The organism is Sphingobacterium sp. BS-2, assembly GCF_046161205.1.
Classification (GTDB): domain Bacteria; phylum Bacteroidota; class Bacteroidia; order Sphingobacteriales; family Sphingobacteriaceae; genus Sphingobacterium; species Sphingobacterium mizutaii.
Genome location: NZ_JBIXGO010000010.1, coordinates 288356 through 346026 on the forward strand (window position 1 = coordinate 288356; position 57671 = coordinate 346026).

Annotated in this window: 34 protein-coding genes; 12 read left to right on the plus strand and 22 right to left on the minus strand. The window is 35.8% G+C overall.

The features are described 5' to 3' along the window. Nucleotides 1–263: 263 nt before the first annotated feature. The 9 genes from ACK2WI_RS04325 to ACK2WI_RS04365 form a co-directional block, all read right to left on the minus strand. Nucleotides 264–767, minus strand: a complete 504-nt coding sequence (locus ACK2WI_RS04325; protein ID WP_313516298.1) for an RNA polymerase sigma factor — start codon at nt 765–767, stop codon at nt 264–266. Nucleotides 768–4383: 3616 nt separating this feature from the next. Then, the gene (locus tag ACK2WI_RS04330; RefSeq protein WP_313258373.1) at nt 4384–6075 is read right to left on the minus strand and encodes a PepSY-associated TM helix domain-containing protein; all 1692 of its coding nucleotides are present in this window, start codon (nt 6073–6075) and stop codon (nt 4384–4386) included. 711 nt (nt 6076–6786) lie between these two features. Further along, nucleotides 6787–8007, minus strand: coding sequence for a DUF4374 domain-containing protein (locus tag ACK2WI_RS04335; protein ID WP_313258374.1), 1221 nt, complete (start codon nt 8005–8007; stop codon nt 6787–6789). Nucleotides 8008–8032: 25 nt separating this feature from the next. Further along, entirely contained in the window at nt 8033–10363 is a 2331-nt protein-coding gene (locus ACK2WI_RS04340) for a TonB-dependent receptor (protein WP_409149908.1), read from the minus strand. Nucleotides 10364–10453: 90 nt separating this feature from the next. Further along, a complete protein-coding gene (locus tag ACK2WI_RS04345) occupies nt 10454–11146 on the minus strand; it encodes a hypothetical protein (RefSeq protein ID WP_409149909.1) in 693 nt (230 codons plus the stop codon). 1608 nt (nt 11147–12754) lie between these two features. Then, on the minus strand, nt 12755–12988 hold the full coding sequence (locus ACK2WI_RS04350) for a hypothetical protein (RefSeq protein ID WP_093095646.1): 234 nt from the start codon (nt 12986–12988) through the stop codon (nt 12755–12757). A 285-nt stretch (nt 12989–13273) separates the two neighbouring features. Then, nucleotides 13274–14767, minus strand: a complete 1494-nt coding sequence (locus tag ACK2WI_RS04355) for a PAS domain S-box protein (RefSeq protein WP_093095645.1) — start codon at nt 14765–14767, stop codon at nt 13274–13276. 452 nt (nt 14768–15219) lie between these two features. Further along, the gene (locus tag ACK2WI_RS04360) at nt 15220–15657 is read right to left on the minus strand and encodes a response regulator (protein WP_313258379.1); all 438 of its coding nucleotides are present in this window, start codon (nt 15655–15657) and stop codon (nt 15220–15222) included. 654 nt (nt 15658–16311) lie between these two features. Next, nucleotides 16312–16740, minus strand: a complete 429-nt coding sequence (locus ACK2WI_RS04365) for a DinB family protein (protein ID WP_175486276.1) — start codon at nt 16738–16740, stop codon at nt 16312–16314. Between the two features lie 519 nt (nt 16741–17259). Between ACK2WI_RS04365 and ACK2WI_RS04370 the strand changes: the two genes are divergently transcribed. Next, the gene (locus ACK2WI_RS04370; protein ID WP_093095640.1) at nt 17260–17655 is read left to right on the plus strand and encodes an AraC family transcriptional regulator; all 396 of its coding nucleotides are present in this window, start codon (nt 17260–17262) and stop codon (nt 17653–17655) included. A gap of 467 nt (nt 17656–18122) precedes the next feature. Here the strand turns inward: ACK2WI_RS04370 and ACK2WI_RS04375 are convergent, their stop codons facing one another. The 3 genes from ACK2WI_RS04375 to ACK2WI_RS04385 all read right to left on the minus strand — a co-directional run bounded on the left by ACK2WI_RS04375 (nt 18123) and on the right by ACK2WI_RS04385 (nt 23099). Beyond that, complete coding sequence (locus ACK2WI_RS04375; protein WP_185216999.1) at nt 18123–19454, minus strand: amidohydrolase family protein; 1332 nt, start codon at nt 19452–19454, stop codon at nt 18123–18125. 2057 nt (nt 19455–21511) lie between these two features. Next, nucleotides 21512–22039: a YqiA/YcfP family alpha/beta fold hydrolase gene (locus tag ACK2WI_RS04380; RefSeq protein WP_409149910.1), complete on the minus strand. Its 528-nt coding sequence runs from the start codon at nt 22037–22039 to the stop codon at nt 21512–21514. Between the two features lie 643 nt (nt 22040–22682). Then, the gene (locus ACK2WI_RS04385) at nt 22683–23099 is read right to left on the minus strand and encodes a DUF3995 domain-containing protein (protein WP_409149911.1); all 417 of its coding nucleotides are present in this window, start codon (nt 23097–23099) and stop codon (nt 22683–22685) included. Nucleotides 23100–23373: 274 nt separating this feature from the next. Here ACK2WI_RS04385 and ACK2WI_RS04390 point away from each other — a divergent pair, with 274 nt between their 5' ends. The 3 genes from ACK2WI_RS04390 (at nt 23374) to ACK2WI_RS04400 (ending at nt 26073) form a co-directional block, all read left to right on the plus strand. Beyond that, nucleotides 23374–24300 carry a hypothetical protein gene (locus ACK2WI_RS04390; RefSeq protein WP_409149912.1) on the plus strand — a complete coding sequence of 309 codons (927 nt, stop codon included), beginning with the start codon at nt 23374–23376 and terminating at the stop codon, nt 24298–24300. 112 nt (nt 24301–24412) lie between these two features. After that, nucleotides 24413–25405, plus strand: coding sequence for an acyltransferase (locus tag ACK2WI_RS04395; protein ID WP_409149931.1), 993 nt, complete (start codon nt 24413–24415; stop codon nt 25403–25405). 179 nt (nt 25406–25584) lie between these two features. After that, nucleotides 25585–26073 carry a hypothetical protein gene (locus tag ACK2WI_RS04400; protein WP_409149913.1) on the plus strand — a complete coding sequence of 163 codons (489 nt, stop codon included), beginning with the start codon at nt 25585–25587 and terminating at the stop codon, nt 26071–26073. 26 nt (nt 26074–26099) lie between these two features. Here the strand turns inward: ACK2WI_RS04400 and ACK2WI_RS04405 are convergent, their stop codons facing one another. Continuing rightward, nucleotides 26100–28070, minus strand: coding sequence for a DUF1963 domain-containing protein (locus ACK2WI_RS04405; RefSeq protein WP_409149914.1), 1971 nt, complete (start codon nt 28068–28070; stop codon nt 26100–26102). 537 nt (nt 28071–28607) lie between these two features. On the opposite strand from ACK2WI_RS04405, the gene ACK2WI_RS04410 reads away from it, so the two are divergent. From ACK2WI_RS04410 to ACK2WI_RS04420, 3 genes are all read left to right on the plus strand, one after another. Further along, a complete protein-coding gene (locus ACK2WI_RS04410) occupies nt 28608–29255 on the plus strand; it encodes a flavodoxin (RefSeq protein ID WP_409149915.1) in 648 nt (215 codons plus the stop codon). A 386-nt stretch (nt 29256–29641) separates the two neighbouring features. After that, nucleotides 29642–30151, plus strand: coding sequence for a hypothetical protein (locus tag ACK2WI_RS04415; RefSeq protein WP_409149916.1), 510 nt, complete (start codon nt 29642–29644; stop codon nt 30149–30151). Next, complete coding sequence (locus ACK2WI_RS04420; RefSeq protein WP_409149917.1) at nt 30139–30786, plus strand: amidohydrolase family protein; 648 nt, start codon at nt 30139–30141, stop codon at nt 30784–30786. Before ACK2WI_RS04415 ends, ACK2WI_RS04420 begins: the two co-directional genes overlap by 13 nt. 63 nt (nt 30787–30849) lie before the next feature. On the opposite strand, the gene ACK2WI_RS04425 is transcribed toward ACK2WI_RS04420, so the two are convergent. From ACK2WI_RS04425 to ACK2WI_RS04435, 3 genes are all read right to left on the minus strand, one after another. Further along, the gene (locus ACK2WI_RS04425) at nt 30850–31995 is read right to left on the minus strand and encodes an efflux RND transporter periplasmic adaptor subunit (protein WP_409149918.1); all 1146 of its coding nucleotides are present in this window, start codon (nt 31993–31995) and stop codon (nt 30850–30852) included. A 2-nt stretch (nt 31996–31997) separates the two neighbouring features. After that, nucleotides 31998–36338 (minus strand): CusA/CzcA family heavy metal efflux RND transporter, encoded by a 4341-nt coding sequence (locus ACK2WI_RS04430; protein ID WP_409149919.1) that lies wholly within the window; start codon nt 36336–36338, stop codon nt 31998–32000. Between the two features lie 134 nt (nt 36339–36472). Continuing rightward, nucleotides 36473–36868 (minus strand): hypothetical protein, encoded by a 396-nt coding sequence (locus ACK2WI_RS04435; protein ID WP_409149920.1) that lies wholly within the window; start codon nt 36866–36868, stop codon nt 36473–36475. Nucleotides 36869–37505: 637 nt separating this feature from the next. On the opposite strand from ACK2WI_RS04435, the gene ACK2WI_RS04440 reads away from it, so the two are divergent. The 4 genes from ACK2WI_RS04440 to ACK2WI_RS04455 are packed head-to-tail and all read left to right on the plus strand — an operon-like array spanning nt 37506 to nt 45799. Next, nucleotides 37506–40490 (plus strand): SusC/RagA family TonB-linked outer membrane protein, encoded by a 2985-nt coding sequence (locus tag ACK2WI_RS04440; protein ID WP_312697407.1) that lies wholly within the window; start codon nt 37506–37508, stop codon nt 40488–40490. A gap of 10 nt (nt 40491–40500) precedes the next feature. After that, on the plus strand, nt 40501–41907 hold the full coding sequence (locus ACK2WI_RS04445; protein ID WP_409149921.1) for a RagB/SusD family nutrient uptake outer membrane protein: 1407 nt from the start codon (nt 40501–40503) through the stop codon (nt 41905–41907). Between the two features lie 20 nt (nt 41908–41927). Then, entirely contained in the window at nt 41928–43910 is a 1983-nt protein-coding gene (locus ACK2WI_RS04450) for a prolyl oligopeptidase family serine peptidase (protein ID WP_409149922.1), read from the plus strand. Next, nucleotides 43910–45799, plus strand: a complete 1890-nt coding sequence (locus tag ACK2WI_RS04455) for a CocE/NonD family hydrolase (RefSeq protein WP_409149923.1) — start codon at nt 43910–43912, stop codon at nt 45797–45799. Before ACK2WI_RS04450 ends, ACK2WI_RS04455 begins: the two co-directional genes overlap by 1 nt. A gap of 43 nt (nt 45800–45842) precedes the next feature. On the opposite strand, the gene ACK2WI_RS04460 is transcribed toward ACK2WI_RS04455, so the two are convergent. Together ACK2WI_RS04460 and ACK2WI_RS04465 are read right to left on the minus strand one after the other, a co-directional pair. Further along, the gene (locus ACK2WI_RS04460) at nt 45843–46169 is read right to left on the minus strand and encodes a hypothetical protein (RefSeq protein ID WP_093095554.1); all 327 of its coding nucleotides are present in this window, start codon (nt 46167–46169) and stop codon (nt 45843–45845) included. 182 nt (nt 46170–46351) lie between these two features. Continuing rightward, complete coding sequence (locus ACK2WI_RS04465; protein WP_409149924.1) at nt 46352–47443, minus strand: helix-turn-helix domain-containing protein; 1092 nt, start codon at nt 47441–47443, stop codon at nt 46352–46354. A 232-nt stretch (nt 47444–47675) separates the two neighbouring features. Here ACK2WI_RS04465 and ACK2WI_RS04470 point away from each other — a divergent pair, with 232 nt between their 5' ends. After that, the gene (locus ACK2WI_RS04470; protein ID WP_409149925.1) at nt 47676–48875 is read left to right on the plus strand and encodes a YaiO family outer membrane beta-barrel protein; all 1200 of its coding nucleotides are present in this window, start codon (nt 47676–47678) and stop codon (nt 48873–48875) included. A gap of 3 nt (nt 48876–48878) precedes the next feature. Here ACK2WI_RS04470 and ACK2WI_RS04475 read toward each other — a convergent pair whose 3' ends face one another. Genes ACK2WI_RS04475 through ACK2WI_RS04490 form a run of 4 tightly spaced genes read right to left on the minus strand, consistent with a single transcriptional unit; the run spans nt 48879 to nt 57611 of the window. Beyond that, nucleotides 48879–52277: a sulfatase-like hydrolase/transferase gene (locus ACK2WI_RS04475; RefSeq protein ID WP_409149926.1), complete on the minus strand. Its 3399-nt coding sequence runs from the start codon at nt 52275–52277 to the stop codon at nt 48879–48881. A gap of 2 nt (nt 52278–52279) precedes the next feature. Continuing rightward, nucleotides 52280–53347 (minus strand): HEAT repeat domain-containing protein, encoded by a 1068-nt coding sequence (locus tag ACK2WI_RS04480; protein WP_093095547.1) that lies wholly within the window; start codon nt 53345–53347, stop codon nt 52280–52282. A 3-nt stretch (nt 53348–53350) separates the two neighbouring features. Continuing rightward, the gene (locus ACK2WI_RS04485; protein WP_312697398.1) at nt 53351–53704 is read right to left on the minus strand and encodes a response regulator; all 354 of its coding nucleotides are present in this window, start codon (nt 53702–53704) and stop codon (nt 53351–53353) included. 4 nt (nt 53705–53708) lie between these two features. After that, nucleotides 53709–57611, minus strand: coding sequence for a response regulator (locus tag ACK2WI_RS04490; RefSeq protein ID WP_409149927.1), 3903 nt, complete (start codon nt 57609–57611; stop codon nt 53709–53711). Between the last annotated feature and the right edge of the window lie 60 nt (nt 57612–57671).

Here is a 57671-nt window from a genome sequence, read left to right on the forward strand (position 1 = left end):
GATGTATTTGACTCCAATGCCACCTAAAACCCCAAAAATAGGTGGCATTTTTTATAGAACTTGCACATGGTGTTAGTTTTTTTTATTCCTAGTCCCATAAATTAAGATAAATATATAATCGTAAGGTTTTGTCTGATTTATGCGATATGGCAGAAATATTAAATTTCAATCCAATGAGAAACTATTAATTTAGTTAAACCAAATTATCAAAAATTATAGAGACATACCTGCAGCGACCTATTTTCCGTCTTGACTAAGTGATATTAAGTTTGCCTGTAACTTTTTAACCTCTGCTTCAAAAGTTTCCGTGCAGTGTGTATTCGAGTCTTTATAGTTCCTTCCGGCAATCCTAGGTGGTCGGCGATTTCATAGTATTTATACCCTTCAAAAAACATCATAAATGGTTTGTAGTGTTTTTCTGGAATCGATCTTAAAACCAAATTCAAATCTTCTCTCATAAAATTATCTAAGCATTTGTTATTGCTTTGTTGCTTTAATGTTTCTCCAATAGATTGAACTTTTGACAAGTAATTTTTTTCTAAAACCTTTTTTCGACACCCATTAATAAAAATGTTCTTCATAATAGTATAAACCCACCCTAACAGGTTAGTATTCTTTTCAAAGCTATCCTGGTATTTCAAAACTTTAATCAAGGTTTCCTGGAGTAGATCTTCAGCTTCTTCTTGATCTTTGGTAAATTTGTTCGCATATTGTAATAGGGTGTCTGTATGAATCAACACCTCATTTTTAATAAAATTTTTGTTCATGATAAAAAAGATTATTTAAACCTGATGCAAAACATCCCTTGACAGGGATGGTTTTGATTATTCAACACTAAAATTAAACTGCACGTACAAATTCCAGTCAAAAAAAGTTTTTAATGGTTGTATAGTAAATACTTTTGCAATCTATGTGCCAAAAGAAAAAAACCTGCAGTTCAATCCCTTCTTAATCTTTGATAATATGAATAACATTATTCATATTATCATTTGTTAACAAAGAATATTGCCAAGGAAGAAAGAGGGTAAAATGAGCAATCTTATTAACTTGATAAACGATTATCCCTTCAATGATAAAAAAAGGTATGAAACAAGTCTGATTTTGATATTGGTCGAAGTTAGGAATTAAGACGATTATTATTAATTGACCACTTAATTTTTTTAATAATTAGGCCTTGGGCAAATTCCACCACCAGGGTAAATAAAAGATCGCTAGAGGATAGAGTCAAAAAACAAGCAGGAAATGGAGTAATCATGGCACTTTCCTAAGCTTCAAATAAATCTCCCTGGACAAAATTTTATCCGATTTTAGACTACTTACCCTATCAAATTACACCTTACAAAAGTATTGAAAATACAAATATCCACAATTTTTTGTTCAGGAATTCCCGAATTCCAATTATAAACTTCGTTACCCTAAATAAATAGATTTAGTATTTCCCGTTTTTCGATGAATTATTAACAATATTAAGGAAATAGTAGCCATTGGACTACACAGTTAAAATACTATTTAGGCTTGTATAGAGTATTCTCTTATCTTTCTTAAATTAATAAAGCTTGAATTCACTATAAACATAATTTAGTAACTCTTTGAAACTCCATCCCAAATGGTGTGTTTCAAGGTTTCTTCAGCCCAACCATGGTCCAGGTGTTGGGCTTCTTTGTATATTTTTATTAACTTTAATGACTTAATCGTTTATCTGATTAAGCTCTGTTTCGACCCAATGGATAGGAACTCCATTGGGTTTTGTTATTTATTTCCTATATTTAATAACGTTAATTATATTATAATTGTTGGGAAACCAATAGCGTCCCCTGCTGTTGGTTTCTTTATTTGAATAATAATTTATATCTCATATTTTCTTTGATAATATATGATTCTTAAAATGCAAGCATAATGTTATGCTAACTTACAATAGATCTGATTATCTTAATTCATTGAAAACCTTCCATCATTTTTTTTTCTGATACCTTTAAATGACATTCATATTTATAGTTTATTGTAAGTCATGCCCAATGGAACAGGGTGATCCATTGGGTTGATATTTGTTATATGTATCCTTGCCATTTCCCCAAGGTTTTTTATCTTTGAAAAAGATAAGGCAGATAATATGCCGATATTCGGTTTGAATTCCCAGTGGAGAGGGAAAACCACTGGGTTTTTTATTTTATGTTGATACCTCTCAAAGGTCGAGCTCTTAATCACCTTACCCTCTGCTCTTTATGAACACAATCGTTTTCACCAAGTAGCCTCATGATACTGTCCAATAATTTAAAGCGTATATTATTTCATAATGGAATTAGTAGGCTTAAGTTTATGATTAGGCTAGGACTCATCTTAATATGATCATAGTACTTTTGTTATTTCATTTATTTGCCTTATCTTACTTCCATATAAGATTATTCCATAGTCTCATAAGTACCAGAATTGTTTTTATTAACCCAATAGATATATTTCTATTGGGTTTTTGTAATTTATCTACATCTTTTTCATTTAATCCCCCATCAATTGATAAGATTTAACTAGAAACATTTTCAATAGTTAGAAACTTAACAACCCTTCACCTACAATAGGACATTTTGAAAGTATATTTTTTGCATCTAGATAGTGGCAAAAACCCCAGATTATCATATTGAAATTTGACAATAAAAATACTTTTTAATATTAATGGAGTAATGGAAAAGATTGGATTTGAACTTATTTCACATGCCAAAAATTTCATAGGTAAATTTCCCTTGAACAGATTAAATGATCCTTGTACATTCAATAAGATTTTTTAAACAGGAACTATTACTATTGATACCATATTTAAGTATTTCTTTAAGAATGCTTATATTGACCGCTAGTTAATGCTTGGTAGCTCCTATCGCAGGAAAAATCCAAAAAATATCCCAAAAGCTTATGAGATGCAAGATGATTACCTGATTTTTAAATGATTTTTCGGTTTGATTTAATTAACCCAATTATACACATATTCCTCTTAAATCCTCGTATAGTTTAAAACTTAAATTGAAATTGGTGAAATCCTATATGTACACTCAATTTATTAATTTTGACAAAAAAAATATGATTCCTAATCGATCTGATCAATTCTTAAAATTGTTCAAGCCTTGTTATGTCTATTTCTGTACTGTTTCTTAAAATACACTTCAATTTGGGGATTCAGTTGATTTAAATTATCTTTTTATACAAGTTTAAGGTTTATAAAAAAAATGGAAAAACTATAAAAACCAAATAAATCAATAAAAATTCATCTGATTGCTCAATTTTAGAAATATCATGAGACGTTAAGGTTAATACCTCTTTTCCTTCGGGAGTAAAGGATTCGAATTCATCAAACTATTTGCGATATATTGAGAATTTCTCTAGATTAAAACGTGATGATTTATTACAGTCGCCAACAATCTCACTCATATAAAATCAAAAAAGAAATATGTGGAAATCCTTCTCACCATTTACTCTTGGAAAAATATGTAAAAAAATATCCTATCCCGTTTATGGACCTTATAATTTACAGATCACAAAATAGACTCCTTCTTTATCATAAAATTTCATCGCTCTAAATTCTGTATACCGAGAAATATCATGAATCATTTCCTCAAGAAGAATAGAGTTAACATTTGAGTTAATTTCTACCGGTCTAAATTTAAAATTTCTTTCCTCGTATCTTGTTTTGTAAAAATCATTAAGGAAATCTATTTTTTGTTTCTTTGAACCATTTACAAACATCTCAGTATATTTTGATGCAATTTTATAAAATAATTATCGATTTTTTCTTCGTTAACAATTACTTAATGTACTGATGTTTAAACATGTAACCTAGATTGTTGATTATCAATATTATTATTTTTCAATTAAATCACTTTAAAAAAATCACGTAAGCTACACTTTATCATCAAGAGATAAAAATTCGAATTTTCTAAAACCTATTTGGATTTCAGATTGTTATATCTATTAAATTAATTTTAAATAAGCAGTACAAAATCACATATTAGCCCAATCAATTTCCCCGGCTAGGTCATAGAGCTGGGGCTTTTTTGTATATTAATTTTAGAGTTTTCGGACATGATCAATTTTTCGTTAACTGCCATAGGTTGTTTAAAAACAATTTAACTGCTTTTTTATTCCTAGAAATAGTCAAATTCCTCAAATCCAAATTTAACCCGAAAATTGGTAAGGATAATATTCTATTATCTTTTTTAGTAGTTTCATTAAAAACCCTTAAAAAAATATCATAACAGAATTCTAGCAAAAGCTGGCAATAAGCATATATTAAATTTTGGATTCTCAATTAACTTTTTTAGCTGTTTTAATTGTAGGAGAATGGAATTTCGAGCGCAAGTTATTAGCTAATAATCTGTAAGGTAAAATAGTTTTTTTGCCTTATTTTGCCTTCCGACTTAAATTGTATTGAACTGGATGCGAAACATCTCCAACCCTTTTCGAGGACAGTAAATACATGAATACAGATAAACTTACTATTCCCAACAATAACCATAGAAAATCTACAATGAACAAATCCATCTTTCCACTTATGAAATTATCCCAAAACCAACATCCGGTTTTTATTCCATTAACAATGGGTACTAGTATGGCTGCGACAGCCCCTAGAAACAAGGTTTCTCTATTCGTCCGGTTCAAATTCCTGCGAATGATATAGTATAGAGAAATTATTAGCCACGATCGAAAATAAAATGCATATATAAATTCCTGTGTAACAGGAGAGGCTATTTTTATGGCAATAAAAGTAAAAGCCGTGACAGGCAGCATACTCAAACAAATGGACAAAAATACATTAGCGGTCCAAAAATTAAATTTTCTCTTCCTTGGGATCACATTATTTTTATCCCGGGCTACTAACCATATCAATATCCCGGATACTATCACTAAGCACCCCAAGACACCCAATATAAAATAGACAGCTTTTACAGGATATCCTCCAAAATCCCCAAAATGTAAACGATAAATCAAACTACGGACTCGATTGATGTAGTTAACATCTGTATATGGAGATTTTTCTTCCAAAACCTTATTATTGAGAACCTGAATAGCCAGAATGCCTGAGCCAGCAAAACTCCGGTTATAATGCGGTTCAACCTCAATTACTAGGTACATATTTTCATCTCCAAAATTCTTGATGCTTATACGTTTATATTCACTCAGGGGCCATTTTTTCTTGGCTTTTTCCAAATAATCCGACAGCCTAAACTCTTTTTCCAATTTTTTATAGCTGTATTCTAATGGATAAGTATGGATGGTTTCTAAATCCTCATACAATTTATCGGTTTTCTCTTCATATAAAACGTTGGCAAAAGGGGTAATTAATACTGTATTTATGATCAAAACCACCCCAGTAACCGCAAACATGAATTGATAAGGAAATCCAATCACGCCCAAAGCTGTATGCATATCTGTCCAAACTGTTTTCCATTTATTAAACGGACGGAAAACAAAAAAATTTGAGACAACTTTATCCCAATGGAGCAATAATCCAGTGATTAGAGCAAATAGAAATAGGAAAGATGTAATTCCAGCGATTAAATATCCAAAAGGAGCTATTCCCACTCGAATAGGGACCTCATTTAATTGAGCCAAAAAATGTAGGCGGTACAGGAATTCGCCCATATCATAGTTTGCCGAATAGTCACCGGTTTTATTATGTATAAAATCATGATTTAAATACTTACTATCACCATCTCCCCCACGGCCGCGCCTTCCTTTACCTTTAATAGCTCCTTCCGGTTTCTTCGCTTGTGCAGCTAAGTTTTCCTTATTAATAATTGTATCCTTAGATGCACTAAAATTGACATATCCCTTTGCCCCATTTTGTTGAAGATAAAAGATAATATCTCTACCTTGTAAATTGTAACCATTGGAAACAGAATCTAAAAAATCACTGTATTGCTGAGCTTCAACTTTTTGATTATAAAAACTGATATTGTTTTGCCAGGCTGAAATTTCCTTCTTGAAAAATGAAAATGAACCTGCAAAAAAAATAACATACAAGAGAGCACAGATGATTATTCCTGAAATGGTGTGTGTATTAAAATAGATATTATAGTTTCTAATTTTCATTTTGAGATTTACTTGATTAAAAATGGAAGATAAAATAGTGTTGCTAGCAGAAGATATAGAAACCATATTTTCCAACCATTTTTAGCTAAAAAAGCAATTAAAAGTAACGTGGCCCACAATATGTAACCTGTAATGCCTGCTGTAACAATGACATTCTTCTTCTCAAAGAGATAAGTCAAAAACAAATGAAAGCTAATCATCACTAAGTATCCACCAATAAATCCGGCGGAAATTTTTAGAAACCGTTGGAACGGACTACTTAAATATTTTTTATTTGCTGGCATGGCTTTATTGTGATGATATATAGGTAAAGGTTAGTTCAAGAATAAGGCAAAAAATAATTAGAAAAAGCAGATGTTTATACTTAATGTATTGATAAGGAAAAAGCAAGACTACTAAACTGAGTAGTCCCATACAATAAATTATCCAGGCAAAAATACCCGCCCCAATGCCTTGTAGACAAACAATGAATAGTAGACTAAAAATCGTTAGTATTGTGCATATAATTTGAGCTCTCCTCCTATTGGATACTATTTTTTCGAGCCATGCTGTACGCTTAGGAAACTTTACCTTTTTACTCGTATTAAACCAAATAAAAGCGGCAACTAAGATCATTCCTAAAATAATGCTATACATAATTGATAGAGAATAATATTGCCCATCTATAAATTTTAGTCCTTACAGATAGGCAATAAATGATTGATAATTAGCTTAATTTAAATGTTCTATTGCGGTTAATGTACCACCCTCAATTTTTAGACCTTGTGTTGCTGTTGCTGAATTTACATCCACTTTATATACATAACCTATTCCAGAAGTTAAGTTCACACCGACATAGCCAAATCGGCCAGCTCTATCTGAATAATTATTACCTGTAATTCCCTTAACATCTGTAGTCTTTGGTAATCCGGTAACTGCTTTCCAAGTTTTTGCAGATACATCAAGAACACCAATAATATTTCCTATATTGTATGCACCTTTAGCATCTTTAGTATTTGAAAAAGTAATGAACTTGTTATTCCCAACATATAACCAGTTAGTAATATTTAATCCGCCGGATAGCTCTTCGAAATTGATATAAAATGATTTGTCAAATTCTGTACTTCCTGAATTAATTCTCGTTACTGCCGAAGGTTTTGTACTGTTCATCGTAGCATTTGTTCCCATAGATGTTGCTACAGATGCAGAGAACGCATATATATCTCCATTTTCTACAAGTTCCAAACCATCCGTAAAATACCTTCCAATAAAGCTTGTTCTATCATCTTTAATAATCTTCTCAAGCTTCATGCTTGGATAGGAATAAACTGCTACCCAAGCCTGATTAGGATAATCAGTTCCAAAGGTCGCTGAACAACATCCCTTTACAGAAAAATAAGGAGCGTAGACCTTTGAACCTACTTGCTTAATCCAACTGAAGAAAGCAAGTTCACCATTGTTATTTAACTCCGCTGTATTGATATTCCCTTGGCTGGAAATGCTGAGCGTGTTTGTATTAAACTGATACCAGTTCGTTACTGGATTAGTAATACTTCTTGAAATCTTCATCATCAAGATATCATCATTTACTGGAGCAAATGCTTGTACTGTTTCCGTGACCGAGTTTGCTAGCTTGGTCAGATTACCATCCAGGATATTGTAAACCGTAACAGCTCCAGGATTCCCTTGTCCATAAAGCATACTAAAAAACTTGTTGTTATGCGTAACATAGTATCTATAGGTTCCGTCTTGCTCAACTCCTCTGCCTGCAGTGGATACCTTGCCGGTATCTAAACTACTTGTTGTAAGTAGATAATCTGCAACACCAGTTTCTGCAACAGGTGTCACAGCAACAATAAAATTACCTTTCGCCGCAGGTTCTGTTTTATCCTTTGTACAAGCAACAATGGTACTTAGTGTAAAGGCCGTGAATAATAAATTTTTAATTTTCATGTGGAATTATTTTTTAATTAGATTGTTATTTTTTATTGATAAAGTATCGTAGATTCAGATAGAATGCTCGTCCTGGTTTTTGCATACTAAAATTGTCATATAATCGCTCGTTCGTAATATTTCTTGCTTCAAGCCCTATATTATATCGGCCTTTTTTAAAGCTGTAAACAATATTAAAATCATGACTCAACTGTTGAGGAATCGTATTTTTGGTCTCTCCTCGACTAGGCCAATACAGATAAAAATCATGAATATATTGTAGGTTGTATCCGGTTTTAAGCATATCTCCAGAACCAGAAAAAACTGGCAAATGAACGTTTAGATCTAGGTTCCCAAATAAGTAAGGTATATTAGGCATTTGATCTTTATAAACTGGGCTCACCTCAGTATACCCATTCTCATATTTCTGCATATTCTGCAAATATTGATAGGTCCAGCTTGTAGATGCTGACAACCATTTTTTATGGAAATATTGCAACTCAAAATCTGCACCTAATGTTCGTACTCCTTCACGGTTATCAGCCATGTACTTACTCTGATTCTGATTTAATCTCTGGTAAATAAAATTCTTGGAATTTCTATATAACACCCCGGCAGTGATCCCAAAATGATCGTCCCTATCTATATCAAATTGATACATAATACCAAAGTTGATATTATTGCTGCTCTCAGGTTTTAGATTTGTATTCGCGTCTTGGTTTTCCACGTCCCCAAACAATTCATATGGCGTCGCCATTCTGTTGGTCAACTCATAACTTGCCTTCAATTGTAAGTTGGTATCTAAGAAATAGGATAACGCAGTTCCGTAACCGAACAGACTTGAATTGACAGAACTTGAATTACCATTCTTATTATTTTGAGATAAAAATTTTCCAAAAATATTGGCACTCCAACGTCCCTCTTCATTTATTTGATAGCCAAAACCTAATACATTCTTTTGTGATAGCTTGGCATATTCATATTCATTGTTTTGAGGATTTAATTCATCGGAACCACTTCTATTGAATGTGTTGAATACATTATTGATCGTAAAAACATGCTTATCACCTAAATTATAATTTGCGTTTGCCGTGATAATACCATCCCTATTCTTGTATTTATACATGGTCCTTGAACGCTCTCCTGATGTGGATGGAAGGTTTGCATGTGTGTCCCCAAACCAATCAAATCGCTTTGCAACTGTGTCTATAGTTTGTTCCGTTCCCAGGTTTATATTCGCATTCAACATAACATCTAATCCCTTGATAAGGTTATTCTTGCTATATCTCAAACTCGGCATTACAATATTTCCTTTTCGATGCCAGGCTCCAAATACCGACTCCATCCTGGCGCCAGTTTGTATATCTTTATAGTTATGACCAAGGGTAATCCCAAATACCAACCGATCTGCAAATGATTTGTTAACCAAACCAAAATTTGCAATAATAGATTCGTTATGAAATTGATCATGAAATCGCTCTACCTCAGTATCATTTGCGTAGTTGTCTCTCCTGTTATTATGCTTTTCAATGAATACTTTGTAATTGTTGTCAGAATAATTCTGAAAGGCATTTAATTCAAAGGTTAACCCACTCTTATTCGTTACTGCTGTATTGATTGTAGTCCTATGGGTATTGAATGATCCATATGAATAAGAAGCATCAATATAATTCCTGTTAGATTTATTAGTTACTATGTTTATAGCACCTCCAAGTGCATCTGATCCTAACCAAATTGGAACTACACCTTTAAAGACTTCAATATTCTCCGCTAAATTGATTGGAATGGTGTTCATTTGAAAGGTGGATCCCATGTTATCCATTGGCACGCCATCAATAAAGAAGCGAATATGATTTCCTGAAAATCCATTTATTGCTAAATTCAGATTTGACCCTAGTCCTCCTTGTTCTCGGACACGTACACCAGGCACTTGATCTAAAGCATCAGAAATATTTATTGTACTGTTATAATACTTTTTAGCATCAATGGATGTCACGTTAAAGGCCATGCGATTGGTAATCTGAGGCTTGGTTAAACCAGTCACTGGTACTTCTTCAATTTTTTGGGTTTTTTCAAAAAGTAAAATATCAAGATGATTATTTCCCTCTTTAATCTCAATCTTCCTCTTAAAGATATCATACCCAATCGCCTTAGCTATAATCTCAAAAGAGCTATTTTTGATTTTTTCAATTTTAAAATTGCCGTAACTATCGGTTAGGACCGTATGCCCCGCTAATCGAATAGTAACACCTTCAATGGTTCGATTATGATTATCCCTAACGGTCCCGGTTAGGCTGAAGTTACTCTGTGAGTGGACCATATTGCTTAAGAGCAAAAATAAGAGTAAGATAAGCTCTCTGCGAAATCGATTAAGCATTTGTATATTAAGATTAATATCAGTGATTAACAGCGACGTTAAACCAAATAAATTCATTTGTTAAGTTTTTAGAGATTCGTGCTGTTTGTGTTAGTTAACAAGAATTAATGAAGTGTTTGTGCTCCAATGCTTATCGATGGATTTGCTACACCTGTTTTTCTTTGTATTCTCCGTTTCGGCAACCTCGTACTTTCCGGCTTTTAGAGATTTAAAGCAGATCTTTCCTTTGCCATTTTCTTTGAACTTTTTAATCCATCCACTCGGAAATACCACATCTACTTTAGCCTCTAAAAATGGTCCATCTTTGGGTTTAATGTCTTGGAAAACATCCTTTACATAGTGATACTTTGGTTCAATATCTAAAGTCGACGATAGCTCGGTAAGAGTTGCTGACTTTCTCCTTTCTTGAATTATTAAATTTACAGTAGATTCAGAAGCTGATGTTCCAAAGACCTCTTTTGCTGGATGTCCAACCTTTAGGATATAAACAGCTTCTTCCGTTGGAGAAATAGTTGCGCTAAAATAATCTGGATGTTCAGTTGCTTGGATTGCTGTTGTTTGCTGGCTTGGTGAAATTGGATATAATTTAAATTCGTGAACATCTGAATGCCAATTCTCGATTGGGTCAATAAAATTATGAATGAATTCACCGAAATAAACTCTAACATTTTGGGTTTTATTCTTCTCGCCAAAAGGTGTTGTTTCAATCCACAGGGAGTGGGCACTAACCATTTTAAATCCGAAAATGGCAAAAAAAATAATTAATAATTTTATGGTTTTCATGTTTTATAAGAATTTGTCGTTCTGTAATTTTTAAAAAAAATGCTTTGGCATTCTTTTACGTTTAATTGTTAATTATCTGTTCTCTATTCTTCATTGAGATTATCAATAATCGATCTGAAGAATATGAAAGGACAGCATACGACAAATTATCAAACAGCTATAGATTTGTTTGAATTTTCCTATATTGCATGTCCTTCCATAATTGCATGTTGAAGGTCCCATACGAATGAGTATGGATTCTTAAACTAGTTACCGCTGGTTTAAGAAGGCGTCATACGAAGATTACCGTCTTACGTATGGCGCTCTTTTGTTTAAATAGGAATTGTATCAATCTTATTTTACATTCAAATTACCTAATAAATGAAACAATTGTTTTTATTTAGACCAATTATAAACAGTTGCAAATATAAAGTATTATTTCAGCAAAATTCAAATATTTTTTACGATTTATTAAAATCTAACGAGAGCCGTAATCCGTTAAAACTATAGAATTTTGGGAGTTAGAATAGATGAATAGATATAAGACTAATTAATCCTAAAGCCTTATGGCATAATTTTATTAAAACAATACACATTAGGTTTAAATGAAGAACTATGCGGCAAATTCCATTCAGTTTATCAATAATCTGAAACTTTGACAAGATGAAAGTAGAGGATTGAAATCAAAGATTATTTTAAGTTTTGCATATATTACCTACTTAAGTTGTCCAGTTTTTGTTTAATCTTATCAACTAACGGGAATATAATTAAAATAGATAGGACTTTTTACTAAGATATTATGTTGTATTTTTTCTATATTTAAATCTTCAAAGCTTTCTGATTATTTCAGTTTAGGTCCAATATCAATCCAGTTATTGGACCTTTATTGTTGTTTTTCTTTAACCTTAAAATATATGTGCATTAATAACCAATTATTTCAATTGAAAAACAAAAGAAGTTAGCCTTTTTAGATTCACCTGAAATATCAAGAATTAATCAAAACATTACAAAAATACCCAATATAAACACTGAAAGTTCCTATTACTATTATTACCATCCATGATCATTTATTTTCTTGAATTTTTTCCATCTTAGCTCCACATCAATCATGTAATTAAATCTAGTTTTTTACCAACCTTCAGGGGCCAATAGTTATTTTCATATGGAATAAACACGTGACAATATTTTTGCTAATGGAAGTGAAGCACCTTCATTGGGAACTATTAGCTAAGTAATTAGATAAATTTTTATAATTGAGATGGTCTACTTAGGATCTTCAAAAAATCACTATATATTTTAGAATATATATTCTTTGAAAGTTTGAAGTTTATATTTGATAACGAGTCGAATAATGACCCATACCACTATTATTACGAAAATATCTTGTCCAAAAATATGAATGGAGCCATAATCGTTTTAAATTCCGTCAGCAGATTATTTAATAAAATGCATGAGAAGACCGAATACGATGAGAAAAGTTCCTATGAACAAAAGAGTTGCTTTACAATTCCTATATAAAAATCTTTTCATTCCAATAAATGTAATACCTACGTTTTAAAAATCCGAAGATAAATATTCTTTTTTAAACTATGTTAAATATTCACTATAATTCATAAAACATAAGTTATTTCACAGAAGTGGAATACTCTCTCCATTTCGCTGCATGGACTCTTGAAACCTATGAACTTCAAATCTAATTAATTCTGGCCACTTTCCTAAACCTTCAATTATTAATTTTTCCCCTTCTAAGGATCCTGCTAACTCCCCTATTTTCAATGCTTGAATCTGTAAAATATCCAAATAATCTTGGTTTGGAGGGGAGTAAACCTTAGAAAGATTTTGACCCTTATTGTAATTTTTCATAACTAATTAATAGTTTTATTAATGGTGATTTCTTTGCAAAATAAATAATTGCGAACTGATTATCAATATTTTTGCAAAAAAAGCAAAAAATATGGGGCAATGGTGAAATTTAACCAACACACACCTTAGCTCGCTAGTAAGAAAATTCAAATGGTATCTTTATACTTTGATATACAAAAAAATTGAAAATTACCCTTGGTAAAAATGTAACACCCTCATATTTTTAGAGTTATTTTATGGAAAATATCCATCAAAATAGTAAGCCAACAAACTCTTCTTTAAACATTAAGCCACGTAATTATCAGGCATTTTGATGACTAGAATATAGTTCTGTGAATCGGGTTGTAAAAATTTAATTGACCCACCTACGGATAATACTTGGTGCTTAGCTATGAAAAAATCCACGGTCATTACTTCTTTTAATTTTTCTGCCGCAACATTATAATTATATGGATCCATTTCAGATTGGTTATTGGATTTGATATGGAGTTTCAGTGTTTTTTCAGATTCGTTAAACAATAGCGATGCCCTATTCTCACTACCCGTTTCCTTTATGCTGCACAAAATGACATATTTAAAAAGAGTTTTCAAATATTTCATTGGGAAAAAAAACATTGTGCGTTGTGATTGTTTAATAATATTGAAACCACTACATTTTATTTGCTTTTCCAATTCATTTACAGAGTCCTTAAAAATAGAATTAACTTCATTCCATTTAAACTTATGATCCAAGGAATCCAAACTTTCCAAAAAATCAATCATCCTACCTAAATGATTTTTGAATTTGTTACCACTCAATAAAATCATGTCTAGGTACTTCCGATCCTGCCTAGACTTAGTGCCAGTTTTTAATTGTTCGGTAATCATTTCAATATTTGCAAGAGGCGACCTTAAATCATGTGCAAGCACTTGGTTTATCGTTTCAAGCTGTTTAATCTTTATTTCCAATTCAAAATTTATTTTTTCAAGGGCCGAATTCTGGAATTTTAATTTCTTCTCAATTTCCTTGAAATCAGAAAGATCCTGGATTTGACAAATAAAATAAGTTACCTGTCCGTCTTGATCTTTTACAGAAGAAAAAGAAATTAAGCACCATAAGTATTTTCCATTTTTAGTACAAACCCTAGTTTCAACAACAGCTTTATGAACAATTCCCAACCTTAAATCCGTAACTGCGACCATTAATTCCTTAATATGGTCTTGATGGATGTAATCAGAAAATCCCTTGTGCCGGAAAGTCTTTTCATCCTCCATCCCTAACATTTCCAAAAGAGCTCGGTTCTGTTCGACAATTCTCATTCTTCCGTCCAACAAGAGCATTCCAATGGAAGAATGCATAAAAGCTTGATTGAACTTCTCTTCTTCCATTTCAACCTCGTATTGAAGTTCGATCTCTTTGGTAATATTAGAAATAACAACCATCACTTTTCCAGGAAAGTTCTCCATAAATCTAGTCTTCAATCTGAACCAACTTCCCTTAAAAGCCTCTACAGGCGATTGATAAATTATTTGGTGACTCTTCTTCGTCCTGATGGTCTTTTCAAGTATATCCACCATAGTTGAGGCAAATTCTTCCGGAAAAAGGTCTTCAATCGGAATGTTCAAAATTCTATCACGGTCAAAAAAAAGTTCCTGTGGTTGAAGAGTCCAAGAATCCAAAATTGTACCGTCACTAGAGACCACAAAAACTATATCATCAAAGCAGGAAATAATTGATTCTAGCTCAAGGATCCTCTCCCTTAATTTATAATTTTCTAGACTATAATTTTCATCTTTCATAATTTTTGGAATTTCCACGGAAAAGCAAAAATATATAAATTTTCAGATTTAATGCCAAATTCGGGCTATTCTAACGAAAGTTTGGTCCTTTCCATAGAAATAAATAAGGGTTAAAGTTTTAGTTCAAAATCCTTCCAGAAAGTATTTCTTTTAAGGAATATTAACCAGAACGAGATTAAAATTTCAGATTGTATTCAATATCAAATCTAATAATCAATTCATTCAGCAGTACCTCAGGGTTCCGATGGTATCTCAATTTTATACAGAGAATTAACAAAGTGGCTAATTGAAGAAAAGTCAAAATGATCATATGATTAATTACAACAAATCACAAACATTATTTTAAAATGAATTAATTAATTATAGAAACCAAAAGAGAAGTGTGTTGAAAATATCTTATCTTAACCACTATTTAAACCAAATCTTATAAACTTTTAATTATTCTGTGCCATTCAATTGGACACATTTAATGCTTGAAAAAGTTGCTCTGCGGTAAAGGGTTTTGTCAAGTACCTCTCTATGTAAGGAATTTTATTTGCACGAGCTAGGTCTTCCTGGCTTACAGAAGAACTTACGATAAGGACCCTTGGTACATCGATTCCAACAAAGATTTTCATGCTTTCAAGCTCTTCCAAAAACTGCCAGCCATTCATTAGTGGCATATTAATATCCACTAATAAAACATTTGGAAACGCGACTCCCTTGATATGGAGCGCATTTAGATGGTTAAGAGCAATAATTCCATCTGAAAAAATTTTCAGGTCAATCTTCATGTTGGTAAATGATTGAATCATTTTTGAAACAAGGAAGCAAAATATACTATCATCATCAATCAAAATAATTTCGAAAATCTTTTCCTTTTCTGCCGATAACTCTGATTTTTCCATCATTAAACACATTAAGTCTTACCAATTTTTTAATAAAAATGACTTTTCAAAAACTCATTCTTTTCTAATTTATAAAGTTTTAAATATATTGAATTCTTACGATACATATATTAAAGAGAAGTTAGGACAAAAGATCCAATGAAATATTAATCATTATTTCACAAATTATAACTATACTTTTTTGTTCACAAGCTCTGTTCTCAATAATGGAAATGTTAACAATACCTCTGTAATTTTATTTATATTTGTATAAATAGCTAGTTGCATAATTTACATTTGGTAGGACCCAATGGAGTAGTCCATTGGGTTATTTTTTATAATTTAATTTCATTGGTCTTTTATATTTATTATATTTAGGCTCCTTTAGAACGACATACTCTAAATATTACGCCTTAGCCTGACAATTCCTCGATCTGTCAGGTTTTTTTTATGTATTAGGTCATTGAATGAAACAATCCTCACAATCCGAATTAAGTATTAGTAGGAACGAAAATTATTAACAATGAAAAATCGATTTTAGAAAAACTATTCATGATAATTTACATACCTTTCGATTCAAATTCATTTTCATAAAAGAAGATCCAATGCTGAGTTTAATAAATTATTTCCAGATTTTTAAATATTAAGAACACTGCCATCAATCAATTAAAGGAAATTTCAAATCAACAATTTATATTTTATATAATCGGTCTGTATTGGTTCAATTTCCTGTTTACGAAGTTCAGTAGCAATTTGAGCCCTGTGGTAGTTTGAATGGTTAATAATGTGAAACATGATATCCTTAATCATGCAACTATAATCATTATTGTCCTTCATTTGGAAATCAATCATCTTTAAAGAATTATCCTTTAGCAGCATATCTTTTGATATCGAATGATTAGATTCATCTAAATCACCCATCATAGGTACAGAGTGTATTTGCCAGATTTCCCAATGTTCATTATTTTGCATTATTCTGTTATTCCAGATTCGATGTGCATTCAATATGTGACTTAAAAGTTTTATTGATTGTTCTGAAACCTGATCTTGATAAAGCAAGAATAATTTAATCAATTCATGATTACAATGACGATTATAATCAAACATTTCATTTAGAAAACAATCCGAAGTTTGATGTAAATGCATTAATAAATATAAAAGATATTACTCAATAAAATAGTCATGATAATGAATTTACCTTATTTTACATGGAATTTTCAACTAAGTTGGTCAAGTTTTAATGGTATAAATTGGTATAAATTTCAAAAAAACATAGCTCATTAAAATTTTATTTGTATAATCATATTCGTCGTTCGTTACCCTTTTATTGTAAAAATGGATAATATGGTAAAATAAATCATATTTAAAATACTATAAAATACATCATACTTTTATTTCAATTCATCTTCTTTTAAGGTATAACAAACATTTAGAGTAAAAAGTGCATTTAGTAGTTTCATTATTATTTTTTAATATTGTCTATATCAATTGCCAATAATTATATCTTTTTGTATTTGATAATTAAGTTCATTAACCTCAATATATATTTAATAAAGGGACTGATGTTGAATTAATTGTTTTAATATAATTTGTTAACCTTTATATTTGACCTTAAAAATAATATACATGGAAAATAATTTGGACCTTCAAAATAAACAAAATGATTATTTAAGCCCTGATATTGAGAATAGAATTTTAGAATTACTAAAGGATTGGGAACAAACGAATGGATTTATACAAAGAGATATTAAATTAGCACATTTAGCAAAAGCCTTAGGTTTTAATAGAAAATATATCTCTTATGTTATCAATAAAAATTTAAACAAAAGCTTCCCAAATTACATAAACGACCTTAGACTTAGTTTTATTGAGAATATGATAGGTGAATTTGAACCAAATTCAAAATTAAATCTGACCTCATTGGCAAAATTGGCAGGTTTTTCAAGCTATTTTAAGTTTGCTCACTATATAAAAAAAACCTATGATATGAATCCAACCTATTATTTTAGGAGAAAAAGATAATGACCATTTTTTCTACATTAATAAAGTATTTTTAAATCTTTTTTTTTAAATCGGAGACCGGTTAATATTAAAAAGTAAAAGTAATTTAAAAATTAAATTACACACATATATTATTATGAATTAAATTTGACATCTCTAAAAGAAACTTTATAGAGAAATATATTGATAATTTTTAGGAAAGATAAAAATCCTTTGGATTGAATTGATTTTCTGCTTATTTTTAGCTATCCAAAATATTGATTTGTAAAATTACTTTATTAATTAGTAGTTTAGGGTTAACACATATCCCTCGTCTAATACGAGGGATTTTTTGCTGTTTAATATATACTTATCTATTCCTTATTTTGAGATCATTAATTCCATAATTAAATAACTGAATCATTTGGGTTTTCCTTTATGTCACCGAATCCAAAGCAAATAATTAAATTTAAAAATGATTATTTAATTGTTCCTAAATTAATGAATAATCATTTTTCACTATGACTTATGTCTTTGAATATTTTCCCATCCTTCATGATAACAATAAACTTCATTTTTGGTTGAGTCAGCAGCGACAAGTCCTTGAAAGGATCTCCGTCAACCAATATTAAATCTGCCAAAGCATTTTCCTCAACTACACCTAATTTACCTAAATAAGGACTTCTCAAACCAGACATTTGCAATAACTCGGCATTATCTTTTGTGATCATTTTTATTATTTCTGAATTTTCAAACCATTGCTGCAATCTTAAAATATAATGATTTTGTTGAGCGTTTAATTCCGGTTCAAACAAGAAATCAGTTCCCCATGCCAATTTTACACCTAATTTCTTTGCCATGGGCCAAACTTTGGCCTGTCCCTCCAGCACAGGTTTCCTTTTGGCTTTTCTTTCCTCACTCATGTCATCGGTATCACCCACCAAATTTTGAAGGCTTAACCAAATTTTTTTATCGGCAAGAATTTTAAGTGTTTCTTCATCTAACATTTGCCCATGTTCAACGCATTTCACACCCGCATTAATTGCTCGCTGTACAGCCTTCGGGGTATACGCATGAACCGTCACATAAGTTCCCCAATCTTCAGCAGCTTCTACAGCCGCTTTCATTTCATCAAAGGTGTATTGAGTTACATCAATAGGGTCATATGCCGAGGAAGTGCCGCCACCTGCCATTAGCTTTATCTGGCTTGCACCAAATCTCAAATTCTCTCTAACAGCTGTAAGTATTTCATCACGACCGTCAGCAATAAAAGTAGCTCCAAATCTTTCAGCCCGAGAAACCACCCCCGTAAAACGTCTAGAAGGTTCAGACGCCGAACGGAAGTCTCCGTGTCCAGAGGTTTGGCTTATTGTTGCTCCGGAGGGCCATATCCTAGGTCCTATCAATTTTCCATTGTCTATGGCTAACTTAAGAGGAAATATTGGCCCTCCAGCGTCACGGACACTTGTAAAACCTCTCATTAGCATTTTTTCCGAAGAAGAGCCAATTTTTTCAATAACAAACTCTTCAGAAAGGTCATTTGTCATCATTTCTCCCATGGTTAAAGATCCAAAAACTAAATGAACGTGAACATCAATGAGCCCTGGAATTAATGTTTTCCCCTTTCCTTGGATAATTAAAGAATTACTACCATTTTCAGGAATCTTGCTACGACTAATTTTTTTTATGGTATTTCCTTCAATTAAAACGTTAAAAGGTCCTGATAAAGCGCCCTTCTCATAATCGTATAAATTAACATTTTCAAATAATACATTTGCATGTTGTGAAAATGCTGGATAGATATTAATTATCAGGAATAAAGTTATAATAATTGCTTTCATAAAGTTAAGTTTTAGATGGCTTACGCAGGAATCCTGCTGTCAGGAATAATATAATAAAATTCACATTTTAAATCAATTATTTGATTAAAATTCATTTAAAGCGATTTTTTTATAAAAAGACTTTCAGAATTATTACTTATATTTTTAATTCTGATCTTTTAACTCTAAAATCAGCCTTATAAATGAACAATACTACTATAAAAATATTTAAGAAGTATGAGGGCTATAAACTTTATTGACAAATTAATAGTATTACCATAATGACCATAGAAAATAATGTTAAGATGATAAATGCATAGAAAAATAATCTTACTGTCCTATTTTCTCTATCCACTTCAAAGCCTGCGGACCAAAAATATTCTTTCAATTTGCATAGGTAATAGTTAAATTTTGAGCCAATTCTATCAAAGTATTTCATTGATTATTTTTATATTATCTCCACTAACAATTGATATTCAATATTTATTGAGGTATGTAAATTGGGCCAAAATTAAATGAACTATCTAACAAAGAATATACCTACCCTTAGGTATATTCAAAAGGATTACTAACTGGATAACGATACACAATCGAATTTATCTAACCTAAAAGTAAGAAAATGCTTGTGTGATTTAGTTCGAATTAAAAGAACTCATTTTTAATGATTCGTTTTCTAATTTGTATTTTCAATTCTTTATATATAATTTAGATTACTAGCTTGAATTAAAATTTAATATTAAAATATTATTTAACTATCACTAGCTATCGAATCCCTGGTCAAATTTAAGTTGTGACTTCTTAAATAGACTAGGGATTCAAATATGTTCTTATTTAGAAGAATTTCCAAAATATCAAATGGCTCCTATGCACAATGGATAAAACAATTTCTAAACAAATTATTAATATTTTTGTAGTATTAATAAGTAAATAAAAAAACAGTTAGAATTTAATGCCACCATTCTAAAGAAATGGTGGCAATTTTTATCAAAACAGTTTTCTTTGGTACAGAAGAAAAAACTCTACATAAAAAGAATTTCATACATACCAACTTCCTTCAAAATGATAATTTATCATTTACTTTCGAGAAATTCTAATATCTTAATTTCTTTACCGTCACTTGGAAAATAATATTTCATCATAAAAATAATATTTCATTAAGCAGATTATTTATTCCCCACCTTTATTATTTATTCATGTATTATAAAATTCCCCAACCTAACTAAATATTGAACCCTTCCAGAAAAAACAATATTGAATTAATAATTTCACTTTTATCCTCATCATCTCCACAAAAAAAGCTCATCGAAAGATGGGCTTTTTTTGTGGGCCGTAGGGATGAGAAATTGTGATGGGTGGGTTCGACCCGTAGGGGTTTCAGGGAAGAGTGCGGGGTAAAGAGGCTGAAACAATCCTGGAGGCTCCACAAAATTAAAGCTCATCGAAAGATGGGCTTTTTTTGTGGACCGAAGGGATGAGAAATTGTGATGGGCGGGTTCGACCCGTAGGGGTTTCAGGGAGGAGTGCGGGGTTGTGGGGCTGAAACAATCCCTCCGGCTCCACAAAAAAAAGCTCATCGAAAGATGGGCTTTTTTTGTGGGCCGTAGGGATGAGAAATCGGGATGGGTGGGTTCGACCCGTAGGGGTTTCAGGGAAGAGTGCGGGGTTGTGGGGCTGAAACAATCCCTCCGGCTCCACAAAATTAAAGCTCATCGAAAGATGGGCTTTTTTTTGTGGACCGCAGGGATTAGAAATCGGGATGGCCAAGGTTCGACCCGTAGGGGTTTCAGGGATGAGTGCGGGGTAAAGTGGCTGAAACAATCCCTTCTGTTAATACTGTCTCCCATTTTCAAATACCAAAAACTTAAATAAAATCAATTTTTTGTGATCCATCCAAGTCTTGAATAATCAATTTACAATTGATTTAATATTATTAAACTTTCATTGACCAAATTCTTATATTCCATTGTAAAAATGCAGATAAATGGATGAACCGGATTTGAATATTAATTTTCAAAATCGGTTAATGCATCACAGTTATACTTAAGAAATGATTCTGCCTAAAATCTCAATCTCCAATATTACAACCTATCGCTAGTCACATACTCCTTAATGGAATCAACATAATTTTCAAAAGTCAATAGCCGATGGGTATCATCAATGATTAATTGCTCCACCTCAAAACCTCTATTTATGCAGGAATGATCAATAACTTCATCTCGATTACTCTGAAGAAGAAAACAATGATCTATCTCCTTTATTATTTCCAAACTCTTTTCTAATTTCTCCGGAAAAGGAAAATTGGCAATCCTGCTAAAAAAGTCCAACAAGGGATTAAGAAGGACTAATTTAATTTTCATTCCAGAGGCTTTTAACTTTTCTCGTAATTGGTAGGCATAATTTCCTCCTGTGGAATCACCTATAAGGACAAGTTCATTTTTGTCCTTGTAGTGTGTCCATAAATCAGTTAATAGTTCACTAATATCAGTATCAGTCCCCCATTCTACACAAAAACAACTGTGGGTACAATCAAAGGCATTTTTAATCAGTTTAAATTTCCTAGAATCCTTATTGGATCCCAATCCATGAAAATATAATAAATCAATCATGAGTATTCTTCTTGTTAGTGAATAGATCTTTAATTACACAAAGGGGCAAAACAAATATTAACCAAGGCAAGGCATAGATCAATTGTATTGATTTTTTTATCAAGTAATTGACCATTCGAAATATTGAATTATTCATGTTAATCAACTTTTAATTTCCCCAGAAGTAGATTAATAGACCATAGAATAGAATGTTCAATTCCAGTTTTAAATGCCGGTATTTGATTTTAAATGGCAGTTTATAAAAGCCCTGAAGGGATGTAATGGAATTGTGTTTTATTTTAGGGAAATAACTCTTCGGCTTTCCATAGGTTATAACAAGTAATTCCGTAAGAACTGTATAAACCAATTGAATGAAATTTCCAAAAAGCCAAATAAGCAGTCGATATTTTTCTCTTCTATAATATCTTACCTGCAAAGGAATTAGAATTCTGTCAAGAATAATGTTAGGTAAATATTCCAGGAATTTAATCTTATAATAAATGTAGTATGAAATAACCATAGTCGTTTTTTTTTATTCATTATACGACGAGAGAAATAATAATTTCAATAATTAGGTTATTTATTAAATATTCTATTTGATACCACGGCTAAATAGAATTCATTATGATAAACAAATTTATCACTTGGAGCAGCTCCTATTTCTTTAAGCAGCAAGATTTTTCACCAATATCAATAACGCGATCAAGAAGCACAATGGCACAAAATATCTATTATCATTTCTTGAGAATGTGGTGTTTTTCACTTTCTTAAATAGGCCGACGTAATGAAAATCACCTATTACACGTAATAAGAATACTCCCATTACTAGCCACAGAATCCCTCTCGAAAATCTTTCAGAAACTAAATCCAAACTTGGTAAATACAGAAGAAAAATCATCAGCAAAAAACCAATTCCAACGACTATGCAGGACATAAAACCAGGTTGAAATAGCAAGCTGCCTTTTTCAGTTACCGGTACGCTTTCCGTTTTACCTACCGTTCCTCCAAATGCCCAATATAGGTGAAATAACGAAATGGTTAAGAAGGTAATGGTTAACAGCAAATTGAAAAAATAAATCATAGTTTAACAGCTAGTAAAATGTAGTAAATGGAATTTAAATGGCAACAGTTTAAGTGCTCAAAGACAATATTAAAATACGATTTTTTCAAGACTTAATTAAAAAAGGTTTTGGGCTTTAGAAAGCACCAGGTAGTAAGCAATAAAACCAAATGAAAAATTAACCTAATATAAAAAGCTCAGAGGTAAAATAGTAAATGCTAATGAAATAATTTCTCAAGATATTCCTTATTTATTAATAAATTAGTTTGTCTTTAAATCCAAGACTGCTACCGTTATGAACAGGCTAAAATTCACCCATACTATTATTTGCTTAACCTCTATTTTATTAATCTTAAGTTCCTGCAAAAAAGACCCCATCAATCAAGAAACTACTTCTGACAAGATCACAAAGCTAGAAATAGTAAAACTTCAGGCATCCAGTGGCTTCAGTAACACTATAGGTTTGAAGTATGACGAACAGAACAGGTTAATTGAGTTTGGTTTAGATAAATTCTCTTATAACACCCAAGGAAAGGTTGAAAAGAGATCTTTGTTCGACGCCGATAATAAATTAATCAGTGAATATGGATATAGTTGGGATACTGAGGGAAGGTTGGCAGAAATTCGTTTAAATTATTACCATTCAGATGAAAATATCAGTGGGATAAACATTGCTGAAAACAAGCCTATTATTGCAAAGTTTGAATATCAGAACAACCAACACAACCCTAGCAAGTTAATCTGGAGAACCATCAATATGGGCTATTCAGGGGGCTCCATTAAGACCACCCTATCCGCCGAAAAAACAATGAGATACTTTTATGAAAGTGAAAACCTCTCTCACGCTATATATTCAGGGAGCAGTGATATTTTAACAGGCAATCCTTCTGCTGGCACTTACGCTAATATTGAAGCTCATTTTTTCTTCAAACCTGGAGATAAGCCCCATTTCTTAAAAAAATTATATGATAAATTGGGATTCAACCCCATCGATTTTTCAGATATTATACCTTCTAAGCAACCCATCCAGAATATCATTTATGTCTTTAAGTATCAAGGAACATTGTTTGAACCTGATTGGGAGAAAGCAAGCAATTATGAAATAGCTTATGATAAACTTGATCGCCCAACGCTTGTTTCCATCAATCAAAATATTATTGGACTCAGCAGCATATACCCTGATGTCAACAAATTATCATTGGTCTACAAAATAACTTACTAGAGTGATGGTATCTTTTAGAAAGGAAAGTTATCCCCCTATTTAGTATCCTCCACTAAATTTTTCTCCAAATATCCATACTTTTACCCTATGGCCGAAAAAAAATCCATACCTCATTTATTTACGCGTTATCGCGACAGTATTTGTGGTCTTGATACATGCTTCAACAGGGTTCCTTTATCGCATAGACACCCATGCTTTCGATTGGAATTATGCCAATTGGATCAATGCGGCCACACGTTGTTCAGTTCCAATCTTCGTCATAATTTCTGGAACATTATTGATTCCGAAAGATGAAGATACCTGGACCTTTTACAAAAAACGGCTTCCTAAAATCATCTATCCATTCCTATTTTGGACGATCATCTATTTGATTTATTATTTCTATCGATACACCAAGTTTGATCAATTGTCCAATGAAAAGATATGGTCTATCATCGTAGACAAGATTTTGCACGGAGCCAATGCACATCTATGGTACCTGTACATGATCATAGGCGCTTATTTGGCCATTCCATTTCTAAGAAAAATACTGATACATTGCACCATTCGGGAAATTGAATGGTTTCTGTTACTCTGGCTCCTATCCTCTTGCTTCATGAGCAAACCCCTTTACTCCTATATGCCTAAGTTCGACCTGATCTTCTTTTCCGGATATATTGGCTATCTGGTATTAGGATATTACCTGAGCATCAAAACCTTCAAATTCAACAACAGGCAGGTTGTTTGGGCTCTAATCTACCTTTTGATGGTCGCTATCGCCGGCATTGGAACCAATTTGCTCAACCAAAATGCTAGCAAACTGAACACCTTTTTCTATAATTACCTCTTTATCACCACTGCTTTAGCAGCAGCCGGATTATTCCTTTGGGTTAAGGAAAGCATGCAAAATTTAAAGGTCCCAAACTGGGTTTTAATCACTGACAAGTATAGTTTCGGGATTTATCTAGCCCATATCATTCCATTAAACTACTTCCACCCCCTTATCTCAAAACAATTAGGAACAGTCTGGGTTATTCCATTAGCAAGCGTTTGTGCTATTATAGTTTCGATTATCATCACCGTTGTTCTCAGGAAGATACCTTTTGGAAAATATGTTAGCGGATAGGCTTATTCCAGCTCAAAATCTTTCAAAACTATTAATTACCTTTAGATCACACACTAAATATTAATCAATAATAATAGCCAAAAACATAGGCTATATTTCAAACATTTACCGATATATAAGCTCCCACTTATGATTTAAAAAATCATGAGCACACAATACCTAACTAATCAATCAGAACCATGAAAAATCCTAACAGCTTATTACTCCTGATCATCACGGTCATGATTACCTGTTCAGCAAAACCATCCTATTCCCAAGGACAGAAATTTATTTATGCAGAAGCAGCTGGTTCCGGCTTACTGGCTAGTATAAATTTTGATAGACGCTTCCAGAAAGATTCACGAGAAGGAATGGGATTTAAAGCTGGAATAGGTACCGGTTCATTATTAGGACTTTGGGACTCTAAACTCAATATTCCACTAGGATTAAACTATGTCAAAGGCAAAAACAAATCAGCCTTTTTATTTGGTGCAAACCTTACAACGACCCTCGTCGATGAAAATGCCTACGAAAAATCGGGCGTTATTTTAGTTCCTTCCTTGGATATCGGGTATAGATTTAGACCATTGAAAAAAGGATTCGCTTTCCAAGCAACAATAAACCCTTGTTATGTACAGGATTCTGGGCTCTCATTAATTGGAGGTGTAGGATTAGGCTATGCATGGTAATTCCGCTTAAAGCCATCCCTTCTTCCCTAACTACTCTCCATCGTCACGAATATCTTGCTAAAATCCCTTTTCGCCAGATCACTTTTATGGATCACAAAAAACAGGTCACCCGCATCTCCCCATTGAAAATTCCCTTTGGAACTCACTAATAGCAAGGTCACCCAATCTTGGGGATCACCTTTCCAAGTCAATGCAGCTTGCAATTCGGGAGATTCATGTTGTGTAAATCCATAGGCATTGATGGCATGGTCATACCCGTGCAGGTCTAGCACTGGCTTTTCAAATGGTTCATACAGGTCATAGGTAAAATCATATTGATCCTTTAGAGATGCTGCTTTCCCTTCAAAAAGATAATTATTAACATAACTCGCATAAAAAGAAGGAGCAGAAACCGTCAGGAATGCGTCTGCCTTATTGGCTTGGTATTCTCCATCCATCAGTTCGAAGAAATCCTCCTCCTGAAAATCAAACCTCTTTCCAGAAGCCAGCTCCTTATTATCTTCAACATAGATTACCTTTCCGATATCTTGGTCCTCAGAACCAAAAAACTGAAAACTCTTAAAAAAGAAAAACAATGTCCCTGTACGAGGTAAATAATCCTGGAGTGCAGCAATCTTTTCACAATTGATTTGCGCTATAAATTCATAGTTTAATTCTTGGTCCCTATAATCAGAAAAGAAAGTTGGATAGGTAAGGCTTTCTGGTAAATCTGGTTTTCCACCAAACCTATGATTTCCCACTTCAGCATAATCTTCTTCGGAGGTCAATTTAAAGCCTACAGTTCGTTTTATCAAGGATAACAACGCTTCCTTATAGTCAGATAAATCATTGTCCTTAATAATTTTCTCCACTCCAGAAATCAATAGTTTATTATTTTCCGCTTTATACATCTCATCATCCCATTCGACCGTACCTTCTCCATTGGCTCCGGGATAGCTCGTATCAAGAAGTCGTTTTTTCTCCTCCATGGTCAGGTCCAAGCCTTTAAAAGAATTAAAGCCAAAAGGCAGTTCTTCCAAGGGATTAAAACTTGCCTTAATGGTCCTCAGGTTAGGCTGTTGTAATAGCGATTCAGGAAGTGTTTTGAGAAGGTTATTTTCAATGTCCAAATATTCTAACCAAGGCATCTGAATGTCGTCAGGAATGTGTTCGATCTTATTCTTCCCTAACAAGACATATTCCAGTCTGGGCATCTTCCAGATTTCATCAGGAAGATGGCTTAACTCACAATCAACAATACTCAGACGGTCCAATTGCATTAAATTTGCAAAAGATTTTGGAAGCGTGTTAATAGCTGCCTGATTAACGGTTATCTGCTTTAGGTTTTTTAATTCGGCGATTCGATCACCAAAATCTGCAAATGGCAATTTATCTTTATCCCAATAATTCCCAACTCTTTGAATGATTAGGTATTCCAAATTTTCGAACGAATAAATTGCTTCAGGCAAGTTGCTGAAAGTTGGATTGGTGATTTCCAAAAGCCGTATGGTATAAGGGTCTGCACCTTCGGTCTCCTCTAAACTCTTAAATTTATAGTTGGCCCAGTTTAAGCTTGCTGGGTCAAACTCCAATGCCGCTTCTAGAGGAAAGCAAGGAGAAGGGTCTCCATATCGGTTTTTTAAATCTCCCTCAATTAGAACCCAACCTTCTTTATATTCGATGGTTCCATAAAAATAAAGCGAATAATCAAGTCCTTCCTTACGGAAATAGGTGTAATCCTCAGGATTTTTATCCTCTTCATAATTACATATACCAGTTGGAATACCATTTTTATAGATTCCAGAGGCCTCAAAATTAAAAGATATTATCCCATCATTGGAATAATCATCAAGCAAAACTTTCTTTTTATCTGAGGCTATATCCTGACTCTGAATTTGGATTTCAGTATATAGTGTCTTGCTTAATTCTCCTACGACCCACTTTGTTTTCTTTTCTAGAATTGAATACGCCTGTCCGGCTATTTTAAAATACGGCAGCTTACTTTGATTGTTTTCCATAGTGAGAAATAATTTAACATCACTATCCGAATATAATCAATTTCAATAATATTTAACCTAGACAATATATTTATGGACAGGAACTTAATTTCCTTCTACCCTACTATCAGCCAATTCCATACAAGGCAAAAGTTTATATTATCCCCAATGCTAACTGAGAAATCAATGTTATTAGCTGTACTAATTGAATTATTTCTTTGAGAATAGAAATTTAAAAACAGCTAATACGATTAATAAAAACACGATTAAGGCAAACATTTGTCAAAGCACTAATCCTTGAGAAAAATCCATGAGCAAATTCATAATAGTTCGTAATTGATATTTAAAAATAATAAAATATTCAGTAACAACTTGTCTTAAAACAAAAAACTGAAAATAATTTGAATTCATGGATTGAAGTGACAAGATCTTATCTTCAATAATTCAGCAACAAGGATTAGACATGATAAATAGGTAATATTGGTAGCAACCTCCGTAATCTGTATACCATTAAATTACCCAACTATTAAGAACTTTGTCTAAATCAAAGGAATACAGATGAAAACAAACATATTACACTGTTTTATACTGAGCATTTTCCTATTCTCAAGCTCCTGTTCAAGGGCTGTGGAGTCAAGCCACATCAAGGAAGAAACTCCCTCAGAAAATCCAGACTCTTTAGAGGATAAAAAAATATTGATAGTCTATCTGTCAAGAACAAAAAACACGAAAGCACTAGCTGCTATTATACAGCGAAAAACTGGCGGTGATTTAGTGGAAATTGAACTTGAAAAACCCTATCCAGAACATTATCAAACCATGGTTGATCAGGTTGCAGAAGAAAACAGAACGGGTTATTTACCCCCACTAAAAACTAAGGTCCAAAATATGGAAACTTACGACATCATATTTATAGGGTTTCCAACATGGGGCATGCAACTCCCTCCTCCCCTAAAAAGCTTTCTTAGTGAACACGATTTAACAGGGAAAACAATCATTCCCTTCAATACCAATGCTGGATATGGCATTGGAACTAGCTTTGAGACGGTCAAAAAGTTAGCTCCAAACAGTAAAATCCTTGATGGATACTCCACTCAAGGTGCTAAAGAACGGGATGGTATTCTCAACGTCATGGAAGGAACCAAAGAAAAACTAGTTGATAAGGATATTGAGCTATGGCTTAATAAAATAGGGTTATTAAAATAAAAGGATTGGACAATAAATGAAGGTGGAACAAATATGATATCTTATCGGTGCGAGGTTCATGGCAACAAAGGGCAATCAATAATTCTTTAACAACTACAGATCTAATTATTGCTATTCTATAAAAAAATACCACCCATTCTTGAATAAGATAAGTTATTGGCTCTTCAATAAGTTTGGGGAGCCTTTTTCATTTTTATTAAAATTTACAACAGGTATTTTTACAATTATTTTAACCAAAGATTAAAACTAAAATGAGAAGAGGATAAAAAACACGTTTTGACTACTGTAAACCCAACATTACAATAATTTCATAATCCCTTAACCTAAACTTATCATTTTCTAAAACCTACCTCTCTAAATTCATTAAACTAAAAAATTATTCGATTATGAAAAAACTATTATTCAGCAGCCTGTTATTATTTTTTTCTTCCCTAGCTTTTGCACAAGAAGATTCTGAAAAAGTGGAAATGGCCATCATTAACGATTCCACAACGATAAAAATCCAAGATACTTTGATCGTCAATATTCCATCTTCTTTTGAATTTGCAACCATAGAGGAACAGAAGAAGACCTTAGGTCTGGGTAGGCTCAAACAAATCGGCGATATTGGAGGAACATTAGGTCATGGCATAGCCATGATTGGAGTGGGTGGCACGGATCTTTCCGCCGTTCAATCGGGCATTAAGATCATGGGAGCTTCCAGCACCATTACATCAGCAGGAATGGCATCAGATGCCATTGATGACTTGAATGTCTCTAAAAAGTCCAAAAGTATCATTGGGAAAAAACTAATCGTTACAGAACTTCATAAGTACCCGATCAGTGCTGTAGACCATGCTTATTTTGCCATTGCAAAATTGTTCAATATGAAACGATCGGCAGGATGTTGGATGTGATTGAAGCTGTAAATGAAGAGATTCCATTGGGTGATTTGGTTTGGTTTTTCGACCATGCGGAAACCGTAAGTGATGCAAACCTAAAAAGGATCAAAGCATTGGGTGGCGGTATTGCCATTCAAAATCGGATGTCCTTCCAAGGGGAAAACTTTATCAGAAGGTACGGCAAGAAGGCTGCAAATCAGGCACCCCCCATCCATAAAATTCTAGAAATGGGAATTCCAGTAGGCTTAGGAACGGATGCAACACGGGTCTCATCCTTTAACCCTTGGTTAGCCATCCATTGGTTAGTCTCAGGTAAGACCGTTGGAAACACCGAAATCCTACAAAAAGAAAACAGATTGGACAGAACATTGGCGTTAGAGCTCATGACAAAAGGTGGATACGACCTGATCAGACAAAGCAATGAAAAGGGCTTGTTAAAACCTGGCTATTTTGCTGACTTAATCATTCTCGATCAGGATTATTTCAGCATTCCAGAGGATGATATCAAGAAACTGAAATCTAATCTAACCATCGTTGATGGGAAAATTGTCTATGCTGATGAACAATTTAAGGCATTCAGCAAAGAAAAGCTAGAGGTAATTCCGGCTTGGAGTCCAGTGAAATATTACGGTGGATACCAAGACAATTAATTAAATCTTAAAAAATGGGCTACAATAAATTTGGAGCCCATTTTTTTATTCTAAACACATACCTTATTCTTCCTCGGTATTCTTTAATTTCATCAATAGCGTATAGGCATTCTTGCTTACCACTTTCTTCTTTTGGAAATCTTGATCGTTCAATACCTTGACAAATCCTCTATCGGATTCTCCGATTGTAATTGGCACCATTCGGTAGGTATTCTTGCCTTCATTGACAAACACATAATTCTGTCCCTTGAAATCAACTATGCTTTCCTCAGGCAGGGCTTTAGAAAATGCAGTCTGCGAGGCAATATCTACATTCATGTAGGTACCTGGAACCAAGTTCATATTACTGTTAATGAACTGGCATTGCACATCCGCTAATCCATTTTCGTCAAGTACAGATCCAATCAATTGAATCCTTGCGGGATATTTGGTTTTCGGATCTAGATTAGAATACGCTTCTAAGTCCTGCCCGATCTTTAACTTCTCTAGATCCTTTTCAAGAACTTTGATGTTCAGATGGATATTGCTAGGGTTGATCAATTCGAAAAGGACATCTGTTGGACTTAGGTACTTTCCAATATTCACATTTACCTTACTAACATATCCACTGATCGGACTGTAGATAGCTACACTGTTGACAATATTCGATGAACTGATTTGTTCAGGATTGATATGCACCATCCTCAATTGCTCTGCAATAGTGTTCATTAGGATTTGCTGGTTGTTCATCTCAGATTGAGCTGCTTGCATTACCTTTTCACTGCTGGCTTGGGCCTGATTCAAGTCTCGCTGACGGATATAGTCTAGATTAGCAAAATTGTACTTCGACTTAGCTGTCAAATAATCTTGTTGCAAATGGATAAACTGCGGATTTTCCAAAACAGCCAATACCTGTCCTTTCGATACCTTCATCCCAGCAACTAAGTCAGTTTTCTTTAAATATCCCCCTAGTGGCGCACTAATGGATATTAAGTTTTGCGGTGGCACATCGATTTTGCCGTTCATTTTCAACATAACGGAGATCTGCTGATCGGAGATCTCCATTTCTTCGATTTCCGCATTCTTCAATTGCGCATCGGTTAAGGTGACAACATCCTCCTCTACTCCGGTATCAACGTTTTGGGTTTCACTCAGCTTTGTAGAACAGCCAAACTGGGAGCTCAAAAAGAATAAGGATATATATAAATAAAATGATTTTCTAATTTTCATGATTATTGATTTAGGAGTAGAAATTTGTATTGAATGGCCGCTTCATTAAGTTTCCAAAGGGCATCTACGTAATTGTTATTTACAATTACAGACTGGTTTAACAACATCACGTAATCCAAATAATTTATCTCTCCATTATTGAATTGATTCTGAGCGGTCTCCAAAATTATTTGGGCATTCTTTAAATCACTTGCTTCAAATTGGCTGACAATCTTCAAGTTATTTTTGTAAGTCATCAACAATTGTTGTTTCTGAACTTCCATTGTGTATTTGAAGTTTTGAAGATTGCTTTCGGCAATACTTTCGGAGATCCTAGATGCTTTAACTCTTGCTTTTTGTCCTTCAGAAAATATAGGCAAGCCTATTCCAAATTGCACGGAATGGAACCTCGGCACAGCATCGTAATATATATCATTTGGACCCATCCCTTTGAAACTGTTCAAGCTATAGCCTAAGGTCAATTCAGGTAATAGCTTGGATTTTTGCAATTGTGTTTGCCGCTCCGAAATAACGATATCTTGTTCCAATAGACCAATTTGGGGATTCTCTTGAAATTCTTGAAAAGCAAGCTTGGCGTGGCTTTCATCCTTTACGGTTAATGCTGAACTAGCATTGAGCAGCCAGTTGAAGCGCTTATGCAATAGATTGAGCTCTTGATTGATCTGCATGATTTGAACTCCAATGGATGAGCGCTGGTTTTCGACGGTACTGAGCTCTAAAATATTGCTCTCCCCAGCCTTCTTGCGCAAGGTCGCTTTTTCAACCATGTTTGAATACAATTGATGAAATCCCTCCAAAAGCTTGATTTTATCCCGCCAGAATAATATCTCATAATAGGTCAAGGACACAGCTTTCTTAAGCTCATACTCTTTCAAAGCTATGTTCAATTCAGATTTCTTCCATTCTTCAGTAAATAAGCTTTTTTGTTTTGAGTACACAGTTGGAAAAGCAATACTTTGGGAGGCATTTAAGCTAATGTCTGAATAGGCACTATTTACCTGTCCATACGCGGAATTAATTCCCAATTGAGGGACCTCGGCGGTAGCAGTTTTTATCAAGCTCTTCGCATAGTCTGCTTTAAGTTTTTCATGTTTTATATTTCGGTTCTCTTTTATTGCCATCTGAATCGCATCTTCTAGAGATATTGGAGCTTGGGCAAGCAATTGATTTCCAAACAAGGAACTGAATAGAAAGAAAATAATCACTGGCAATTTAGACTTGATCCTCTTTCTTTTAAAACCATTTTCAATAATTACGAAAAGCAAAGGCAGTACGAACAAGGTCAGCAAAGTTGCTATCATCAATCCTCCAATAACTACAGTTGCCAATGGTCTTTGTACTTCAGCTCCGGCTCCTGAACTGATCGCCATAGGTATAAAACCCAAAGAAGCGACGCTCGCAGTCATCAGTACAGGTCTCAATCGGCTTTCACCACCATCGATTACTATCCGCACGATATTCTTTATTCCTTTTTTCTTCAACCTGTTGAATTCAGAAATCAGTACGATTCCATTCAGAACTGCCACACCAAATAAGGCTATGAACCCCACTCCGGCGCTGATACTGAACGGCATCCCTCTTAAGGCCAATAGAAACACACCTCCGATTATGGATAATGGAATGGCGGTATAGATCAAAAGGCTCTCTTTTATGGATTTAAATGCTAGGAACAGCAAGATAAAAATCAAGGCCAATGCAATAGGAACTGCTATCATCAAGCGACCTTTTGCATTATTCAAGTTTTCAAAAGAACCGCCATAAGAGATCGAATAACCTGCCGGCAGCTTTATATTTTGCTCCACTTTGCCTTGAAGTTCTTCCACAATACTCTGTACATCCCTGTCCTTGATATTAAAGCCGACCACAATCCTCCTTTGTGCATTCTCTCTTTGGATTTGATTAGGACCTTGAACGATATCCACCGATGCTAATTTTGAAAGAGGGATCTGCACACCCTCCTTTGTAGGGATAAGCAGATTCTGAACTTGTCGAAGGTTTTGACGAAGGTCTTGGTTCAATCTGACCACAATATCGAAGCGCTTCTCCCCTTCAAAGAACTGCCCTGAGTTCTGCCCTGCAAAAGCAGCATTGATGACTTTATTGATCTCAGCAATCGATAGATGATATTGGGCAATGACTGGACGGTTGAACTTCACAACGACTTGAGATAAACCCGAGATAGGCTCAATATAAAGGTTCTGCGTTCCTTCAACCTCATTAATGATTTTGCCGATCTTCTTTGCACTTTCCATCAAGGAATCGAGATCATCTCCGAAGATCTTGAGCACCACATCCTGCCTAGCTCCTGTCATCAGCTCATTGAAACGCATCTGAACAGGATATTGAAAACCTACCGTGATTCCGGGAACATCTTCCAATGCCGTAGCCATCTTCTCCGCCATTTCAGGAAAGGTCTTTGCCGAAGTCCATTGCTTTTTGTCCTTCAAGATCACCATCATATCCGAAGCCTCCATCGGCATCGGATCGGTAGGCACTTCCCCACTACCAATTTTTGTCACCACTTTTTCTACCTCTGGAAAATTGGTTTTTAAGATTTTCGCTGCCTTCGTAACACTTTCAATAGTAGTATTTAGGTTGCTACCTGGTAAAATCCTTGTATCAACTGCAAAATCACCTTCCTCCAGTGAAGGAATAAACTCTCCACCCATTCTACTCAATATCCAAATTGACAGTCCAAATAGGATTATTACTACGGAAAAAATAAGCTTAGGAATCCTCAATACCTTGATCAGGATTTTTTGATATATTGCTTCCAGCTTTTTCATCATTCGATCCGAAAAAGAAGGCTTTAGTTTCTTTTTCTTCAATAAAACTGAACTCATCATGGGGATATAAGTCAATGAAAGCAGGAATGCCCCCAATAATGCAAAAGCGACTGTCTCTGCCATGGGTTTAAACATCTTCCCTTCGATCCCCTCCAAAGTCAGGATCGGTAGATAAACGATCAAGATAATGACCTGTCCAAAGACCGCACTGTTCATCATTTTTCCTGCTGAATCAACCACAATGGAATCCATCTTTTTATTTGGAATATTGGTCAGTTCTTGGAATTTCTCATTCTTGCTCAATTGATGCATAACTGCTTCAACAATGATAACCGCACCATCAATGATCAACCCGAAATCCAAGGCTCCCAAACTCATGAGGTTTCCACTGACTGAAAACAGGTTCATCATGCAGATGGCAAATAGCATGGCAAGAGGTATCACGGAAGCCACTAAAAAGCCTGCCCGAATATTCCCAAGGAATAAGACCAATACAAAAACGACAATCAAGGAACCTTCCAAGAGGTTGGTCTCAACAGTATTGATTGCATTGTTCACCATCTTAGTCCTATCCAAAAAAGGTTCTAAAACCACGCCCTCCGGTAGTGTTTTTTGGATTTCCGCTACTTTCTTCTTTACTTCTTTGATTACTTGGCTACTGTTGGCTCCTTTCAGCATCATGACCACTGCACCTGCCACCTCACCTTCATCATTATAGGTCATCGCACCATATCGAGTAGCATAGCCAATCTTCACTTCCGCAACATCCCGAATAAAGAGCGGGACCTCTGATTCTTTATTGATGGCAATATTTTCAATATCTGCAATGGAATCAACCAGCCCTTCACTGCGGATGTACAAGACCGTAGGACCTTTTTCAATATAAGAGCCACCGGTATTCTGGTTATTATCATTCAATGCTTCGAAAACATCATGGATAGTAATTCCATAGGAATTTAGCTTATCGGGATTTACAGCAATTTCATATTGCTTCAACTTTCCGCCGAAACTGCTGACCTCCGCAACGCCCTGTACACCTAAAAGCTGACGCCTTACCACCCAATCCTGAATGGTCCTCAGCTCGGTGACATTATATTTTCGTTCAAAGCCAGTCTTGGCGCGAATGACATATTGATAGATCTCGCCTAGGCCTGTAGAAATAGGTCCAAGTTCAGGTTTACCGATTTCAGCTGGAATCTCCTGTTGTACCTGTTGGAGCCGCTCGGCGACTTGTTGCCGGGCCCAATAAATATCAACATTGTCTTCAAAAACAATGGTTACCAAGGAAAGGCCAAACCTGGAAAAACTCCGTATTTCCTTCCTTCCGGAAATATTGTTGTTGGCCTGTTCGATTGGAAATGTAATCAATCGTTCAATGTCCGTTGCTCCATAGGAAGGAGCAACCGTAATGACTTGCACTTGATTGTTGGTAATATCTGGAACAGCGTCAATGGGCAGCCTCGTCAACTGATAAGACCCCACCGCAATAAGCCCCAATACCAAGAGAGCTATAATGAGCTTGTTCCTGACGGAATACTCAATAATTCTTGTAAGCATAATCTGGATTCTGTTAATCTTAAATAAATGAAATAGGCCTAATTGCTGTACCCTTGAATACAGTCCAAATCCCTACAATTGCGGAAATGGATTGTAAAGCATGAAGGTTACAATTTCTTATTAGGCGGAAAAGATCAACAGGATTTTGGCGGCTGCCAAATGGATGAAAGGTAGATTTGGTTTATTAAAAATTCATTTTCAAAAGGGAAATCACTAGCCTTCTCAACATAAGTTTTGTCTGCAACATCAAGGTTGATATTTAGCGGAGAAATAAACACGAAATTCAGCGTCGAGCTATGCATCATAAAAGGAAGTCTCCTATCTTGATCATAATCTTCATCATGTGGATGACCCTTGAAATGGTCTTCGGAGTAATGTAATTCTAAGAAAGTTGAAAAACTGAGGTCTGAGTTTTTTTCTTTATGTTCAAAATAATGCTCTATTAGAATAGGTAATTTCAACAATTGACTTAATTCAGTTGTCGAAAAAACGTATAGAAATAGAAACAATATGGCGAACTGTTTTTTCATTAAGTCGAATTTAAGAAACATTGTTCTGAATAATTGATGGGTTTACTTATTTAAATCTGGTCAAAATAAGGCTTTTAGGAATCCTTTTATCCTATGTCCCGCTCCTATCCTATTTATTTTGATCTTACAAAGGTCTTACAACCATATATTGTTTAATTCATAGATACCACAAAAATACCTAAGAAGCTCTTAAGCAAGAAATTAACTACCAATTATCAATACCGAAATTATAAAAAAGTGATTGCCTAAAAATTTATTTTTGAATAAAGAAAGATTTGCTGGTTTTACCCTCTACTATTAATAAGGCAAACTAGGTGAATTGTTCAATTTTCTCTGTAGAGAATAGGAATTGACCTAATTTTCAAAGTCTACAATACTTATGGACTTTTAAATAATATTGCTGTTTTTTTAATTATTTACCAATTAATTTCATTCTCTGTAAAAATATTGATAACAAATCCGGTAAAGGTAACAAAGTCGTGACAACGATAATTCTGAATTGTAAAGCTGTTCCAATTAAATTAGTTTTACCGCCTATTAACTTAACAAACCGAATTTAGCCGTAGCCTAAGCCTAGAAAATTTTCTAGCAATTTTTACTTTTTTAACCTTAAAACAAACCCTAATTAATCAATCTTATGAAGAAACATAAGCTGCTCTATGTGCTTTTATTTTGGCTTAGTCTTGTTCAAATGACTTATGCCCAAACAACCATCTCAGGAAAGGTGGTTGATGGACTTTCAGGTTCAGCACTTTCAAATGTCAGTGTAAGAATTAAAGACACCCGCATCGGGGGTGTCACTGACAACAATGGAAATTTTTCCATCAATGCCCCAAAACTTCCCGCTACTTTTCTCTTTACGATGGTCGGATTTGAAGACCAAGAAGTCCGGGTTTCTGCGGCAAGCAATAACCTTATGATCAAAATGCAGGAAAACATGAACAACACTTTGAATGAAGTTGTTGTGACTGGTTTGGCATCCTCTATCAAAAGAAAAAACTTAGCAAATGCAGTCAGTTCGGTCAATGCGGCTGAATTAACCGGCGTTGCTAAACCGCAAACAACTGACGGCGCCCTATATGGTAAAGTCACGGGTGCAAACATCCGTTCCAACTCTGGTGCTCCAGGTGGTGGTATGTCCATCCAACTACGCGGACTTTCCAGCCTTGTTGGTGCTTCCCAACCTTTGATCATCTTGGATGGGGTCTATGTGAACAATACTACGCAATCAACGGGTAGAGCGACTGTCAGCGGAGCAGGAAACTCAAGCCAAGATGATGGCTCTAACCGCCTTGCTGACATCAACCCAGACGAAATCGAAAATATCGAAATCCTAAAAGGTCCTTCAGCTGCTGCGATTTACGGAACACGCGCAAATGCTGGGGTAATCATTATTACTACCAAAAAAGGTAAAGAAGGCCGTACGAAAGTTTCAATTTCGGAAGACTTTGGCTTAACAACTCCGCTGAAACTGCTTGGCTATGATGATTGGTCAGAAGAAAAAATCAATTATTTCTATGGCGGTACAACCCAAAGTCAAACCAACCGTAGAAACCTTGAACTTGAAAGATTCCGTGAAACTAAAGCAAACAACAATTTTGTGGATTATGAAGATTACTTCTATAATCATCAGCGTTTTTCTAGTAACACACGTTTAAATGTTTCTGGCGGTACGGATAAAACAAAATTCTTTGTTGCCGGCGGTATCAATGATGAAAATGGATTGATCAAAAATACAGGTTTCCAACGCTATACCGTTCGTGCTAACATCGATCAAAAGATCACGAATGCTATCCAATTGTCCGTAAACTCAAGCTACATCCGTTCGAATACCGACCGCGGATTTACAGGTAACCAAAACAGAACTGGTGCAAGTATCGGTTATGCCATCGCTGCAACACCAAATTACTACGATTTGAGACAGCGTCCTGATGGAACTTACCCAGACAACCCTTACTTTACGGAAAACCCGATTGCATTAACTGATAAATCAACCAACAACTCTCTGGTAAATAGATCAATCAGTTCTTTCAACTTAGGTATCGACCTATTCAAAGGCGAAAGCAGCTACATGAAATTCGTATTAAATGGAGGTCTAGACTACTTACAGAATACCACCAACATCCACCTTCCAGAGGATCTACAATACCAACGCAGTATTGCCAATCCTGGTGATATCATGAACGGAAAGCAAGAGAGTTTCAATACGAACTTACAAGCTGCCTTAGTTTACAACTTCAACTTGAAGCGTGTAAACATGAACTCCCAAGTCGGTATGGTGAGATTGGACTTCAAGGATGACCTTCTATTCGTAAGAGGTCAAGGCTTGGCTCCACTTCAGAAAAATGTTAAACAAGCTGCTGTACAGACCATCTTCAACCAGTTCTTTATGAGAACCCAAGAAGCCGGTATTTTCTTGCAACAGGAAGCAAACTTTGAAGATAAGATCATTGGAACCTTAGGTGTTCGTTTCGATAAATCTTCCTTGAATGGAGATCCTAGTAAATTATTTGCTTTCCCTAAGGCATCCTTAGCGATGAACTTGACAAGCTTTGACTTCTTAAAAGATCATTTCATTTCGCAGTTGAAACCTAGGATTGCTTATGGTGAAACGGCAGGTCCGGTAGCTTTCGGAGCAACCTACTCTTCATTGGTTGGTGTCAATATTGGCGGACTATTAGGTTCTTCCCTTTCCACTACGGTAGGAAATGTGAATATCCTTCCAGAAACTGCAAAAGAATTGGAATTAGGTGTGGATGTCGGTATTCTGAAAAACAGACTTTCCTTGGAAGCTACCTATTACATCAAAAATACAGCAAACAATATCCAACCATTGAACCTTTCACCTTCATCCGGATTTACTTCGACTTCCAGCAACCTTGCTGAGTTGAGCAATAAAGGTATCGAGTTGAGCTTATCAGGTACTCCATTCGAAAGAGAAAACTTTAAATGGAACAGTAGATTGATGTTCTGGAAAAACGATATCACCATTAGCAAATTAGGTATCCCTACTTATACTACGGGTGGTTTCGGTGTTAGTTACGGAACGTTCTTGATGAAAGAAGGCGAAAAGCTAGGAACTATCGTAGGTACTCCACAGATCAATCCAGGCGAGTATACTGTTTGGGGCAACTCACAACCGAAGTTCAACATGAGTTTCAACAACAACTTCACGATCTACAAAAACTTCGATTTCTCATTTTTGTTTGATTGGAAAAAAGGTGGCTACAACGTCAACTTAACTAACCTGAACTTGGATGAAGGCGGTAACTCAAAAGACTGGTTCGGCGATAGAAACGGTGATGGTATCCCTAATGGTAAACAAAGAGAACCGGAACCATTCAACAATGCTGGCCGTTTTGTAGAAGATGCTTCCTACATCAAATTAAGAGAAGTTGGTTTATACTATAGCATGCCAACTGAGGTTACCCAAAGATTGTTCAAAAACAAAGTTCAACGTTTTAGAGCTGGTATCTCTGGCAACAACCTAGTAATGATAACAAAATACTCGGGTTATGATCCTGAAACTTCAACATTTGGAAATGGTCTTGCCAACAACATCGATGTTGGTCCATACCCAAGTGCCCGCAGATTTTTCTTAAACCTTAGCCTAGATTTTTAACCACATTATCATGAAAACGACAACATTAAAAAACACCATATTCATGCTCTCGTCAGTTTGCTTGCTAGCTTCTTGCAATCCGTTTGACATCGAGCCTATGATAGACCCAAACAACCCATCGGTTGCTTCGGTCAATAACAATGCAACTCCACAACAAATCCAATATTTAGTGACAGGCTTAGAATCTAGACACCGTGATTATGTCTCCAACGTAACGAATGGTTGGGCGAGCTTAGGTCGTGAAATCTGGTTATTGAACTCTTCCGATACCCGTAACATGACCGAATGGTTAGGATTGAATGACTATACCCTTAACTCCAACGTCTTCGGCTACGGAACAACAGGTGGTGGTTCTTATGCCTCTCCCTACGGTGCCATCAACCAGGGAAACTTGATCTTGGATGCCTTGGCTAATACCGACAAAATGAATGAAACTGATAAAGCTGCAGTTTCAGGTTTTACAAAGACAATCATGGGTTACCAATACATGATTCCTGCCAACTGGCTTTACCAAAACGGTATCCGCGTGGATGTTAAAGATGAGTTGAACCCTGGACCTTTTGTATCCTATGATGAAGCTCTGAATTACATCAAAGTTCAATTGGACGCAGGTTTCGAGGATCTTAAAAAAGCAGGTACTACCCTTCCTTTTAAATTAAGCGCTGGATTTTCTGGTTACAACAATCCTGCAGGCTTGGCAAAGGTTAACCGTGCCATTTCTGCCCGCCTAGCGATCTATCGCAAAGATTGGCAAGGAGCTTTGGATGCCCTATCAGGTTCATTCATCGCTGAGAACGGAAATTTAGAAGAAGGTCCTAAACATACCTTCAGTAGTGGAGCAGACCTGAACAACCCCTTATTTATGGCTTTAAATATTCCAAACCCTGGAAACCTAAGGGTCGTGAATCCCGGACTGATCGCCGATGCGACTCCTGGGGATAGCCGTGTTGCCAAGAAGTTCCTGAAAATGACTACGCCTTTCGTAGTTACCACTTCTACCGTGGCATTAACCGGTGAATACCAAGACAACCGCTATCCGACCAATACCCTGCCGGTGACTTTTATCAAAAACGAAGAACTGATCCTAATCAAGGCCGAAGCGCAAGCACAATTAGGACAAACCAGCAATGCAGTGGCTAGCATCGATATTATCCGCGAAGCAGCTAACATTGGCAAATACACTGGTCCTACAGACAAAAACAGCCTATTGAAAGAAATCCTTTACCAACGCAGGTATTCTCTTTGGGCTGAACCTGCAGGTCACCGCTGGGTAGACGTAAGACGCTATACAGGACCAGGTCTTTTATATACCAATATGAATGAAGCAATTGATGCGACTTATGATAAAGGAAAAGTATTTACCCAATTCCCATTGCCGCAAGCTGAGGTGAACTGGGACCTTTATAAAAATAAATAACATCAAAAAAGTAAAGTAATATGAAGTTAAAATATCTATTATTGATGGGAGCTGTATATATGGGCAGCTCCCTTCAAGCCCAACAAAAAATAACAGAAGAAACGAGTTTTTCTATGCCATCCATCGCTGGGCAAGCATTATCTCCAAATGGTGAAAAGTTAGCTTATGTTCAAGCAAAAACCAATTTGGAAGCCAATAAAGTACAATCTGAATTGATTATCCTTGATATCAAATCAGGCAAGAAAGAAACCGTTGCTACCCAAGTCAGCGATCCACAATGGTCTCCTGATGGAACTAAATTGGCATTCCGCGGCAATATCAATGGCCAATCGGGAATATTCTACATTACAACTGGCGATAATACCCCTAAATTTGTTGCTCCAGTATATTCGAGCAACCATTTCCTAGGCCACTCAGCTAAGAAGAATTATGCATGGAGTCCTGACGGAAAATATATCGCTTACGTAGGTGCAGATGCCGAAAAAGCACAGGTCAAAATCGACCCTGCTGCCCCTAAGGTTATCGAAAGGATCCTCTACAAATCCAGAACTTCCTTCTCGGATAATGTATTGACGAAAATCCATTTGGTGGAAGTAGCATCCGGCAATGTAAAGGTATTGACCGATGATAAATTCGACAGCCATTCCTTGACTTGGTCACCAGACTCAAAAAGGATTGCTTACGTATCCAATCACACATCCGATCCGGACAACAATTACAATAATGACCTGTTCATTGTCGACATCTCCAACTCTAACGTAAAACAGATTACCAATACCATTGGTACTGAACATAACCCGAATTGGAGCCCCGATGGAAAATACATCCTTTATCCAGCAACTATCCGCCCACTAAATACAAAAGATAGTTCTCCTGAAGACCTTAAGCTTTACTTATATCAGGTAGCAAATGGCGAGGTTACTTGCCTGACCACAGACTTAGATGAAAGACTAAGCGGTGGCGAATGGATGGATGACAGCAAGCATTTCTACTTCGGATTCCCAAGACATGGCAAACGTGTCTTGTACAAAGGAAGTATCGATGGCAAAACCTTTACTCCAGTAATTGACAAGGAAGCTAGCGTTGGAGCTGTCAATGTATCCAACAAGAGAATCTCCTTTACCATGTCGGACTTCAATTCAGCAAATGAAGTATACATATCTGATAATGAAGGCAAAACAGTCACCCAATTGACTAACGAATCCAGCAATTGGTTAAAAGACAAAGACCTTTCTAAAAAAGAAAGCTTCTGGTTCAAATCGCATGATGGAGTCAATGTACAAGGGTTTATTGCTTATCCTGCCAATGTTCCAGCTGGTACCAAGATCCCGGTTATCCAACGGATCCACGGTGGTCCTCACGGCGCCTTCGGTTATAGCTATACCGATATCGTAGAAGTGTTGACTGGAAAGGGATATGCGGTAGTATTTATCAACCCAAGAGGTTCAACAGGCTACGGACAGAAGTTTTCTGACGGAACCTACCAAGCATGGGGCGGTGGAGATTACCTTGACCTGATGAAAGGATTGGATTATGCCCTTGAAAAATATCCATTCTTGGATAAAAATAGAATGGGGGTAACCGGTGGTTCTTATGGCGGATTTATGACGAACTGGGTAGTTACCCAAACCGATCGTTTCAAAGCTGCTGTAACCAGCGCATCGGTCAGCAACCTGATTTCATTCTATGGTACCTCGATCTACCCTGATCTGATTGAGACTGAATTCAATGGCATGCCTTGGGATAATTATAGCCTCTTATGGCACTTCTCTCCGATGGCTCACATCAACAAAGTGAAGACTCCTACCCTTATCGTCCATGGTGAAAACGATATGGATGTTCCAATTACCCAAGCTGAAGAATTCTTTATCGGCCTAAAAAAAGTAGGTATCCCTACTCGATTCGTTCGTTATCCGAATGAAGGCCATGGAATGGCTCAGCCAAAAAATAGGCTACACAACAACAAGGAGTTATTAGCTTGGTTTGACAAATACCTAAAATAATGGCTAGATCAATATTATGGAAATGGACGGTTAGTCTATTCCTTTTGCTTGGCATCTTTTGCTCGCAATCCATTGCCCAAGCAATCAATCAAGATTCCATTTACTTCCGCGAACATTACGATAAAAAGGAGTATATGGTCGGCATGCGCGACGGTGTAAAATTATTCACCGTAGTTTACAGTCCAAAGGACAAAAAAGAAAACTACCCTTTCTTGATGATGCGTACGCCTTATAGCTGCGCACCTTATGGTGAGGAAAATTACCCTAGCAGTCGTTTTGGCCCTTCCATGGAACTGGTTCGCGAAGGCTATATCTTCGTTCGCCTAGATGTACGTGGCAGATTTATGTCCGAAGGAACATTTACCTGGATGGCACCTAATCAAGCTGATCCAAAAAAATGGGATGAGAGCATGGATACCTACGACACCATCGACTGGTTAGTCAAAAACATCAAGAACAACAATGGAAAAGTAGGCACTTACGGAGGCTCATATCCTGGCTTCTATGTGGTTGCCGGAATGATTGATGCCCACCCTGCTTTAAAAGCCGCAATGCCTTCTGCTCCTATGGCAGACCTATGGCAAGGGGACGACATGGTCCACAATGGTGCATTTCTGATGCCACATAACATCAATTTCATTAACAATTTTGGAGTGAAGAGACCAGTTCCATTGAAAAAGTATCCAGCTGGAAACATGCAATACGATACTCCAGACGGATATGATTTCTGGTTGCGCCAGGGACCGCTTTCCAACCTGAACAAAAACTTTTTCAAAGGTGAAAACATCCACTGGGAGGAATACCGAAACCATCCTACTTACGATGAGTTTTGGAAATCCAGAAATGTTCGTCCACATTTAAAGAACATCACACCAGCGGTTATGACTGTTGGTGGATGGTTTGATGCACAGGATATCCGTGGACCATTTTATGTGTACCAAGGCATCAAGAGTCAAAGTCAAAACACCTCCAACCGCCTGATCTTAGGCCCATGGTACCATGGCAGCTGGTCATCACAAAAAGGTGACCGTTCTGCTAATATCTATTGGGATAGCAATACTGGTGAGTACTACCGTCAGGAATTGGAATTGAAATTCTACAACTATCACCTAAAAGGAAAGGGTTCTATGGACCTTCCAAAGGTTATGGCTTTCAATACCGGAGCAAACAAATGGCATAATTTGGATCAATGGCCACCAAAAGAGCTACAAACTAAAAATCTGTATTTAAATCCTAACGGCGAGCTAGCTGAAAATGCTAAAACGGACGGTGATAACTTTGATGAATTTATCCACGACCCAAAGAAGCCAGTTCCTTTTACCCAAGAAATTACCACAAGGTTCGGTAATGATTGGATGGTTGAAGACCAGAGGTTCGCAAGCAGAAGACCAGATGTCCTGGTTTATGTTTCTGAGCCTTTACAAGAGGACTTAACGATTGCCGGCAGTATCGGTGTTCATTTAGTAGCCTCAACATCGGGAACCGACGCAGACTTTATTGTCAAGGTTATCGATGTTTATCCAAACGACAGTAAAGACCCTAAGGAAAACCCTCAGAACATTAAAATGGGAGGATACCAGATGTTATTACGTGGCGATCCTATCCGTGCTAAATTCAGAAATAGCTTGGAGAAACCAGAGCCAATGGTTCCTAATCAAGCTACCAAGTTGAATTTTGACCTTACGGATGCATTCCACACTTTCAAAAAAGGTCATCGTATCATGGTACAGGTTCAAGGATCATGGTTCCCAATGCTGGACATCAACCCTGGTAAGTTTATGGATCTTTACAATGATTCAAAAGAATCCGATTACCAAAAAAATACCCAAAGAATTTACAGGTCTAACACGGAGAAATCCTTTATTAGCCTACAGGTTTACCAACCTTAATAAAGATTCTATTTAATTGAACTAAGCAATAAGAGCAGAAGAATTAATTTTCCTCTGCTCTTTCTTTTATCCCTTTTAAAGCTCTTTGCATATACACTTGAATCCCCATAACATCCCAATCAATTCCATCCTCCAGACATATCGCTTCTAAACACAACTTTGTTCCGAGTATGTTATCCTTCAACCGATAAGTATAATCTATATTTCTATCGATATCCCAATGCGTAATACACTTCTCTTTGTGGTCCACTATCAATTCCTTATAGATTTCAAACCCTCTTTCCCAAACCTTAATATGATCATATCGAACCAATAATTCTTCAATCAATTCTAAATCTGCATTGATAGCTATTTCTTGATAATACTTCATAAACTAATTTATTTACCCTTAAAATGAATCTGTTCAAGGGCCAAATTAATAGTTTACCAAGCTCATTATGTTTTGAGTTATAGATCAGAACAACAAAAGCCTATCCATATATAACACACTAATATTCTACACTTTACAAGTTCAAGTTTATAAATTAGTACCAATTAAATATTGAAAAACTGCTATTTCCTGGAATTTCTGAACTCAGAAGGTGTCTGTCCAGTAATATTTTTGAAAACGGTATTGAAGGCAGTCTTGGAATTAAAGCCTGAAGCATAGCCAATTGAAATCATATTATAGGGCATCATTGCTTCATCTAGCAATAACTCTTTCGCTTTATCTACTCGATACCTATTGATGAATTGAAAGAAATTCATCCCAAACCCAGAATTAATAATGTAGGATAATTGATGGATCGTTATCCCTAAGTGATTTGCTAATTTCAGTGAATTAAGTTCACTATCTAAAAACAACTCCTCCTGTATCATCAATTGACTTAATTTTTCTTTATAAACAGCCAACTCTTCATCTGACAAGAGTTTAATTTTTAGTTCAGTTCGATCCCCTTCATCCTCATCAGCCATATCCAAGGTTTCTTCTACATCGATCCCTTTAGGATAAATTTCCCCTTGACGCATTGAATAAAATGCCACTAAATAGAATACAGCCAAGAAAAACATATTGATAATGGTATTGAGGTTACTTTCAGGAAATAATAGGTTATAGATCAGAATTAGAATCGAAGAAATTATGCAACTGTAAATAATGTATTTTATCCAGCGCAAATCAATGTTTAAAGTACTGGAAGAAAAGGATTGAATGACCTTTTGATGTTTCCTTACTTTGAGGTAGGCTAAGACAGTACACAACAAGGCTTGTACAAAAAACAACATCATCAATATCGTTTTATTATATCCTTGAGGATTCCCCTTCCCAATTATTAAAACACAAAGAAAGACTAGTGGTAATAAAAACAACAAGTAGTCTTTCTTCTTTAATTTATATTGTGGATTTGTGTAATAAAAAACGCTAATTAAAAAACTCAATGGAACTAAGAATTGAACAAATCGGAAAATGATATTGATTGAAATATTCGGGAATACATTATCTGGAAAAATCATTTCATCTAACCAGAAGGTAGACCATAATAAAACAAAAAAGCCAAACCAAATATTTGCTTTTCTATTTACCCGGATGGCATTACTAAAATTTAGAAAGGCCAGCAGAAACATCCCGCCAACGATCACACCTTTGATTATCAATTCTAGACTCATCCTTAAATCTTTAATTTGATGGTTAATTTATACCCTAAAGAAAAATAAAACAAACCAAACCCCAAAACTTATTGTTATGTTCACAATTTGTGATAATTTTTTTATCCTAAAATCTATTTGTTTAGACATAAATCCATTTAAAGAGATTACCTTTGTTCTCTATCGAGTCAATCTACTTATGAATCTAAAAACGCAACTATTAACTATTCTAGTCTTTTTTTTGAGTTTTGGTATGCAGGAGCTATATGCTCAGGAAAGCAATTTGAATGCTGATGAGTTGTTCCAAGCCGCTCGCAAAGAAGCATTTGACAACAAAAACTACCCCGCTGCAGTAAATTTAGCAAAAACAGCCTTAGCAAAAAGCCCCGATTATACTGATATCTCTGTATTTTTGGGAAGGTTATATACTTGGATGGACAAGATCGACTCTGCTCGAATCGTATTCAAGCAACTTGAGATCAAAGAAACCAAAGATCCTGATTTTTATTTTGCTTTTGGATCCCTTGAATACTGGGAGGACAATTATCCTGAAGCACTCCGAATCGTCAATAAGGGATTGACCTATGATGCAAAATCAATGGATCTTCTTTTGTTAAAATCCAAAATCGCGAATAGTACCAAAGACTATAAGACGGCTAAAGCAACTTTAGATGAAATCTTGGAAATTGACCCTAAAAATGCAGATGCCAGAACCCTTCAAATTGCCATTAAAGAACAGGTAGGCATCAATGAGGTCGGTGTCACTTACAACTGGATGTATTTTGACAAGCAGTTTGAAGACAATTGGCACAATATAGCCTTAAGCTATAAAAGAGGCACTCCAATTGGATCATTTATTTTCAGGGCAAACCTGGCAAACAAATTCGGAAGCAATGGAACTCAATTTGAACTAGAGGCCTACCCCCGCATTTCCAAAATGTTCTATATGTACCTAGGAACAGGTTACTCAAACAGCACAGGATTGTTCCCAAAATTCAGAACCGCAGCATCCCTTTATGCCAACCTTCCGGCAAGCTTTGAGGCAGAGGTCGGTTTCAGGCAACTAAAATTCACTGATAATGTTTGGATGTACACCGCATCTATCGGTAAATACTATAAAAACTTTTGGTTCAATGCCAGAACTTACCTGACCCCAAGTGAAAACAATATCTCTCAATCTTATGCAGCTACAGTTAGATATTACACAAAGGGCTCGGATGATTATCTAGGATTTATCGTGGGAACAGGTATCAGCCCCGATCAAAACAGAGATTTCATGCTATTTGACAACCTCTATAAATTGAAAACTTTTAAATCTGGACTAGACTACAACTTCAGCATAAAATCCAAGAATATATTCAACATCTCATCAACTTATTATAATGTTGAATATAAACCAAAAACTAGGGACAATCAGGTTGATTTCACCGTTGGCTATAGAAGAAGATTCTAAAATCTATCGTTTAAAATAAGAAGTAAAAACACTGTCAGGCAATAGCTTCATTTTTGAGGTAAATTGCCTGTTCATTTTTTTGAAGGCCTCAAACCTTTGGCTCAGTTCTTCTGCACTGGTTTTATTATCAATCCTATCTTCGCTGAGGTCCTTATTTATTTTATATACAGCTCCAGAGTTCAAATGTAGTTCCGCAGAAACAAAATCAATCAACTGCGATTTACTTTGCATAATGGGGATCCCTAAGCTTTTTTTGCTAGCCCCAATATCCAAACCCTGTCCTACCCAAGTTACTTCATTCGGAATCTTCAATTGATAATTCTGTTTATAATAAGCTAGAATGGATGGGGCAAGATCAAAATGGCTGACTACATTTTGGAACCTTCTCTTTGTCTTTAATAAAGGCGAATAGACAATCAAAGGCACATGATAACGATCTATCTTGCTCTGCAATGGAATCTCAGGCATACTGTGGTCTCCAGTAATGATAAAGATAGTATTCTTAAAATCACCGCGCTGTTGATAGGCCTGAAAGAAATTCTTCAAAGCATCATCCACATTCAATACCGAGATCAATTGCTTTCTATTTTCTAGGGCAAAGTTCTTTTGGATATTGTTCAACTTTATCTTCTGCACTCTTTGATCAAACATGGCAGCATACTTAGCCTCCTCGTTTATCAGAAAAGGATTATGGGTAGACAAAGTCAGGGCAATATGGAAATGTGGGTTATTCTGCGTCTGATCGGCCAATCTTAATTGATCCAACACCGCTTGATCCTCATAGCCCCAACTTTCACCATTACTGCTCGGGAGTTTCTTATAACCTTCTGGGAAGCTTTTCTCATCTACCAATCGATCAATTCCATTGGCATTCAGATATTTGCTCATGTAGTCGAATTCAGCATTTCCTCCATAGAAAAAAGCCGTCGAGAAATCGTTCTGCTTAAGAATATTGATCAGGTTAAAATGCTGCGGATATTCCTTTAATTCCAAAAATCCTGAATTACCAAAAGGTAATGAACCAAGTAGCGTTGGAAGTACAGAGAAGGTCCTTCCAGAAGAACTTAGGTTATTATCCCAAACCAAGGAACTATCCTTTAATGAACTTAAGAATGGTGTAAAGTCTCCGATATAGCCATTTGGATTACTGTAGGCTTCTCCCAGTCCCTCCACGATGATAATGACCAGATTTGGTACAGAATCGCTCTTATGGAACAAAGGTCCAAGCAAATCTTTGCTTTGGTCTACTCTCATAAAAGGGAATTCCCCAGAAACTTGAGCATAGCTAGCAGTAGATGAACCCATACCTAATCCTTCCTCGATATCCTCCAGTAACAACTTGGCATTGCTTTCCATAAAAAACCCAAGTTTACTTCTTTCAGCAGTTTCCAGAAATTCATTTTTCGCAGAGCTCTTCACCTCTCCCCCAATCGTTAGATAACCAAAGGCAAGGATCGCTAATCCCAAAAATACTGCTGCCAATTTACCGGAACCTTTGAAACGCTTACTCGATTTATAGAATACAAGGAACAAAAGGCCTAAACCAAGAATTAGGATCAACACATTTAACCAATTCAACACCCCACTTGCCAACAAGATATTCTTTAACTCATCTGCAGAATAAAAGAATAGATCGGTACCCAATAAATTTCTGGACTCTGCAAAATAAAAAGCCAATACAAGTTGTGAGACTAAAATCAAACTCGCCAATGTATGAAGCGCAATCCTGGACAGATTCCTATTTAAAATTGCTAGAATAGCATAAATCACAAAGAAAAGGACAAGGATCACAAATCCAATCAGCACATTGTTCAACAACAGCACAAAGAATGGACCCAGCCCACTGAATTGCTGGATATTATGGCTGTAAATAAAGTATTCCAATATACTGAAAACCGAAATCAGGATCATAAAAACACTGGCTACGGAACTGAACTCACGGAACATGGATTTTGCTATCCGAATTGCCTTCTCCTTGAAGGTTTCATGGACTTGATCCGAGAATCCTTGTCTAGTCATCTCGCCCCAAGTATGGCCTTTCTTGAAGTAATCGACCATTCCTCTGATTCCTGCCATTGTGACTATGGGATGAAAATAAAAGGGCTCAATTACTGCCGTCAGGATTAATTTGGTCAAATCCTTTCGTTTCGTATAGACTTGATAACTGACCAAGTCCACTGAAATGGCATAAATTGAATAGAGAATACTTGAAAACAGGACTAAAGCAAATAAGGCAAAGAAAAAAGTCCAATTCAAAAGACCCATAAAAAGAAATATCCAGAAAATAACATAACCTGAAAATTCAACCAATGGACCTAGAAACTCGAAAAAGAACCAATAAGGTAAACTGATCATCCCCATCTTGCCATAACGCGGGTTGAACATCATTTTCCTGTGTTTCCATAGCGTTTCCATGGTCCCACGCATCCAACGGTTCCGTTGTTTTTTCAAAACAGCCTTATCCTCGGGAACCTCAGTCCAACATAATGGATCGGGAATGGTAATAACCTGATGGGGCAATTTATTCTCTTTCATGTACCTGCGCATCCTAACCACAAGCTCCATGTCCTCGCCTACGGTCTTCGGATCATAACCTCCACTTGCAAGCACAATCTCCTTGTCAAAGGCTCCAAATGCACCTGATATCAAGATCAAGCCACTGGCTCTGGACCAGGCCATTCGCCCTAATACAAATGCTCGGATATATTCCAATGCCTGACTTCTACCCAACCAGCTCTTTGGCAAATTAACCTCAACGACCTTCCCCTTCTCAATCTTACAATTGTTCGCTAAGCGGATTGTTCCTCCACAAGCTATTAAACGCTTTTCAGTCTGCTCCATAAATGGTTTAGCCAACCTCAAAATAGCATCCTGCTCAATGATACAATCCACATCAATACAGACGATATACTCAGCCTTCGAAATATTGATCCCTACGTTTAAGGCATCTGCCTTACCACCATTGACCTTATCGACAACTATTAATTTCTTAAATGCCGGGTTTTTACTCTTGTAAACCTGCCGTACTTCTTTGGTCGGTATATTTCCAGGAATGATATAGGAAACCTTTTCTAATTGATATGCTTCAATCAGCCTTTCCATAGAATCATCCTTAGAACCATCATTGACAATAATGATCTCCAGTTTATGGTAATAAATGGATAGTAATGAACGAACATTTTCCACCACGGTCATCCCCTCATTATAGGCAGGAGCAATCAAACTGAAACTTGGTGCATTCGGATTGGAAGCAATTATGGAATAATCCGTAAAGATATTTCCATGCTTATAGCGCAGAACTGCTCCGTAGGAAAATAGAGCAATCCAGGTGTATACACTGAAAATTCCAATGGAATAAAGTAAGAATAACCAAACTATGATTACATAGATAATTTCCGCCATAATTAGGATTTTTTCTGAAGAGCGTGATTTAAAACCATCAAAGTAGGATCCTCAGGAGCCAACTGATTACTTAAGTCTATTAAATATTTAAATTCTCCCAAATTCGCTAGAGCTTCAGCTGCAGAAACCTTAACCCGATTGGAAGGATTTTCCATTAAGTTCGATTTTAAAAAATCTAATTGATCAAAGGCCCTCGTCTGCCCAAATCCCTTGAGGATTTCAAGCTGTAGGTCTTCTTGCATTTTGCCATAATATATCGCCAATAGCTTGGAGGTATCTTGCGAATCCAAACTGAAAAGAGTTTTTATGGCATCTTTTATTATTTGCTCATTATCATCTCCCAAGAGACTGATCACCTGATCATGCAACTCGAAAATTTGAAATTTACGAACCAGCTTCAAGGCAAAATGCAAAACCGATGGATTATTGGAACCCAACCATTTGCTTATCTTTTCAACGGCATTTTTGGGTAAAGATTTAATATTGTTCAAAATCCGCAACTGTTGCCAATTTGAAAGAATCCCCTCACTTGAATCTAAGAAGGACAAACCTTCAAAACCATTGAAATAAACCATAGCATATTGCACCTCATGCTGCACATTCATTTTTCGATGCTGTAGTTTTGATTCTATTTCGGGTAAGGCTTCCCGAACGTTCATAATCGTCAAAGCCTGAATTCCACGAGCAATTAAATGCCCTTTATAGCTTCTGAGTAAACTATAAGATTCTTGATCTAACTGATACGAATAAAAGACTTTTTGTAGCACAGCAGCAGAAACTCCAGAAAACTTACGATCTGCTTCTATGAGTTGCCCCAAGAAGAACCGCCTGAAATTCTCATGTTTAAGCAATTCCGATAAATTAGGATCAATATATAAATCCTTATGGTTCCCCTCCACGATTACTTGCATCAAGTATTCGTTCAACATATTCTTCCAATATTTTCTATTGATTTCCAGCTTATATGCTCGGAAACTATAGATCAGTAAGCCAAGCGTAAATAGGAAAACCAAAATCAATATGGTTAGAATTCCTAATGTCAACTCATGAAGGGTAAACATTTTTTCCATAGGCTATTTCAGCAGTCTATTTACTCGAATGATCAGTTCATTGGGACTGAATGGTTTGACCATAAAGTCTGATGCTCCTAAATCAAAGGCTTCCAGAACAGTCTCCTCTTGTCCCATACTGGAAAGCATGATAATAGGGATCCTCTTTTCTAAATTCTTCAGTTCGGAAAGGATTTCAATTCCTGATGCAAATGGCATCATGATATCACTGATAATAAGATCGATCGCTTCTTTATTCAACAGATCGATCGCTTCCATTCCGTTCCTTGTCAAAATAACTTCGTAACCCTCTTTTTTTAGTTTATGTTCGATAGTTTTGAGGATTAATTCATCGTCTTCAGCTAATAACACAACCATTTCTTTACTCCTTTATATCAATTAATAATTTTTGTAATATCTCTACCTCTATTAATACCTGGGGCAAATGTTCCCATACCTCAATCCCTCTAGAAAACTGACTTTCCAATTCAACCAACATATGGTTCAATTCTGTTAATCCGGCACTTCCCGAAGTTCCTTTCAATTTATGCAAAACTCGACCTAATAGATTTTCATCGTGGTCTGCTATCAATTGCTTGATGTCCATTTCCTGCATTTGCAGTTCTTGAATGATCAATCCATAAAACTGTTGCTTAAATTCAGGATCAGAATCTGTGGCTTCTTCAATCACATCGAAATCAATATGTTTTACTTCATTTATTTTAGATAGGCTTTTGTTTGCTGCCTTGAGCAGGGATCCATAAACCACATCCTTAAAGGTCTCAACCTTGATAGGTTTGGTCAGAAAATCATTGACACCGACCTGTAAACATCTTTCCCTTTCGCCCACTACATTCCCTGCAGTAATCCCAATAATGGGTACATTTTTATATTTCTTAATCTCCCGAATTCTTTTGGTTGCTTCCAACCCATCCATTACTGGCATCTGAATATCCATTAGGATCAGATCAAAATGTTTCTTTTCACAAGATTCCACTGCCAATTTCCCATTCTCTACACATTCTGTCTTACAATGAGGCAGGATATTCTCGATTAAGCGATTATTCAGGGCCATGTTAACTGGATTATCATCAGCAAGCAGGACTTGATAGGACTTGTTGAAAACCTTATCCTCCTCATTGCCCTCTGCAACTTGCGCTTCATTAAGTGATTTATTGCTTTCTGAATCTTTTCTTAAGATCCGGTATAGATCTTCAGAAATTATGGGTTTAGTTAGAATAAAAGAATTTGGTTCTTGGCGGAAATGTCCGATATGTTCTTCATCATCAGATGACGTATGCAAGATCAAGATGGGTAAATCCTCAACATTTTGCTTGTACAATTCCTTGATCTTAGAAATGGTTTCCAGTCCATTCAGGATTGGCATTCTATAATCCATCAATATCACATCAAATCGCTTTCCAATAGATAGCAGCTGCAAGGCTTCAAAACCATTTTCAGCCGTTTCGGTTTCTACACCTTTATACGCCAGCATGTGCTCTAATATCAACCTATTGCTTGCATTATCATCCACGATCAATGCTGTCTGAACCGCTAAATTATGTTCAGCCTCAATGGGATTTTCATAAGGTACTTCTATCTCAAAAAAGAACTCTGAACCTACGCCAACCTGACTTCTTAAGGACAGGTTGCTACCCATATAATTCAAGATATTATTGGAAATCGTCAATCCCAATCCAGTTCCACCAAATCGTTTGCTAACCGAACTGTCTTCTTGGATAAAGGCGTCAAATATCCGTTGCTGTTTTTCCTCTGGGATTCCAATTCCGGTATCTCGAACTGTAAAACGCAAACCTACCTTTTCTTCATTTTTATAAGTTTCCTCAACCCGCAATTCGATCTCCCCTTTTTCAGTGAACTTTACCGCATTCCCCAAAAGATTGATAAGGACCTGCTTAACCCTAGATTCATCAATATAGATCATGGTTGGCAAACCTTGCTCTATATTCAGCAAAAGCTCAATATCTTTATTTTGGGCTTGATAAAGGATCACATGGATGACCTGATTTACTAATTCATACAGGTTGTATTGATCGATATAGAATTCAAGCTTGCCAGATTCGATCTTCGAAAAATCCAGGATATCATTAATGATCGCCAGTAGATTACTGCCGGATTCATTGACATATTTTAAATACTGCTTTTGTAAATCGTTTAGTGGGGTCTTCAATAAAAGATCGGAAAAGCCTATTACCCCATTTAATGGGGTCCTGATTTCATGGCTCATATTAGCCAAGAATTCTGATTTAGCCTTACTGGCTAGATCGGCAAGCTGCTTCGCCTTTCTTAATTCCTCGTTGTTCTCAACCTGTTCTGTGATATTCTGTGAGAAAATGATGATACCCCCGATGGTTTGGTCAGAAATTCGCCATGGTCTGACTTCCCAATTATAGTGTTGGTTTTCTGCAGCTCCCTCGACCTGAACAACTTCATCCACATTTTTATATGGGACTCCCTCCAATGCACGCTGATAGATCTGCTTCCTACTTTCTGGAACATTCGGAAAGAGCTCAAAGAGATTCCTCTTCCCTTCCGAATTCTGACCTTGATGGAATTCTTCAATCCATTGCTGGCTGAGAGCCAAATAATTAAGATCAGTATCAAACATGGCTACTGCAGCCGGAACATGCTTGACAAAGGTTTGAAGCATCGCTTCTTTTAACTCGATATCTAAATATAGTTTCTTGCTCTGATCGATATCCTGTATAATCCCAAATACGCGTTCACAGCGACCTTCGATAATTTCCGGAATACCTTTAATCCTGACCCATATTTGTTCAGCATTAGCTTTTCTCATCAGCATTTCGAAATCATAGGAATGCCCAGTCTCCATGGCTTCAGCAAACTTACCCTCAATAAATTCTCGCTCAGCAGGATCGAAAAAAGAGAACACATTTTCCATATTGGGCTCAAAATCTTCTGATACCCCGTGGATTAAACGGGTAGAGTCGGACCAATAGATTTCATTTTTCTTCACATCCACTTCCCATCCACCTACCTGTGCTACGGTATTGGTTTGTTCGAGAATCTGTTTGGTATGCTCCAGATCCTTCTCTAATTTAATTCTATCCGTTAGGTTCAATGCTGAGCTGACAATATACTTCTTCCCATTCTGATCTTTCTCCAGCATATTGTTATATAACCAATATATCCACTCTCCAGTCCGTTTCTTCAAGACCATCATACCAGAGTCCTCTCCGTTTTTTAGGATTCTGTCCAAATAAGGCTGTATGAGCGATTTGTTTTCTTGTGGTACTAAATCCCTAAGGTTTAAGTTAGGAATCTCCTCCAATTCATAACCTAGGACTTGTCTACCCTTCTCATTGACTTCCAAGATATTCCCATGAATATCATGCATGCTGGTCAAACCAATCCCATTTTCAAAGAAATTCCTAAAGCGTCTTTCGGAGACCTCAAGCTTGACCCTTTCTGAATTTTCCTTGGTCATATTTCTGCCAAATGCGAAAATCTCTTTATTCTCCTGCCCATGCTTCAGATGCCAATCTATCGTTACCGATTCTTCCTCTGATAGTGCAGTTTGGGTTTGCACCATGACTTCTAAATCTGAATTGGAAACTGATTTTATTTTCGATGCGATCTTATTATCCCTAATTTTCAAGACTTCTAAAAAAGGAAGGTCACTGAAAGCTAAGATTGGAATCTGCAGCAGATCTGCAAACGCTGGATTTACTTCCTTTATCGTAAAGTCTTCATTCAGTACACAGATCATGTTCTGCGTCACAGAAAGGATATCTTTGAAATAACCAGCCTGGTTTAATTTTCTTTTTGCCAAAAGCACCGATAGGGCAGCTTTAGCTAAGTCCTGAAGTTCCTTTAATTGTTGTTGGTTCAAGGTTTTCGGATGGTAATCGATGACACAAAGTGTCCCTAATGCATGGCCACGTTCGTCCAATAGAGGTACACCAGCATAAAACCTGATCTGTCCCGCTATGATAAGTGGATTATTGGCAGTCCTAGGGTCCAAAAAGGTATCCTCGATCATCAAAGGTTCCTCACTCAATATGGTATATTGACAAACCGTGTTCTTACGATCTACCGTTTCTAAATCAAGACCAATACAGCTTTGTATTCGCTGTTGGTCCTTTTCCATAATGGCAATTATAGATGATGGGCAATTCGTAATTCGACATGCCAGTTCAGCAAATACATCGAGTTCCGGCATTTTCCCAATAGCAATCAGTCCAAAAGAATATAGGATATTTAAACGCTCCGATTCATTTTCCGGGACAATAGGCATGCTCATACAATATTGGTAGATTAATAACTAATGCAAGATAGTTATTACTTATGTTATAACTTCTTT

Bases quoted from the DNA above. Each gene is read 5' to 3' on its own strand.
- ACK2WI_RS04430 (WP_409149919.1), bottom strand. From the start codon at position 36,338: ATGCTTACAAGAATTATTGAGTATTCCGTCAGGAACAAGCTCATTATA.
- ACK2WI_RS04325 (WP_313516298.1), bottom strand. From the start codon at position 767: ATGAACAAAAATTTTATTAAAAATGAGGTGTTGATTCATACAGACACC.
- ACK2WI_RS04420 (WP_409149917.1), top strand. From the start codon at position 30,139: ATGTTGGATGTGATTGAAGCTGTAAATGAAGAGATTCCATTGGGTGAT.
- ACK2WI_RS04370 (WP_093095640.1), top strand. From the start codon at position 17,260: ATGGAAAATAATTTGGACCTTCAAAATAAACAAAATGATTATTTAAGC.
- ACK2WI_RS04485 (WP_312697398.1), bottom strand. From the start codon at position 53,704: ATGGTTGTGTTATTAGCTGAAGACGATGAATTAATCCTCAAAACTATC.
- ACK2WI_RS04435 (WP_409149920.1), bottom strand. From the start codon at position 36,868: ATGAAAAAACAGTTCGCCATATTGTTTCTATTTCTATACGTTTTTTCG.
- ACK2WI_RS04475 (WP_409149926.1), bottom strand. From the start codon at position 52,277: ATGGCGGAAATTATCTATGTAATCATAGTTTGGTTATTCTTACTTTAT.
- ACK2WI_RS04405 (WP_409149914.1), bottom strand. From the start codon at position 28,070: ATGGAAAACAATCAAAGTAAGCTGCCGTATTTTAAAATAGCCGGACAG.
- ACK2WI_RS04480 (WP_093095547.1), bottom strand. From the start codon at position 53,347: ATGGAAAAAATGTTTACCCTTCATGAGTTGACATTAGGAATTCTAACC.
- ACK2WI_RS04470 (WP_409149925.1), top strand. From the start codon at position 47,676: ATGCAGGAGCTATATGCTCAGGAAAGCAATTTGAATGCTGATGAGTTG.
- ACK2WI_RS04490 (WP_409149927.1), bottom strand. From the start codon at position 57,611: ATGAGCATGCCTATTGTCCCGGAAAATGAATCGGAGCGTTTAAATATC.
- ACK2WI_RS04380 (WP_409149910.1), bottom strand. From the start codon at position 22,039: ATGATTGATTTATTATATTTTCATGGATTGGGATCCAATAAGGATTCT.
- ACK2WI_RS04335 (WP_313258374.1), bottom strand. From the start codon at position 8,007: ATGAAAATTAAAAATTTATTATTCACGGCCTTTACACTAAGTACCATT.
- ACK2WI_RS04390 (WP_409149912.1), top strand. From the start codon at position 23,374: ATGAACAGGCTAAAATTCACCCATACTATTATTTGCTTAACCTCTATT.
- ACK2WI_RS04415 (WP_409149916.1), top strand. From the start codon at position 29,642: ATGAAAAAACTATTATTCAGCAGCCTGTTATTATTTTTTTCTTCCCTA.
- ACK2WI_RS04350 (WP_093095646.1), bottom strand. From the start codon at position 12,988: ATGAAAAATTACAATAAGGGTCAAAATCTTTCTAAGGTTTACTCCCCT.
- ACK2WI_RS04345 (WP_409149909.1), bottom strand. From the start codon at position 11,146: ATGAAAACCATAAAATTATTAATTATTTTTTTTGCCATTTTCGGATTT.
- ACK2WI_RS04330 (WP_313258373.1), bottom strand. From the start codon at position 6,075: ATGAAAATTAGAAACTATAATATCTATTTTAATACACACACCATTTCA.
- ACK2WI_RS04460 (WP_093095554.1), bottom strand. From the start codon at position 46,169: ATGAAGTATTATCAAGAAATAGCTATCAATGCAGATTTAGAATTGATT.
- ACK2WI_RS04340 (WP_409149908.1), bottom strand. From the start codon at position 10,363: ATGCTTAATCGATTTCGCAGAGAGCTTATCTTACTCTTATTTTTGCTC.
- ACK2WI_RS04365 (WP_175486276.1), bottom strand. From the start codon at position 16,740: ATGTTTGATTATAATCGTCATTGTAATCATGAATTGATTAAATTATTC.
- ACK2WI_RS04375 (WP_185216999.1), bottom strand. From the start codon at position 19,454: ATGAAAGCAATTATTATAACTTTATTCCTGATAATTAATATCTATCCA.
- ACK2WI_RS04445 (WP_409149921.1), top strand. From the start codon at position 40,501: ATGAAAACGACAACATTAAAAAACACCATATTCATGCTCTCGTCAGTT.
- ACK2WI_RS04455 (WP_409149923.1), top strand. From the start codon at position 43,910: ATGGCTAGATCAATATTATGGAAATGGACGGTTAGTCTATTCCTTTTG.
- ACK2WI_RS04410 (WP_409149915.1), top strand. From the start codon at position 28,608: ATGAAAACAAACATATTACACTGTTTTATACTGAGCATTTTCCTATTC.
- ACK2WI_RS04450 (WP_409149922.1), top strand. From the start codon at position 41,928: ATGAAGTTAAAATATCTATTATTGATGGGAGCTGTATATATGGGCAGC.
- ACK2WI_RS04400 (WP_409149913.1), top strand. From the start codon at position 25,585: ATGAAAAATCCTAACAGCTTATTACTCCTGATCATCACGGTCATGATT.
- ACK2WI_RS04385 (WP_409149911.1), bottom strand. From the start codon at position 23,099: ATGATTTATTTTTTCAATTTGCTGTTAACCATTACCTTCTTAACCATT.
- ACK2WI_RS04465 (WP_409149924.1), bottom strand. From the start codon at position 47,443: ATGAGTCTAGAATTGATAATCAAAGGTGTGATCGTTGGCGGGATGTTT.
- ACK2WI_RS04425 (WP_409149918.1), bottom strand. From the start codon at position 31,995: ATGAAAATTAGAAAATCATTTTATTTATATATATCCTTATTCTTTTTG.
- ACK2WI_RS04440 (WP_312697407.1), top strand. From the start codon at position 37,506: ATGAAGAAACATAAGCTGCTCTATGTGCTTTTATTTTGGCTTAGTCTT.
- ACK2WI_RS04355 (WP_093095645.1), bottom strand. From the start codon at position 14,767: ATGAAAGATGAAAATTATAGTCTAGAAAATTATAAATTAAGGGAGAGG.
- ACK2WI_RS04360 (WP_313258379.1), bottom strand. From the start codon at position 15,657: ATGATGGAAAAATCAGAGTTATCGGCAGAAAAGGAAAAGATTTTCGAA.